We start from the raw sequence: 43,465 nt of genomic DNA on the forward strand, positions 1-43,465 counted from the left end.
GGCACCACACACAGCACCACAACAGCACCACCCACAGCACCACCCCGGCCGGGGCCGCACGGTGACACCCACCGCGCGGCCCCGACCCATTCCCGGCCGGATCACCCGACGGGGCCGGGGCGGTCCGGGTGGCCTCGTCGGTCAGGACCTGAGGGCTCCGCGGCGGCGCTGCCAGTCGGTGACGCCGTCGCACCAGTCGTCCAGCTCCGCCCTGAAGAGGGCGGCACAGTGGTCGACGAGTTCGGCGCCCAGCAGTCGTACCGGAAGTGGGGACGTGCTGAAGCGGTCGAGTGCCTGCCAGGGGGTCGTGGGCAGCCGGTCCTGCTCCTTGCCCGGTGGAGGGAGCGGCAGGTCGTCCTCTATGCCCGAGAGCCCGGCGGCGAGCAACGCCGCGACGGCGAGGTGGGGTTGGGCGTCGGCCCCCGGGAACCGGCATTCGAGCCGCAGGGAAGGCCCCTGACCGGCCAGCCGGACGGCGGCGGTGCGGTCGTCGGCACCCCAGCGGACCGAGGTCGGCGCGAAGTCGCCGGTGCGCAGGCGCACATAGGAGTTGACGGTCGGCGCCCAGACCGGGGTCAGGTCTCCCGCCGCCCGCAGCACTCCGGCGAGGAACGCCCCCAGGAGCGGGCCCGGACGGCGCGGGTCGCCCGCGTCGGGTCCCAGATTGTGGCCGTCCACGTCGTTCAGCGAGAGGTGGACATGGCAGGAGCTGCCCTGTCCGGGGCCCTGGGCCGCGAGGTAGGAGGCGGTGACACCGTGGCGGGCCGCGGCCTGCCGTACGAAGGTCTGCTGCACCATCGCGTCGTCGCAGGCGGCCAGCGCGTCACGGTGACGGAGCACGATCTCGTACTGACCGGGGTGACATTCGGCGCGCGCCGACTCCACTCCCAGCGCCGCTCCGCACAGCGTGGACCGGATCTCGCGCAGCAGGGGGGCCAGGCTCTCCGTGCCGCCCAGCGCGTAGTCGATGCCATGGGCGGTAAGGGGCGAGCCGTCGGCACGGTGAAATGTCACCTCGTGCTCCAGGCCGACGGACGGCACGATGCCCAGCGCCTCGGCGGCGGAGAGCCACTGTCGCAGAACGGTGCGGGGCGCGACCGCGACGGGACGGCCGTCCGGCCAGGCCGCGTCGCACACGACGTACCAGCCGCCCTCCTCGGCGAGGCCGTCACCCGGGTCGGACCGTGGCAACAGCGTGGCCGGGTCCGGGCGCAGGACGAGGTCGGAGTAGGTACCGTAGTAGCGCTGGAGCTCGGGCGCCGGGCAGGTGCCGCGCTCCACGGTCCAGGCACAGAGATACGTGCAGGCGCCGTAGCCGTCGTCGAGTACGGACTCCAGGGCGAAGGCTCCGTCGAGATCGACGGCGGCGAAGCGGGCGTGCGGATCGGGGAGGAGGAGAGTGAGCCGCGAGGGCGCCCGCGCGGCCAGCTCCCCGCGGATCGTGGCTCCTGCCCCGGCACGGGCCGACAGGGTGCGCGGGCCGGTGGGACGCTGCCAGAAGGCGGCCGCCGCCGGGGGTGGGCCCGCGTTCACCAGGCGCCCTCCGGGTCGGGTCCGGCCAGGGGGTTGGGTACGCGGCCGAAGCGCACGTCGAACTCCTCGTCCCGGTCGACGCGTTCGAAACCCTCCCCCGCGAGGTGCTCCCGGTTGAGACACACCCGCTCGACGTCCGGGGCGAACAGGTCGAGGTCCGGGTAGCGCCCGGCGTCCTCGGGGAAGCGGTCGGCGTAGGCGCGGACGACGGTGCGCACCTGTTCCCACATCGCGGGGCGGGAGTGGCCGAGGTCGTCGTGGGCGATCTCGGCGAGGAAGCGGATCTGGCCGGAGAAGACGGACGAGAACAGGGACTGGGCCATCAGCGGCGCCGGCCAGCGCAGCATGTCCGCGCGGGCTTCCTCCGCGAGCGTGTCGTGGACGGGAAGTTCGGTGTCGACGAGGTCGACGCCCTGGGCGAAGTCCTTGATCATGACGCGCAGCGGGCGGCCGTCCCGGCCGGTGATCAGGACGAGGTTCTGGCTGTGCGGGCAGAAGGCGACACCGTAGCGGTGGAACCAGTGCAGCAACGGGGTGAGGATCAGGTCGAAGAGCCTGCCGAACCAGTCCTCGGCCGCCATGCCGGAGGTGTGGATCAGATGGGTGAGGACGCTGTCGCCGTGGTGGTCGCGGTACGGAAGCGCGGCCAGCGACACGGCACGTTCGCCGGGGGCCACCCGGGTCCGCAGCGGTTCACGCCACAGGACGCCGAGCGTCTCGTGGAAGCGGTAGGGCAGCTCTTCGAGGGTGCCGAGGAGCGGGTGGGTGACGGAGACCGCGGCGACCTCGCCGAGCAGATCGAAGCGGTACTCCTCGCGCAGCAGCCGATCGCTCTCGTGGATGCCGAGCAGCCATTCGGTGACGGCGGGCCCGGCCAGGGTGGCGGCGGAGTTCAGTCCGCGGTAGACGAGGGTGTTGCGCACCGAGCAGGCGGTCTTGACGTCCCGTCGGGCGGGGTGGCTGACATTGGCCAGCGTACGGACGGTCTGGTGCGGCACATAGGTGTCGGCGGAGTCCCCGAGGTGCACGACGCGGCCGGTGGCCAGCTCGGCCGCGTAGAGGGTGCCGACGATCTCGTCCCACTGCCAGGGGTGGACCGGCATCCACACATAGTCGGCGGGGTCGGTGCCGGCGGCTGCGGTGCTGTCGGTGAGACGCCGGGTGAACGCCTGCCGGGTGGCCTCGTCCAGTTCCTCGGCGAGCAGGGTGGCCGCGTCGAGCCCGGCCACCGAGCGGAACGCGGCCAGGTCCCGGTGGACGGCGGCCCAGCGGACGGCGAAGGGTGTACGGGCCTCGGGGGCGAGCCGGGCCCGGTCGGCGGCGGAGAATCCGACCCGGCCCTTGTTGACGACGATGCGCGGGTGACCGGGCAGATACCCCTCGGCGATGTCGTAGGGCAGGGCGGCGAGTTCGGCCGCGGTGATCGGGGCGGTGAGGCGGAGCGCCTCGTTGGACACGGTGGCGGTCAGCTCGCCCAGGACGTCAGCGAGGCGCATTCCGGTGAGGCCGAGGACCTGGCGGGCGTCGGTGACCAGGATGCGCGGGTCGTCGGCCGCGGCGAGGGACTCCGCACCATCGGCATGTGCAAGGTGACGGGTCACCGACTTGGGGGTGACGACCCAGCAGCGGAAGGCTCCGTGCCGGGCGCGGAAGCGGTACGTGACCCCGTCCGGCAGGCCGAGCCGCCAGGCCGGATCGCTGCCCTCGGTGACGGGGGTGGTGTCCGGGACCGGCTCGAAGAGGTACTCGTAGCTGAGTTCACCGAGCATCTTCTCGGTGATCTGCCTTCCGGCCTCCCGCCAGGCGACGGCGGCCCTGTGGGCCTCGTCGACAGCGGACTGCGGCTGCGGTTCCATGGACGCGGTCACGGACATCCTCCGGTGGTGCCGGTAGCGGGGCTGGTGTCGGTAGCGGGGCCGGCGGCAGGTCCGGTGCCGGCAGCGGGGCCCGCGGCTGGGCCGGGCGTGGCCACGGGTTCGGTGGCCACGCCGCATGCTCCGGAACGGTTCCCACCGCCGAGGCCGAACGTGGTGAAAGCGGTGCGCTCGGGCAGCGGGTAGGCGTCCTTGCCGGTCAGCGCATTGATGATGACGGCGGAGCGCCAGGCCGCGAGACCCAGGTCGGGAGTGCCGACCCCGTGCGTGTGCTGTTCGGCGTTCTGTACGAAGACGGATCCGCCGATCTCCCCTCCGAGCACCAGCCGTTGGGCCTCGTCGACCTGGGGCCGGCCGGCCCCGTCGCGCACGATGTGGGGGTCCAGCGCGGCGAGGAGACCGTCGACGGGCCGCTCCCGGTAGCCGGTGGCGAGCACGACAGCGTCCGTGCCGAACCGGCCCCGGGTCGCCTGCCGGCCGTGCTCCACGCGGAGTTCGATGCGCCCGCTGCCGGTGGCGACGGCGCCGATGACCTCGATGCCGGGGGTCAGGGTGACATCGGGCCAGCCTCCGTCGAGGCTGCGCCGGTAGAGCTCGTCGTGGATCTCGCCGAGCGTCTCCCCGCTGACGCCCTTGTACAACTGCCACTGCCTCGGCAGCAGTTGATCACGGGCGTTCTGCGGAAGGCCGTGGAAGTAGCGGGTGTAGTCGGGCGTGAAGTGTTCCAGGCCGATCTTGCTGTACTCCATGGGGGCGAACGCCGGGGTCCGGGCGAGCCAGGTCAGCCCCTCTCCCCCGCCGGGCCGTGAACGCAGCAGGTCCAGCAGCACCTCCGCACCGGACTGGCCGGAGCCGACGACGGTGACATGCCGGGCGGCCAGCAGCCGGTCCCGGTGGGCGAGGTAGTCGGCGGAGTGCAGCACCAGGGAGCCGGGGTCCTCGGCGAGGGCCCGTAACGGCTCGGGAACGTACGGCGCCGTACCGACACCCAGGGCGACATTGCGGGCGTGGGTGAGACCGGCCCCGAGCTCTTCGCCGTCCGGGCCGAGCCGGGTGAAGTCAACGGCGAAGGAGCCCCGCGCGGCGTCCCAGGCCACGGTGTCCACCCGGTGGCCGAAGTGGGTGGATTCGAGCATGCCGCTGGCCCAGCGGCAGTAGCTGTCGAAATCGGTGCGCTGAATATGGAAACGCTCGGCGAAGTAGAAGGGGAAGAGCCGCTGACGGGTCCTCAGGTAGTTCAAGTAGGACCACGGGCTGGTCGGATCGACCAGACTCACCAGGTCGGCCAGGAAGGGTACCTGGAGCGTGGAGCCCTCGATGAGGAGGCCCGGGTGCCAGTGGAATGAGCCGCGCTGCTCGTGGAACGCGGCACGCAGGCCGGGCACACCGTCGGCCAGCGCGGCGAGCGAGAGATTGAAGGGCCCCACGCCCACCCCCAGCAGATCGAGGGGTTCACCCTCCGGCCGGGGCGTCATCGGGTTCCTCCGGCCGGGAGTGCGGGGATGCCGGGCGCTCCCGCTCCGCGGGGCGGCAGCAGCCCCGGAACCACGTCGTCGCGGGCGCCGGGACCGGCCGGTCCGCTGGGAAAGAGCCTCTGATCACAGGCCGGGCCGATCACACCGCCCATGGACTGAGCACGCGGCATGGCGAACACCCTTCGGTCGGAGTGGGCGGCTGCGGGGGGCACCACCAGCGCCGCCAGGGGCGGCGGGAAGCCGGTCAGCAACTGCGCGGGCACGTCGCGCAGAGGCTGTCGGGGCGAATCGTGTAGTACAGACAGCAGCCCGTGCGGGTACGGGTGTACCCGCCGTCCGGGTCCGGGGACGGGCGGAAGCCCGCGCCGCCCCGGTACGGAGCGGTGTTGCCCGGCAGCAGGGTGTCCGCCGCCCGGGCGGCGGCCGCCTCCTCGCCCAGATGGCGTCCCATGTGCCAGATCCCACCGGCCAGTTGATCGGTGACCATGCCCCACAGGGCGCGCGGCCTGCGCCGCACCAGCGGCCGGAACGCGTCGAGCACCGGCCCGGTCTGACGGGCCACGGAGGCGCGCAGTTCCGCGCGCAGGGCCTCCTCGCCGGACAGGACGCGCACACCGGGCAGCTCCGCCGCGCGGTCGCCGGGCAGACAGGTCAGCCCGAGGGGCCGCACGGCGAAGGCCCGGTTCTGCCACGCGTACCGGATCCGGTCCAACGGCAGCCACGGCACACGGCGTTGCAGATACCAGGGCCCGCTGAGCGTCAGACACGCGGTGAAAAGGTAGCGCTGCAGCGCCCAGGTGGCGGCCACGTCCCTCCGGGGCGGCTGCCCGTACGTCGTCCGGATGCGCTCCGCCTCCACGTCCACCAGGTGTTCCACCCGCTCCGGTTCCGCGGCGATCCGGCTCCCCCGGACCCAGTCGCCGGCGCCCGCGGCACCGGTGTCGCCGCCGGTATCCCGGGGCTCGCGTTCCCGTTCACCGTCCCCGGCCGCGATGCGCACGAGAGGCGAGACCGCCTCCAGCCGCGTGTAGGCGTCCGCGACGAGGGCGGACCAGGTGGGGGTGGCGACATCCGAGGCGCTGACGAGCGGCACTGCACTTCCCGGTTCTCCGAAAGCAATGAGGTTAGGCTTACCTTATATGGCCTGAGAGGTCGGGCGACCACCGTCACCTCGGCGCCACGCCAGACGAGTTGGGGCGTGTGGGTGCCGCCGGCCTCACGGCGTACGCCGGGCGGTCGCCGCCCTCCGGGGGGACCGGCCTTCGCACGGAGCCCGGCGCGGAGGGATGATGCTGGCCGGAAACGACGTTGTGAGTGGATGTGACCGGCCCGGACGGGCCGGTGGAGATGTGGAGGCAGGACTGTGCACGGTGAGTACAAGGTTCCCGGCGGCAAGCTCGTCGTCGTGGACCTCGATGTCGAGGGCGGCGCGCTGCGCAACGTACGAGTGGCCGGAGACTTCTTCCTCGAACCCGACGAAGCCATCCTCGCCATCGACGCGGCCCTCGAAGGCGCCCCGGCCAACACCGACACCGCCGGCCTCGCCGCCCGCATCGACGCGGCGCTGCCCGAGTCCACGGTGATGCTCGGGCTGTCCGCGGAGGGTGTCGCCGTCGCCGTCCGCCGGGCGCTGGCGCAGGCCACCGAGTGGAGCGACTACGACTGGCAGCTCGTCCACGAGGCTCCCCAGTCCCCCGCCCTGCACATGGCCCTGGACGAGGTCATCACCGCCGAGGTCGCGGCCGGCCACCGCCCGCCGACGCTCCGGGTCTGGGAGTGGGCCTCCCCCGCCGTGATCATCGGCAGCTTCCAGTCCCTGCGCAACGAGGTCGACCGGACGGCCGCCGAGCGGCACGGGGTCGACGTCGTACGCCGTATCTCCGGCGGGGGCGCGATGTTCGTGGAGCCGGGCAACACCATCACGTACTCGCTCTCCGTGCCGGACTCCCTCGTCTCGGGCCTGTCCTTCGCCGACAGCTACGCCTACCTCGACGACTGGGTGCTCGGGGCGCTCGCCGACATGGGCATCCGGGCCTGGTACCAGCCGCTGAACGACATCGCCACGGACGCCGGGAAGATCGCGGGCGCGGCGCAGAAGCGCGTGGTGGGCCGGGAGGGCGCCGTGCTCCACCATGTGACCATGTCGTACGACATCGACGCGGACAAGATGCTGGAAGTGCTCCGGATCGGCAAGGAGAAGCTCTCCGACAAGGGCACCAAGAGCGCCAAGAAGCGCGTCGACCCGCTGCGCCGCCAGACCGGGCTGCCGCGCGAGGTCGTCATCGACAACATGATCGACTCGTTCCGCAACCGGCACGGCCTGACCCCCGGCAAGGTGACCGACGAGGAGATGGCCCGCGCCGAGGAGCTCGTACGCACCAAGTTCGGTACGGCCCAGTGGACGGCGCGGGTGCCGTAGGCCCGCCGTCGTCGCCCCACGCCTTCGTCCCCCCGCTTCCCGCCTCCGTACGGCCGAACGGCGTCTCCCGGCGCGCGCCGGATCCGATTCCGCGTCGTCATGGGGTACGTGACCCGCGTCGTGCGGGCCACGTACTGCCGTGGCCATCGCCACCGGGTCGAGGAGACACCAGGATGAAACGCATCACCGGAAAGGCCGCCGCCGTGGCCGTGGTCGCCTTCTTCGCCACCGCGGCCGTCGGCTGCGGTGGCAGCGACAACGGCGGCTCGTCCGCCTCCACCTCTCCGTCCGCCGCTGCCTCCGCTTCCCCTTCCGCCAGCGCATCGGCGGGACCGGCCGCCGGGACCGTGGCGACCGCCACCGGTCCATTGGGCACGTTCCTGGTCGACGGCGACGGCCGGACCCTGTACCTCTTCGAGGCCGACACCTCCACCAAGTCCACCTGTACGGGCACCTGCGCCGCGGCCTGGCCGCCCGTGACCGTGACCGCCGAACCGGTCGCGGGCAAGGGGGCGAAGGCGGATCTGCTGGGCACCACCGCACGGGGCGACGGCACGAAGGAAGTCACGTACAACGGTCATCCCCTGTACTACTTCGGGGGCGACACCAAGGCCGGAGACACCAACGGGCAGGGCTCCACGGCGTTCGGCGCGGCGTGGTACGTGCTCGATCCGTCCGGCGACAGGATCACGGGCCCGGCATCGCCCAGCGGGCAGCCGACCGGCGGCGGGTACTGAGCGCCGTGCCGCCCCGGCCGGTCCCGTCGCCCCCGCCATCTCCCCCGGAGCGGAGTACCGTGGACGCATCGAGGGCATTGTCGCCGTCGGACGGTGTGCAGTGGCCGTTCTCGACGCTCTGCGGGACCGGAGGCGATGGCGGGTGGACTTCATTGGAGCGCGACCGCTCGTGAGGGAATATGCGCTCGACTGACGAGGCGTCCCAGAGCCCGGTCGGAGCGGTCGGCCGGGTGACCGTACAGATCCCGCCGGACGGTCCGGGGGAGGTGCTCGTCGCCGTACGCGGCGGCTCGGAGACCTACGCGGCCTGGTGCGGGTCCGCGACCACTCTCGGCAGGGACGTGCGTGTCGTCGTCGTCGACCGCATCTCGGCACGCTCGGTGATCGTCGAGCCGCTGCCGACCTGAGTCACGAGCCGCCGCTGCCGACCTGAGTCATACGTGAACCACGAAACACGGCAGGAGTTCTCTCATGCTGTTCTGGCAGGTCCCCGCGCCCAATGAGGCCATGCTCATCTCCGGTACGAAGCGGCAGGCGCAGGAAACACAGTTCCGCATCGTCACCGGCCACGGAAGTTTCGTACTGCCGGTGAAACAGAAGGCCCGCATGCTCTCCCTGGCACTGCGGGAGGCCGAGATCGCCGAGGACTGCGTCACCCAGCAGGGCATCAGGCTGAGCGTGCGCGCGGTGTGTGTGTTCAAGGTCGGGGACGACGCGGTGTCGATCGCCAACGCGGCACGGCGCTTCCTCTCGGAACAGGACCGGATGGAGGAACTCGTCGGTCGGATCTTCGCGGGGCACCTGCGCTCCATCGTGGGCGGACTGACCGTCGAGCAGATCATCAGGGAGCGCAGCCGGGTCGCCCAGGAAGTGATGGTGGGCAGCCACAGCGAGATGGAGAAGCTCGGAATCGTGGTGGACGCGCTCCAGATCCAGGAGATCGAGGACGCCACCGGGTACATCAACAACCTCGCGGCCCCGCATGCGGCCGCGGTCGCCGGCCAGGCGCGCATCGCGCAGGCGAGGGCCGACCAGGAGGCCAGCGAGCGCGAGCAGCAGGCGGCGGCGCTGAAGGCCGAGTACGAGCGTGACACGGCCATCAAGCGGGCCGGGTTCCTCGCCGAGACGGAGCAGTACAACGCCCGTGCCGCGCAGGCGGGTCCGCTGGCGCAGGCCAGGGCGTCCCACGACGTCATCGAGGAACAGACCGCGCTCGCCGAGCGGCAGGCCCAGCTGGCCGCGCAGCGCCTCGAAGCGGAGGTCAGGCGTCCGGCGGATGCTGAGGCGTACCGACAGCGCACGCTGGCCGAGGCCGCCCGTGATCAGGCCAAGTTCGCGGCGGACGGCAGCGCCTACGCCGAACGGACTCTCGCCCAGGCGCAGGCGGATGCCAATACCGCCCGCGCCCTTTCGCTGCGCGACGGGAATCAGGAGCTCATCGCGGCCAACCGGGTCGTGGAGAACCTGCCCGCCCTCGCCGACGCCGCGGCGCGCGGCATGGCCGGAGCCCGGCTCACCGTGCTGAACGGGACCGACGGCGTCAACAGCATGGCGGCGGGGCTGGTGGGCCAGGGTCTGGCCATCCTCGACTCGCTGCGGAACACGAAGGATCCGGCGGTGGACGGAAAGCGCAGCCTGCGCGTCCCGGGAAACCTGTGACCCCCTCGTCACCGCCGTCACCGCCGTGACCGCCCGACGCTTCCGCCCCGGCCGGCGCGGGGCCGACCGGGGCGGAAGCGTGGAACAGGGAAAGCGGCTGCCGTGGCAGTCGGACGGACGTGACGGTCAGACGAGGCCGGCGATGGCCTCGTTGAACGTCGCGGACGGGCGCATGACCGCGGCGGCCTTCGCCGGGTCGGGCTGGTAGTAGCTGCCGATGTCGACCGGCGAGCCCTGCACCGCGATCAGCTCGGCGACGATGGTCTCCTCCTGCTCGGCCAGCGTCCTGGCGAGCGGCGCGAACGCCTCGGCGAGCTTGGTGTCGTCGGTCTGCCGCGACAGCTCCTGGGCCCAGTAGAGCGCCAGGTAGAAGTGGCTGCCCCGGTTGTCGATCCCGCCGAGCTTGCGGCTGGGCGACTTGTCCTCGTCGAGGAAGGTGCCGGTGGCCCGGTCCAGGGTGTCGGCGAGGACCTGGGCACGCGCGTTGCCCGTGGTCGTGGCCAGGTGCTCGAAGCTGACCGCGAGGGCGAGGAACTCACCCAGGCTGTCCCAGCGCAGGTAGTTCTCCTTGACGAGCTGCTGGACGTGCTTGGGAGCGGAGCCACCGGCGCCGGTCTCGAACAGTCCGCCACCGTTCATCAGGGGGACGACGGAGAGCATCTTCGCGCTGGTGCCCAGTTCGAGGATGGGGAACAGGTCGGTGAGGTAGTCACGCAGCACGTTGCCGGTCACCGAGATGGTGTCCTCGCCGCGGCGGATGCGCTCCAGGGAGAACGCGGTCGCTTCCTCGGGCGTCCTGATGGAGATATCGAGGCCGTCGGTGTCGTGGTCGGCCAGGTAGGTGGTGACCTTGGCGATGAGGTTGGCGTCGTGCGCCCGGCCCTCGTCGAGCCAGAACACGGCCGGGTTGCCGGTCGCGCGGGCGCGGGTGACGGCGAGCTTGACCCAGTCCTGGATCGGCAGGTCCTTGGTCTGGCACATCCGGAAGATGTCACCTGCGGCGACGGCCTGCTCCAGCACGGCATCGCCGTTGCTGTCGACGACCCGCACCGAACCGGTGGTGGGGATCTCGAAGGTCTTGTCGTGGCTGCCGTACTCCTCGGCCTTCTGCGCCATAAGACCGACGTTGGGTACGGAGCCCATGGTCGACGGGTCGAAGGCGCCGTGCGCGCGGCAGTCGTCGATGACGACCTGGTAGACGCCCGCGTAGCTGCTGTCCGGCAGGACCGCCAGGGTGTCGGCCTCGTTGCCGTCCGGGCCCCACATGTGGCCGGAGGTGCGGATCATGGCCGGCATGGAGGCGTCGACGATGACGTCGCTGGGGACGTGGAGGTTGGTGATGCCCTTGTCGGAGTCGACCATCGCGAGGGCCGGGCCCTCGGCGAGCTCGGCCTCGAAGGACGCCTTGATCTCGGCGCCGACGTCCGGCACGGAGTCCAGGCCCTTGAGGATGCCGCCGAGGCCGTCGTTCGGGGTGAGACCGGCCGCGGCGAGCACGTCGCCGTACTTGGCGAAGGTGTTCGGGAAGAAGGCGCGGACCACGTGGCCGAAGATGATCGGGTCGGAGACCTTCATCATCGTGGCCTTCAGGTGCACGGAGAACAGCACGTCCTCGGCCTTGGCGCGGGCGACCTGCGCGGCGAAGAACTCGCGCAGCGCGGCCACCCGCATGACGGCCGCGTCCACGACCTCGCCGGCCAGGACCGGAACGGACTCGCGCAGCACGGTGGTGGTGCCGTCGTCACCGATGAGCTCGATGCGCAGCGAACCGTCCTCGGCGATGACGGCGGACTTCTCGGTGGAGCGGAAGTCGTCGACGCCCATGGTCGCGACGTTCGTCTTGGAGTCGGCCGTCCAGGCGCCCATGCGGTGCGGGTGCTTCTTGGCGTAGTTCTTGACCGACGCGGGGGCGCGGCGGTCGGAGTTGCCCTCGCGCAGGACCGGGTTCACCGCGCTGCCCTTGACCTTGTCGTACCGGGCGCGGACGTCCTTGTCCTCGTCGGTCTGCGGGTCGTCCGGGTAGTCCGGGAGGGCGTAGCCCTGCTCCTGGAGCTCGGCGATCGCGGCCTTCAGCTGCGGGATGGACGCCGAGATGTTCGGCAGCTTGATGATGTTGGCGCCGGGAGTCCTGGCCAGCTCACCGAGCTCGGCGAGTGCGTCATCGATACGCTGGTCGGCCTTCAGCCGCTCCGGGAAGCCGGCGATGATCCGCCCCGCCAGGGAGATGTCGCGGCTCTCCACCGTGACCCCTGCGGTCGAGGCGTAGGCCTCGACGACGGGCAGGAAGGAATAGGTCGCCAGGGCAGGGGCCTCGTCGGTGTGCGTATAGATGATGGTCGAGTCAGTCACCGGGTGCTCCGCTCCACGTCTGCAACATTGCTTGACATCAAGATATCCCGTGACCGCTCCTCGCTCCACAAGGCCCCCGTACTCGTTCTTCGCCGCTCGGCCCCTCAGCGCCCGTATTCCTGGGCCCCGCCCGGCCTCCCCGGGGTCCCACCGGCCCGGACCCGTACGCGGGGACCGCCTTCAGGCGACACCGAGCGCGGCGGGGGCGGGCGGGCGGTGCTCGAACCAGCGCCGGTCGTCCTCCAGCTGGGCGGCGAGCGCGATCAGCCGTTCCTCGCTGCGGGAGGGGCCCAGAAGCTGTGCGCCCAGGGGCAGGCCGTCGCGGGTGAACCCGGCCGGGACGTTGATGCCGGGCCAGCCCAGGACGTTCCAGGGCCAGGCGTACGGGCAGGCCGCGGCCATCGTGAGGTCGGTGCGCCAGGCGCTCAGCCGGTCGAAGGTGCCGATACGGGGCGGTGGGGCGGCCGTGGTCGGGGTGAGCAGTACGTCGAACCCGGACCCGGAGGCGTCGAACAGTGCGCCGATCCTGCGGTGCTGGTGCACTTCGCGGGCGCGGGCCGCCCGTACGACCCGGCCGCCGAGGCGGGTGCCGGTGCGCAGGGCGCTGCGGGTGCGCGGGTCCAGGAGGGCGGGGTCGGGGTGGCGGGCGGCGAATTCGGCGATGCCGGTGGTGGCGCGGGGGACGAAGGCGAGACCGATCAGCCCGTAGCGGGGGCGGGCCTCCTCGACGTGGTGGCCCAGGCGGGCCAGGGCCTCCGCGAGCGCGGTGACGGCCCTGCGCACCTCGGGGTGCGGGGCGGCGCGGGTGAGGGTGAGCGGGGGCCGCCAGGCTACCGCGATGCGCAGCCGGCCCGGATCGCGCAGAGCGGCGGCCGAGGCGCTGACGGCGGGCGGGCGGTGCGGGTCGTCCGGGTGCGCTCCGGCGACCGCGTCCAGCAGGAGGGCGGCGTCGGCGACGGTACGGGCCAGGGGGCCGTTGACGGTGAGGCCCTGGAAGGCGTCGCCGTGGGGGTGCGTGGAGATCCGGCCGCGCTGCGGCTTGATGCCGACGAGGTGGGTCCAGGCGGCGGGGATACGGACGGAGCCCGCCCCGTCCGAGCCCAGCGCCGCGGGCACGAGCCCGGCGGCGACGGCCGCCGCCGAGCCGCCGGACGAGCCGCCCGGGGTGTGCCCGGTGTTCCAGGGGTTGCGGGTGGCGCCGAAGGCGGCGCCCTCGGTGAACGGCCACTGGCCCAGTTCGCAGGAATTGGTCTTGCCGACCACGACGGCCCCGGCGGCGCGCAGCCTGCGGACCACCTCGCTGTCGGACGCGGCCGGGGGCAGGTCGCCGTCGCAGCCGAAGTGGGTGGGCAGGCCCGCGACATCGGTGTCGTCCTTGACGGCGACCGGCACGCCGAGCAGCGGCAGCCGCTCCCCCGCCGCGAGCCGCCGGTCGGCTTCCGCGGCCTCGGCGAGCGCGGCGTCCGCCCGCAGGTGCCGGAAGGCGTTGACGGTCCCCTGTGTCGCCTCGATCCGGGCGAGACAGGCCGCGACGAGTGCGGTGGAGGTGGTGTGTCCGCCGGCCAGCAGCCGTGCGCTGTCGGCCAGGCCGGGCGGCGCGTGCGCCGGTGACGGTTCCGGTGCCGGGGTCCCTGCCCGCGGGGGTGAGGTGCCCGGTCCGGTGCGCTCGGTGGGTTCGGTTGGGGACATGGGCTGCCGCCTCCCTCGTGTCCGCCGGATCCACCGGTTCTCCCGGTTCCGCCCGCACGAACTTACTGGAGGGTAACGAAGCAGGGGGCGCCCGCTCAAGCGTTTCGTACGGCGGGCCGTACGGAGAGGAGCACGGGCTTCGCCCGCCGTGCCCACCGTCGCGCGCCGCGCACCGCGCGGGCGTACTCTCGAAGGCACGGATTCACCCGGGTCGCACACCCCGGACAGGCCCCGGAACAGGCGCCGAGCAGGCCCGAGGAGGCCGTCGGCAGTCCCTCTCGAAGGAGGCGGCGTGACCGGTAACCGGATGAGCACACGCAGAACCGTCACCGCGGCAGTGGTCGCACTCGCCGCCCTCACCGTCACGAGCGGCACCGTGGCGCACGCCGACGACGACATCGGCTCGCTCAGCGCCCAGGAGATCGCCGACCGCTCCCGTGACGCGTTCCTCGAGGTGGACTCGCTGCACCTCACCATGCGCGGCGACCTCGGCAGGGCGGATTCGCCCATGACGCTGAACCTCGTCCTGGACCGGGACGGCAACTGCGCGGGCGGCGTCGACCTCGGCAACGACGAGGGCTCCGTGAAGATCATCAAGCGGGGCGACACCGTGTGGCTGAAGCCGGACTCGGCCTTCTGGAAGAACCAGGTGCCCATCGGCGGCTCGGCCTTCGAGGCGATCCTCGACGGCCGGTACATGAAGGGATCCGCCACCGACCCGCGGCTGCGCACGGTGAGCGACGCATGCGATCTCGACACGTTCCGCAAGCTGGTCACGGACAACGCGAAGTCCGGCGCCGACCGGGGCACCCTGGTCAAGGGCGAGGAGACCGAACTCGCCGGTTCCCCGGTGATCCCGGTGATCCGGACCACGGGCGACAGGACGCTGACCCTGTACGTGGCCACCGAGGGCAAGCCCTATCCGGTGCGGCTCACGGTGAAGGGGCCGTCCGCGGACGCGGTCGTGGGCTTCTCGGCCTTCGACAGGCCGGTGCCCACGGCCACCCCCTCGGCGGACGAGACAGTCGACGTCAGCGCCCTGCTGGGGCGGACGACCTCGCCCGTCTGACCTGGCCCCGACCCGGGCTCACCGCACGCGCGGAAGGCGATCCCGGCGGCTGAGTACCGCGTACAGCACCAGGGACGAGACCAGCCCGACCGCCCAGCCGTAGTCGGCCAGCGGCTTGAGGAACGGGATCAGCCCATCGGCGGGGAAGGGCCCCTTGCCGGGGGCGGAATGGGATCCGCCCACGGCCAGGATGCCGCCGAAGGCGAAGGCGGCGACGGCGCGCCGGTTCCAGCCGTTGGTGTACCAGTAGCGGCCGCCGGGCCGGTAGAGGTCCGCGAGGTCCAGGACGGTGCGGCGGATGATCCAGTAGTCGGCGATCAGGATGCCCGCGACCGTACCGAGCAGCCCCCCGACCAGTCCGAGCCAGGTGAAGATGTACAGCTCGGGCGTCTCGGTGAGCTTCCACGGCATGATCAGCACGCCGACGACGCCGGTGATCAGGGCGCCGGTACGGAAGTTGATGATCTTCGGTGCGAGGTTCGCCAGGTCGTACGCGGGTGAGACGACGTTCGCCGCGATGTTCACGGAGACCGTCGCGATGAGGACGGTGATCAGGCCGAAGAGCAGTCCGAAGACCTGGTCGGTCCTGGCGACGAGCTGGACCGGGTCCCAGATGGCTTCGCCGTACACGGCCTGCGAGCCGGAGGTGACGAAGACCGACAGCAGGGCGAAGAACGTCATCGTGGTCGGCAGACCGAGCGACTGCCCACGGATCTGGGCGCGTTGACCGGCGGCGAAGCGGGTGAAGTCGGGGATGTTCAGCGAGAGCGTGGCCCAGAAGGCGATCATGCCCATCAGCGACGGGAAGAAGACCGGCCAGAAGTCCTTGCCCCAGCCGAGCGCCGAGGGCTGGTCCAGCAGCGGACCGAATCCGCCGGCCTTGACCGCGACCCACACCAGCAGGACGACGGCGCCGACGAGGACGAACGGGGCCGCCCAGTTCTCGAAGCGGCGCAGGGTGTCCATCCCCCGGTAGATGATGGCGAGTTCGAGCGCCCAGAAGAGGACGAAACAGAGCCACAGTGTCCACGGCTGGCCGCCGATCTCGGCGGCCTTCGCCCAGCCGCCGAAGATCTTGCCGAGCAGGGTGAAGATCCCGACGCCGCCGATCCAGGTCTGGATGCCGAACCAGGCGCAGGCGACGGCCGCCCTGATCAGGGCGGGCAGATTGGCGCCGCGCAGCCCGAACGAGGCGCGCGCCAGCACCGGGAAGGGAATGCCGTACTTGGGTCCGGCGTGCCCGGTGAGCAGCATCGGTGCGAGCACGATCAGGTTGGCCAGCGCGATGGTGAACACGGCCTGTTTCCAGTCCATGCCGAGCGCGACCAGGCCGGAGGCGAGCAGCCAGGACGGGATGTTGTGGGCCATGCCGATCCAGAGGGCCGCGAAGTTGTACGTCGTCCAGGTGCGCCGTTCCAGGGGGACGGGCAGCAGGTCCTCGTTGGCGAAGCGGGGGTCGTCGGGAATCTGGCCCGGGGCGAGTTCGACCCGGTCGGAAGCGATGGGTATCGGTTCCTGCGACGGAGGCGGTGCGGATGGGGCGGTCGAGGTCATGGCGGCTGGACCCTTCGCTCGGGAGCGGTTCCGTGCGGGGCGGGGGTGTCTGGGGTGGCGCGTGGGACCGGGAATGGCGCAGGAGGGGACCGGGGACGGCGCGTGGGGGCGCCGGACGTACGATGCGGGAGCCGAGCGGTGTCGCGGGGGCCGGCGGTGAGGCGATGCCGCCGCGTGCGCGGTCAGGCCGACAGGGCCGGAATGATCTCGGAGCCGTAGGCGTCGATGGTCGCCTCGCGCGCATCGTGCATGTTGTAGACGGCGAACTGGTCGACTCCCAGGTCGCGCAGGGCCCGGAGCTTCTCGATGTGCGCCTCGGCGGGGCCCAGCAGACAGAACCGGTCGACGATCTCGTCCGGAACGAAGGCCGTGTCGGGGTTGCCGGTGCGGCCGTGGTGGCTGTAGTCGTAACCGGACCGCCCGGCGATGTACTCGGTGAGGGCCTCGGGGACCAGGCCCGAGTGCTCGCCGTAGCGGGCCACCAGGTCGGCGACGTGGTTGCCGACCATGCCGCCGAACCACCGGCACTGCTCGCGGGCGTGGTCGAGGTCGTCGCTCACATAGGCGGGGGCGGCCACGCAGATGGTGACGGAGTCCGGGTCCCGTCCGGCGTCGGCCGCCGCCTGCCGTACCGCCTTGATCATCCACTCGGTGAGGAAGGGGTCGGCGAGCTGGAGGATGAACCCGTCCGCCTTTTGCCCGGCCAGGGCCAGCGCCTTGGGACCGTACGCCCCCATCCAGACGGGCAGCCTGCCGTCCTTCACCCAGGGGATCTGGATCCGCTGGCCGTCGACGGTGGCCTCCCGTCCCTCCGCCAGGTCACGGATGACGTCCATCGCCTCGCCGAGGCGGGCCAGGGTGTTGGGCCTGCGGCCCGCGACGCGCATGGCCGAGTCGCCGCGCCCGATCCCGCAGACGGTCCGGTTGCCGTACATGTCGTTCAGGGTGGCGAAGGTGGAGGCGGTGACCTCCCAGGTGCGGGTGCCCGGATTGGTCACCATCGGGCCGACGATCAGGTGCTCGGTGTGCTCCAGGATCCGGCTGTAGATGACGAAGGGTTCCTGCCAGAGCACCGCCGAGTCGAAGGTCCAGCCGTAGCGGAAGCCGTTGCGCTCGGCGCGGCGCATGAGACCGACGACGGCCGAGGCCGGCGGGTCGGTCTGGAGTACGAGTCCGAAATCCATGACAGGTTCTCCTAGTCCAGTTACTGACTGACTGACAGATGGCCCGAGGGGTGCGTGCGGTGACCGGTGCGGCCGGTTCTCACGTGATCAAGCAGTCGCCGTCAGCGGCTCCAGGGTGCTGCCCTTGGCTGACGCGCTTCGGGAATCCTTCCATGAGGCCGTGCCGAACCGGGTGCAACGACGCCTCGGACGCGAGTCGCGGAGGGACAATCGTGGACTGCTTTCGGGGCCGTGGGAAGAGGCCGTCCTGACAAGGTCATCGGAGTTCGCCCCCCCTGCACTCGAACGCACAGTCGAGCGCACCGCATCGCCACTCCGTGCACAGGGGCCTCTCCACGCCACACCGAGGCAGTGACACGGACCGCCGGGCAGCCGGTTCGGAGCCCCGTGTCCACCGAGCCGACGGCGCGGCGGGACCGGTCAGGCCGCGTCCGGCCGGTCCGGCCGGTCCCGCCCCGCGCCGGTAACAGGGTTCGCCGTGGAGCGGACGGTGGAGCCCGGCCCGTCCCCCGGCCGTCGGCCGCTCCGTGAAGCGGCGCCGGCGGGCCGTCGCCCCGGTGCCCGAACAAGCTTGCGGCAGCCGCGGGAGCTGTTCCCGCGCGTGGTGCCGAAGGCCCCGTCGCGGCCTCGAACCGCTCGGCAATCCCCGCCACGGCCGAAAACCCCTCGCCCGCCGGGTTGCGGGGTGGCGGCCCCACGACGCGCCGACGACGAACCCCCCTGCCGGGAGGGGCGGTTGGGAAACCCCGCATCAGCCGCCGAAGGCGACGACCAGCCCGACGACCAGAGCGAGGCAGATCAGCGCCGTCGCGACCGGCCGGCGCCGGCCTTTGCGGGAGCGACGCCCTGGCCGGCCCTTCGGGGGCCGCGACGTCCCCGCCCCGGCTGTCCGGGTGTCGGCCGTCTCGGCCAGCAGACTGCGGCAACAGGCCGCGAGACGGACGATGTCGCCGTCGAGCGGGGCGATGGTCTCGGCGCGTGCCGGGGCCGTGGTGCCGCCGTCCAGGATCCGTCCGGTGCGGACCAGCGCACGGTCGAGCCCATGGGCGGTCAGGCTGATCCATCGGCCCGCGTCCTCGCCGCGGATCACCACGGTGCCGCCGCGCTCGCGGTAGACGGTGTGCTGCCGCCACAGCAGCTTCGCCAGCGGCGCGGCGATGTCACGCAGCGTCGGCGTCTGTCTCCTCTCGTCGTTCAACGCGGCGCGGTCCATGCCTCGGAGACACGCGACGGCGCGTTCCGGCGGAACAGCGGGGCGGCGTGAGCACGACTGTGTTCCTGCCGGGGCCTGCGCCCCGGTATGTGTCTGGACAACTCGTCAGTCCTTTCGGGCATCACACCGGTCGGCGTGATCACCGCAGGACTCTAAGGCCTCGGCGACGGGACGCAGTTGACAGGGGCCGGTGTTGGGAGCGACCGGAGTGGAGAGGGACCGGATTCCCGCGAGCCACCTGTCGGGGCGGGCGATGCGCATACGGGACACGAGAGCGCCGCCCGCCTCGGTGCGGTGGGCGGCGCTCGGGACCGGGCCGGTCCTCGGCGTACGGGTGCTCAGGACATGTCGGTACTCAGCGCGGCGGCCGGCTCCCGCCGACCGGAGATGGAGAGCTTCCCGTACACGTTCGACAAATGGAATTCCACCGTCCGGACCGTCAGGAAGAGCGCCTCCGCGATGCGCCGGTTGCTGTGCCCGGCACGTGCGAGCCGCGCGATCCCGACCTCCTGCCGGGTGAGCCCACGGATGTCGCGCGCGGCGCTCAGTACATCGCCGGTGTAGAGCAGCGCGAGGATCGCGCGCCACATGCGCCGGGCGTCGGCGCGCGACTCGGCCTCGTCGAGCACCCGCTCCGTCCGCTCGATGACTCTCCTGCGGCTCGTTCCGAGGTTGGCCAGCTCGATGGTCCGCACCACCGGGCAGACTTCCGGGGACAGCACCCGGTGGCCGGGCCCCTCCTCCGTCCCCGCCTCCGCCTCCGTCCCCGCCTCCCCCGGGATGTACGGGAACACGCCGCCGCGCGGGCCCGGTGCGGCCCAGAGACCGAGGTCCTGGATTCCGGAAGGATCCGCTGTCAGGGGTCCGGGTGCGTCGAGGACATGGGTGTCCGCCGATAGGTGCCTGCCGTGGTCCTTGGCCATTTCGCTGCTAATCCCCATCGCTGATGATCGGTCTCACGTGGCAGCGCATGGTCGCGGCGGCGGTGGGCCCCAGGGTCGAACCCCTCACAGCGAGCCCGTCGTTGATCAGCATGGTCCGGTCACCGAGCATGTCCGGGTCTACGGCCGGGGCACGGCGCGCCAGTTCGCGCACCCTGCTCACGCACTTCCCGGAAGGGCTTCAGGGACACCCGGTGTGCCGGATGACCGGGGTCGGGGAATGCCGCGTGCGTGCTGCGCAGCGGCACCCCCGGTGTGTATCGCGCGGCGGGCACTCCCTGGTGTTCGGCGCCATGCCCCGGACCGCCGGATCCGTTCGCCGGGCACGCGGGACCGACGACCGAAGTCCGGCCCGGCAGGCCGCGGGTGTCCCATGACACCCGCGGCACCGGCCCCGCGGCGGCTCTCAGTTCACGAACTGGCAGATTCCGCGCGGCAGATACGTCCCGTGCCCCGCGTGCCCCACGTAGTCGCGGCCCTCGATCACGGGGACACCACGCGACAGCACCGTCTCCACCTGCCCCGTCACCCGCTTTCCCTCGTAGGCCGAGTAGTCGACGTTCATGTGGTGCGTCTCGGCGGACATGATCTGCTCCGCGTGCGGGTCGTAGATGACGATGTCGGCGTCGGCCCCCGGAGCGATCGTGCCCTTCTTCGGATACAGGCCGAACATCCGGGCCGGCGCCGCGCAGGCGATCTCGATCCAGCGGCGGCGGCTGATGTGGCCGTCGACAACGGCCTGGTGCAGCAGGTCCATTCGGTTCTCGACGCCGGGCATTCCATTGGGAATCTTCGAGAAGTCCCCCAGGCCCCGCTCCTTCTGTCCCGTGAAACAGAACGGGCAGTGGTCCGTGGAGACCACCTGGAGGTCGTTCGTCCGCAGCCCACGCCACAGCGCCGCCTGATGCTCCTTCGGGCGCAGCGGGGTGGAGCAGACGTACTTGGCGCCTTCGAAGCCGGGTTCCGCGAGATTGTCGGTCGACAGGAAGAGGTACTGCGGGCAGGTCTCGCCGAAGACGGGAAGGCCCTCGTCCCGGGCCCGCGCCAGCTCGGTGACGGCCTCCTGCGCCGATACGTGCACCACATAGAGCGGGGACCCCGCCACCTGGCTCAGCTTGATGACCCGGTGCGTGGCCTCCGCCTCCAGAAGGGCCTTCCTGACCTCACCGTGATGGCGCGGGTCCCTCTCACCGCGCGCCAGGGCCTGTTCCACCAGTACGTCGATGGCGAGACCGTTCTCCGCGTGCGTCATGATCAGCCCGCCGTTGGAGGCGGCACGCTGCATGGCGCGGAGGATCTGGCCGTCGTCGGAGAGGAAGACGCCCGGGTACGCGGTGAAGAGCTTGAAGGACGTGATGCCCTCCGCCACCAGGAGGTCCATCTCCTTGAGCGAGGACTCGTTCACATCGGACATGATCATGTGGAAGGCGTAGTCGATGGCGCAGTTGCCGTCGGCCTTGGCGTACCAGGCGTCGAGGCCTTCGCGCAGCGACCCGCCCCGGCTCTGGATCGCGAAGTCGACGATCGTGGTGGTGCCGCCCCAGGCCGCGGCCCGGGTTCCGGTCTCGAAGGTGTCCGAGGCGTAGGTGCCGCCGAACGGCATCTCCATATGTGTGTGCGCGTCGACGCCGCCGGGGATGACGTACTTTCCGGTGGCGTCGATCCTCCGCTCGGCGCTCCAGCTGTCGGCGGCTTCGGTGCCGTGGGCGGCGAGTGCGGCGACGCGCCCGCCTTCGATGAGTACGTCGGCCTGGATTTCGTCGGACGCGGTGATGACGAGGCCACCGTGGATGACGGTGCGGCTCATGTACCCCTCCTCACTGTGGCGGAATGGGTCTACGCACGTAGATGAGGTGCGTGGTGAAGAACGTAGAAGTCGGTTGCCCACTGTGGCAATACCACTGCCGTCAACCGATGAAGACGTTTCGGTTTCCCGCCCGCGACACCCCACCGGCCCAACGCGTGGCGCGCTGCGATGCGATGCGGCGCGAGGCGGGGGACGAGGTGCCTGCGCTGCGAGTGCCCCGGGTGCGGTGCACAGCCTTCCGCCGTCACTTCGGCGGGATTGGATAACGAAATGATGAAGGGTCTGGTCCACATGTCGGGTGCGGTTCATCGACTGGCCCCGCAACCGGCGCGAGGCGCTCACCACCGACGGCGAATCTCTGACACGTCGCCGGACACCCCGGAGTCCGGCGCGTCCCACCGATCCCGGAGGATCACGTGCACATCTCGCGCTCCGCGCGTACCGCGGTGGCCGCGGCCACCGTCCTGGCCGTCACCCTGCCCCTGACCGCCGCCGCCCACGCCGAGGAGTCCAAGGCCGCCACCACCGCTTCGTACGCCGGTCTGCCGTCCGGTACGAAGCAGGCGAAGACCCTGGTCATCGGTGTTGACGGCGCCTCGATCGACACCTTCGGACGGGCCTTCGTACCGAACCTCGACAAGCTGATGTCGACCGGGCTGACGGCCCGCAGCAGCCTGTTCGCCGACCCCATGGCCCCGACGGTCTCCGGCGCGGGCTGGTCCTCGATCGCCACGGGCGTCTGGCCGGACAAGCACAACGTCAAGGACAACGACTTCACCGCGCCCGAGTACGGGCGGTACCCCGACTACGCGACCCGTCCGGAGACCGCCGACCCGGCGACCTCCACGCTGGTCGCCGGCACCTGGAACCCGATCCCCCGGATCGTCTTCGGCGCCGCCACCGACCTGCGCATCGCGGGCGGCGACGACGCGGGCACCACCGCGAAGGCCGAGGACTACCTCGCGCACGGAAACCCCGACTCCGCCTTCGTCCACCTCGATGAGGTCGACGGCGCCGGCCACAGCTCGGGGACGGGCAGCGACGCCTGCCTCAAGGCCCTGGGGGTCGCCGACGCGCGGATCGGGCGGCTGCTCGACGCCGTCGCCTCCCGCCCCACGTACGCCCAGGAGGACTGGCTCGTCGTCATCACCTCCGACCACGGCCACACCCCGGCCGGCGGCCACGGCGGCAACTCCCCCGGTGAGCGCGGCACGTTCGTGATCGCGCGGGGCAAGGGCATCGCGCCCGGTTCGGTCCGGCACGATGTCAAGATCACCGATATCGCCCCCACCGTCCTGCGCCACGAGGGCGTCGCCACCGCCCCCGCCTGGAACCTGGACGGCACCGCGCTCGCCGAGCTGAAGCCCGACGCCTTCGACGCGCTGCGCGGCTCGCTGCGCGCCCCGGTCGACGAGACGAAGCTCCCGGCGGGAACCAAGGGCTGGACGAACACCTCGCCCGACGGCTGGAGCATCGACAATGCGCGGATGCCGGCCGGGGGCGTCACCGAGTGGCGCGGCTGGTCCTTCGCGACCGACGAGTTCTGGACGAATGCCGAGCTCGGCCAGGGCCGTGAGACCGGTGTCCGGGCCCGCGACGTCTTCGCGGTCGCGGACTCCGACGAATGGGACGACAAGGCGCACGGCGCCGGACAGTTCGACTCGACCCTGATCAGCCCCGCGTACCGGCTGAACGGCGCGGCGACGGCGAACCTCTCGTACGCGACGGACTACCGCGTCGACGGACCGCAGACCGGCGATGTGTACGTCTCCTACGACGGCGGCGCCCCGCAGCCGGTGAAGTCCTACCGGGCGAACTTCAACACCGTCGAGCGACTGGGGCTCGATGTCCCGGCCGGGGCGAGAACAGCGCGGTTCAGCTTCCGTCACACCGGCACGAACAGCGCGTTCTGGACCGCCGACCGGGTCGCCCTCGGCCAGCCCGACCCGCCCTCGCAGCTCGCGGTCGCGTCCCTGAAGGCGCACACCGAGCTGCTCGGCAGGCCCGGTTCGGCGTCCCCGTGGACGGTCACCGCCAAGGCGGTGGTCAGGACCGCCGAAGGCAGGCCGGTGCGCGGGGCGAAGGTCACGGCGGAACTGGCCTCCGGCGGCACGGTGCGCGGGCTCACCGGCATCACCGGCAAGGACGGCTCGGTCCGCCTCCGGGCCGTCGTGGGCCGGAACATCGCCGAGGCCGTGCTGACGGTCACCGACGTGCGCCACCGGGACCTGGCCTACCACGGGGAGCTGGACCCGGTCCGCACCCTGGACCTTCACCCGCCCCACCGGTCACCGGGGCTGAACCGACGGCCGGGGCGGCGCCGGTACGCCGCCCGGCCGGTGAGCCGGGTCCCGGGGCCGCACCGCCCCGGGCCCCGGCCCCTCAGTCCGCCGCGCGCAGGGCTTCCGCCAGGATCTCGGCGCCCTCCTCCGCCTCGGCCACGGTGAGCGACAGCGGCGGGGCGATCCTCAGCACACTGGTGCTGTGGCCGCCGCCCTTGCCGATGAGCAGCCCGCCCTCGCGGGCCGCCTCCAGCACCGCCGCCGCGGCTTCCGGGTGCGCCTCGTCGGTGCCGGGCTTCACCAGTTCGACGCCGATCATCAGGCCCCGGCCGCGCACCTCCCGTACGCACGAGGAACGCGCGCCGATCGCCCGGAGGCGTTCGATGAGCAGTCCGCCGACCCGCCGCGCGTTGCCCTGGAGGTCGTGCTCCAGGAGGTACGAGAGGTTGGCGAGTCCGGCGGCCATGGTGACCGGGGAACCGCCGAACGTCGAAATGGAGTTGGCGTCCAGGCAGTTCATGACCTCGGCGCGGGCGACGACCCCGCCGATCGACATGCCGTTGCCGATGCCCTTGGCGAAGGTCAGGATGTCCGGCGGCCCGTGCTCGCCGTGCGCCTGCCAGCCCCAGAAGTGGTCACCGGTGCGGCCCCAGCCGGTCTGCACCTCGTCGGAGATCCACAGGATGCCGTGCCGGTCGAGGACTTCGCGGAAGGCGGCGAACAGCCCGTCGGGCGGCGAGGTGAAGCCGCCGACACCCTGGACGGGTTCGGCGATCAGCGCGGCGGCCTCCCGGGTGTGTCCGAGCAGGTCCTCCAGATCGGCGACGCACGCCTTGATGAACTGCGCGTCGCTCAGCTCCGCGTACGGCCCGCGGCTGCGGACGCCGCCATGGACGTACAGCGTCTGCAACGGTGACAGACCCGTGGGCGACCAGGCCTGGTTGCCCGTGATGGAGACCGCCGCGAACGAGCGCCCGTGGTAGCTGTTGCGCATCGCGAGGACCTGGTTGGACCTGCGGTACGCGGTGGCGAGCAGCAGCGCGGTGTCGTTGGCCTCGGTGCCCGAGGTGGTGAAGAAGACGCGGGCGTCGGGGATGCCGGAGAGCGTGGCGACCCGCTCGGCGAGCTCCACCATCGGGCGGTTGAGGTAGAGCGTCGAGGAGTGGATGATGCGCCCGGCCTGCTCGGCGACCGCCTTGGTGACCTCGGGCAGGGCGTGCGCGGTCATGGTGGTGAGGATGCCCCCGAAGAAGTCGAGGTACCGCTTGCCCTCGGCGTCCCAGACGTGGCGCCCCTCGCCGTGCGTCAGCTCCAGCGGCCGCCGGTAGTACAGCGCCATCCAGTCGGGGCTGACCGCCAGATGGCGCTCGTGCAGACCGGTCACGGCTCCACCAGCCCGTCGTACGCGTCCGGCCGGCGGTCCCGGTAGAACGCCCACTGCTGGCGGACCTCCTCGATCAGCCCGAAGTCGAGGTCGCGGACGAGGAGTTCCTCCTCCTTGTCACCGGCCACATCGCCGACGAACTGGCCGCGCGGATCGACGAAGTAGCTCGTCCCGTAGAAGTCGTTGTCGCCGTACTCCTCCTGGCCCACACGGTTGATCGCGGCGATGAAGTACTCGTTGGCGACGGCGGAGGCGGGCTGCTCCAGCTGCCAGAGATGGGCGGAGAGACCGCGCGAGGTGGCCGACGGGTTGTACACCAACTGGGCTCCGTTGAGTCCGAGTTGGCGCCAGCCCTCGGGGAAGTGCCGGTCGTAGCAGATGTACACACCGACCTTGCCCACAGCCGTGTCGAAGACCGGCCAGCCGACGTTCCCGGGCTTGAAGTAGTACTTCTCCCAGAAGCCCTTGACCTGCGGGATGTGGTGCTTGCGGTACTTGCCGAGGTACGAGCCGTCGGCGTCGATCACCGCGGCGGTGTTGTAGTAGAAACCGGTCTGCTCGATCTCGAAGACCGGCACGACGATCACCATGCCGGTCTCGCGGGCCAGGTCCTGCATCCGCCGGACGGTCGGCCCGTCGGGCACGGCCTCGGCCCAGCGGTAGTGCTCGGGTTCCTGCACCTGACAGAAGTAGGGGGCGTTGAACACCTCCTGGAACCCGATGATCCGCGCCCCCTGCCGGGCAGCCTCGCGCGCATGTTCCTCATGCTTGGCGATCATGGATTCGGTGTCGCCGGTCCAGGTCGCCTGGACAAGTGCGGCGCGTACGACGTGGGACATGAACTGCTCCTTCGACGCGGCGTCCGAGAGCCTCTACGCATTTCTACGCACGTAGACATGTGCATTGGAGGAGAACGTAAGCCCCGCCACACCGTGGGGCAAGACCATCGCCGTGAACCGGTGGAGTCGATCATGTTTCGCACCCGAGCGGTCCATACGGGTCAGACATGATCCACAAGGCGGCCTCCCACGGCCAACGCCGTACCGATTCCGCTTGTGCTGGAGTGCACTCCAGCTCATAGCCTCCGAGGACCGTCCTGGGCACCACCGACCGAAGGGGACCTTCGTGCGCTACACACTGTTCGGGAGGACCGGGCTGCGCGTCAGCGAGCTGGCGCTGGGCGCCATGACCTTGGGCAGCCACGAGCCGGACCCCCGGTCCGTCCGCGACACCAGCGCCCGGATCATCGGCACCTACCTGGAGGCGGGCGGCAACTTCCTCGACACCGCCGACATCTACGCGCGGGGCACCTCGGAATCCGTCCTCGGCGAGGTCCTCGGCACCCGCCGCGACTCCCTCGTCCTCGCCAGCAAGTACACCTGCGCGACAGCCCCCGGCGACGTCAACTCCGCCGGAAATCACCGGAAGAACCTGGTGGGTTCGGTGGAGGCGAGCCTCGGCCGGCTGCGCACCGACCGGCTCGACGTGCTGTGGGTCCACGCGCGGGACAACTTCACCCCGGTCGAGGAGGTGATGCGGGCCCTCGACGATCTCGTGCGCGCCGGAAAGGTGCTGTACGTCGGGGTATCGGACTGGCCCGCCTGGGAGATCGCACAGGCGAGCACGCTGGCCGAGCTGCGCGGATGGACGGCGTTCGCGGGTTCGCAGCTGCGCTACAGCCTCCTGGAGCGGACGCCGGAACGCGAACTGCTGCCGCAGGCCCGCGCCTTCGACCAGACCGTGTTCGCGTGGAGCCCGCTCGCCCGCGGCCGGCTCACCGGCACCCACGCCGTGGACCACGCTCCCCCGGCCGCGGCGGACGGCCTGGACGACACGGCCCGGCGCGAGCACGGGACCGTCCGCGCGGTCGTGGAGATCGCCGAGCGGGGCGGCTGGACCCCGGCCCAGGTCGCGCTGGCCTGGCTGCGCGGCCGTCCCGGCAACATCGTCCCGATCATCGGCGCCTCCACCGAGGCCCAGCTGACCGACAACCTGGCCTGCCTGGACGTCGGGCTGGACCCGGGCGCGGTCGAGCGGCTGGACGAGGTCAGCGCGGTGCCCCTGGGCTTCCCGCACGAGTTCCTGCGCGCACCGGACATCAGGGAGACGGTGTACGGGGACCGTTGGGCGGACATCGACGACCGGCGGTCGACGTACCGGCGCACCACCGACGAGGTGCGGTAGCGGCGGGTCCCGTGCGGCGGGCGGGGTACGTCGGGTGATGAGCGGCGGGCGGTGCGTCGGGCGGTGCGCAGCGGAAGGTACGTCGGGGCAGGTACGGCGGGCGGGGTACGTCGGGTGATGAGCGGCGGGCGGTGCGTCGGCGGGCGGTGCGGCGGCGGAAGGTACGGCGGCCGGGTGCCTCGGGGAGCGGGCCTGCTCCTGCTCCCCTGGCCCCCCGCGACGCCCGCCACCCGCAGCGCGTGAGCCAAGTCCCCTTCGCGTTCCCCCGGGGCCGTGCGGGAAGCGGCCGGGGGACGGGGTGCGGGGCGTACCCGGCCGCCCCCTTCGTGACGCGGACCCGCGGCCCTCAGAAGGTGACGGCGATACCGGTGTGCGGGCGCTTGCCGAGCCGTACGGCCGTCGCGGGCCAGTCGACGAGCCAGAACTTCCAGGTGTACTTGCGGGCCAGCACCTTGCGCACCGCCCGGGTCCCCGTCTCGTCGAGCAGCCTCGCGGTGCCCTCGGCGCTCGGCGCGCCCTCCGCGATCCGGCCGCGCACGTCGCAGACGGTGACGCGGACCCGGGTGTCGTTGCGCAGCCGCTTGACCTTCCACGAGTCGGAGCGGGTCCAGATGTACAGCACCTCATCGTCGGCCGCGGCCCAGACGGGCGTGGCGACGGGGGTGCCGTCCTTCCGGTAGGTGGTCAGGCTGACGTACTCGCTGCGGGCGAAGTCCTGGAGAGTCACACGCGTGACCCTAACGGCTGCCCCGCGATTCCTGGCGGGCGCGCGACGGCCGCCATCAGGCGATCAGGGGCACCGCTTCCGGTTCCGGCGCGCAGCGGGTGAGCAGTTCGTCCATGGAGAGCCCGAGCGCCCCGGCCAGTGCGGCGACGGTGAAGAAGGCGGGGGTCGGGGCCCGGCCGGTCTCGATCTTGCGGAGGGTCTCGGCGGAGATTCCGGCGCTCGCGGCGACCGCGGTCATGCTGCGTCCGGCGCGCGCCTCGCGGAGCAGCGAGCCGAGCCGTTCGCCGCGCAGGCGCTCTTCGGGTGTCAGTGGCGTACGTACCATGCCGTCATTCTAATACCGCTCGGACCGGTATAGTAATTGGCATGGTGCAACTCAAGACAGACACATCCATCGAGGCGATGCGCGAGACCGGCCGCATCGTCGCCCAGCTGCTGACCCGCGCGAAGGAGGCGGCGGCGGTCGGTGTCACCCTCCTCGAACTCGACGAAACGGCCCGCGATGTCCTGCGCGAGGCAGGGGCCACCTCGCCGTTCCTGAACTACCGGCCGCACTTCGCACCCACCCCCTTCCCCGCCGTGATCTGCGCGTCCGTCAACGACGCCATCGTGCACGGCATCCCCACCGGCTACCGGCTGCGTGACGGCGATCTGCTGAGCATCGACGCGGGCGCCGTCCTGGACGGCTGGGCCGGCGACTCGGCGATCAGCTTCACGGTGGGCCGGGCGCGCCCCGCCGACACCCGGCTGATCGACACGGCGTTCGCCGCGCTGGAGGCGGGCATCGCAGCGGCGGTCGTCGGCAACCGGATCGGTGACATCTCCCATGCCATCGGCTCGGTCTGCCGGACGGCCGGTTACGGCATCCCGGAAGGATTCGGCGGTCACGGTGTGGGCCGTTCGATGCACGAGGACCCGGGTGTCCCGAACGAGGGGCGGCCCGGACGCGGTATGCCGCTGCGGCACGGAATGGTGCTCGCGATCGAGCCGATGCTGATCGGCGGCGGCGGCGACGTGTTCCATCCGGACCGGGACGGCTGGACGCTGCGGACCGATGACGGCAGCCGGGCGGCACACGCCGAACACACGGTGGCCATCACCGACGACGGCCCCCGCATCCTCACGGCACTGTGATGCGGCGCGGGTGACCGTCACCGCGCTCACTCGCCGTCGAGGAACCTCCTGGCCAGGGCCTCACCCTCGGCAGCCGCCTTCGTGCGGCTCTCGATCGGCGAGACCCGGGAGTTCCTGAACACGAGGTACGTGACACCGGAGTCCGTGCCACCGGTCCGGGGATCGGGGTCGAGGCCGAGCGCCTCGGCGGTGGCGTACGAAGCCTCCCCGCTGATGCCGCTGGGGCCCGTGTCACCGACGACGGCGTAGCGCACCCGGTCCCGGTGGACGACCGCGACGACGCTGCCGCCGGAGATCCCGGACCTTCGGTAGTCCCAGACGGAACCGGGCGCGGGCACCACCACGTACGGCAGCGCGGCCGAGTCCAGCGGCTTGCCGCGGGACGTCCGGAAGGCCGTCTCCGGAAGGAAGTACGGGTCGGTCCTCCGGTTGCAGGCCTTGGTCTCCCGGCCGTCGCAGTCGATGTCCATGTCCGCCTTCCAGAACACGGCACTCCTCGTGCCGCACACCGGGACGGTCGCCTTCGGCCGGTGGGCGTCCGTACGGTAGGCGCCGCGGGAGATCCGCGTACAGGACGCCGTCCCGGCCAGCAGCGCCGAGGCGGTCACCGGCCCCGCCGCGGCCCCGGCCGGCCGGTGGGCCGAACCGGTGCCACCGGTCGCGGGGCCGGTTGCCGTGGCGGGCAGCGCCGCCGGGCCGAGCAGGGCGGCACCGCAGGCCGCGGTCAGAGCGAGCGTTCGGGTACGCACCGTGCGAGAGCGCCTTTCCACTGGGCCGAAGGGCTCCTGGGAGCCCTTCCTGAACCGCCGCCGCCAAGGCTGCGGGGCCGGTACGTCGCGTGGTGTCGCTCCGTACCGGCCCCGCCGGCCATGACGCGTCCGGGCGGAGGTCAGTGCCTGCCGCTCGGATGCACCACCATGGCCGAGCCGCCGCCCCGCCGCACCTTTTCCGCCGCCGCCAGCCACCGGCCGTCCGGCAGCCGCTGCACTCCGGTGGCCGCACCGATCTCCGGGTTCGGCTTGAAGACGTGCCCGAGCGCTTCCAGTTCCGCCCGCACGGGGCTGTCCCAGAGTCCCGGCTCGATCTCCGTGACCGGCGAGTTGCGCTGGCTGGCGCGCGGCGCCGCGATGGCATCGACCAGCGGGAGCCCCCGGTCGAGATGGCCGGTCAGCGACTGGAGCACGGTGGTGATGATGGTCGCGCCGCCCGGGGAGCCCAGGGCCAGCACCGGCTTGCCGTGCTTCAGCACGATGGTCGGCGAGATCGACGACCTCGGGCGCTTGCCCGGCCCCGGCAGGTTCGGGTCGTGGACCGCGGGGTTGGCGGGCGCGAAGGAGAAGTCGGTCAGCTCGTTGTTGAGCAGGAAGCCCCGGCCCGGCACCGTGATGCCGCTGCCGCCGGTCGACTCGATGGTCAGGGTGTACGCGACGACGTTGCCCCACTTGTCGGCGGTCGTCAGATGGGTGGTGTTCTCCCCCTCGAACGTCGTCGGGGCCGCCGTCCCCCCGCTCGCGCAGGCCTTCGGATCACGCGGGTCGCCGGGGGCCAGCGGGCTGGTCAGCACCGCGTCGTCCTTGATCAGGCACTCCCGCGAGTCGGCGAACCGCCGGCTCAGCAGCTCGCGCGTCGGTACGTCCTCGAACGCCGGGTCACCGACCCAGCGCCCCCGGTCGGCGAACGCGATCCGGCTCGACTCGATCAGCCGGTGCAGATACTGGACCTTGCTCGCCCGCGAGAGGTCCGTGGACCCGAGGATGTTGAGCGCCTCGCCGACACTCGTACCACCGGACGAGGACGGCGCCATGCCGTACACGTCGAGCCCCCGGTATCCGACCTTCGTCGGGTCCCGCCGCAGCACCCGGTAGGCCTTCAGGTCCCTGCCCGTCAGATCGCCCGGCCGGACCTCACGGGTGGCCTCCGGGTCGACGGGGGGCCGGCGGACCGTGCGGACGATGTCGTCGGCCAGCTCGCCCCGGTACAGCTCGTCGATGCCCTCCCGGCCCAGCTCCTCGTAGGTACGGGCCAGGTCGGGGTTCTTGAAGACCGAACCCACCACCGGCAGCCGGCCGCCGGGCAGGAACAGCTCGGCGGAGGCCGGGAAGTCGGCGAACCTGGCCTGATTCCCCGCGGTCTGCGAGCGGAACGTTTCGTCCACGACGAATCCGTCGCGGGCCAGCCGCTCGGCCGGTTTCAGCAGTGTGCGCAGCGACTTGGTGCCCCAGGTCTCCAGCGCCTTCTCCCAGGTCGCCGGGGTGCCGGGGGTACCGACTCCGAGGCCGCTGGTGACGGCGTCGTCGAACGGGATCGGCTTCCCGTTCTCCAGGAAGAGCGAGGCGTCCGCGCTGCGCGGTGCGGTCTCCCGGCCGTCGATGGTCTGTACGGTGCGCTTCTTCGCGTCGTAGTGGACGAAGTAGCCACCGCCGCCGACACCCGCCGAATACGGCTCGGTGACACCGAGCGCGGCCGCGGTCGCCACGGCGGCGTCGACGGCGTTGCCTCCCTTGCGGAGCACCTCGATACCGGCTGCCGACGCGTCCTCGTCGACGCTGGAGACCGCGCCCCCGTACCCCACGGCCACGGGTGACTTGGACGGCCCCTCACGCGTCGGGGCGAGGGGCGCGGAACCGGCGGGGACGGCTGCGCCGACCGAGGCGACAACCGCGAGGACGGCTAAGAACGTCGTACTACGCCCGACTGAACGGCGCATGCGAACCTCCAGTAAACGACAGTCCGCGCAGGGTAGCCCCGTGCCGCCCCGATCGTCAGGACCGCCTCGGGCAAGAACCCGGATGCCCGTCACCTGAGCCCGCCCTCAGCGGCGTCCCAGCCCCGCCCGGCCCGCCGCCACCACGGCGTTGACGCCCGCGGCCATCACGGCGCCGCTGCGATGCACCGAGCCGGACCTCACCGGGGTGTCCCCGCCGCCCGTCACCGAGGGGCCCGCTCCGGTGGCCGTCATCGGCGGGCCGGGCTGCCGGGCACCGCCCGGCAAAGGGTGCTGCCGACGGATCCGCCCACTGATGTGTCTCCCGGTCTCCGAGGGTCCCGACGGCCTCGCCGCAGCTGCCGGAGGGTGCCGGCACGGCGGTCCGCACGAGGGCCGTCGGGGTCGAAGGGGGAGGGTACCCCGCCCACGTCGCACACCTGTGCCCGTACCTCCGGCGCACTGCGGTCCATCTCACACAGGGAATTCCGGAATATCCGGGGATTTACGGAACCCGGAGTCGGGGGCGATGCCTCTCTCCTGACGAGAAGCACATGTCCTGGAGGTTTTTCCGTTGAGCTCTGCACGCCGGCGCATACGCCGATCCGTTCCGGCCGGCCGTCCGGCCCGGCACACCCTGATCGGCACGGTCGTGGTGCTCGGCGCCGCACTCACCGCCTGTTCGGGCGGGACAGCCGCCTCCTCGGAGCAGGTGGCCGGATCGGCGAAGAACCCGGACACCAGCATTTCGGTGAACCTGAAGGGCACACGGGCCGCGGCGGGACAGCCGGTGAAGGTGACGCTGGCGCGGGGCGAGCTGAAGAAGGTCACGGTGACCGGCGCGAAGGGCGAGGCGCTCAACGGGCGGATATCGGCCGACGGCAGGAGCTGGACGTCCGCGCGGGTCGCGGCGCCCGGCACCGCGTACACCGTGGAGGCCCAGGACAAGGACGGTGGCAGCGACCGGGCCGGGTTCACCACGGCGGCGGCGGACAAGGTCAACAAGCTGACCCTCGCCCCGGGGAAGAACACCACGGTCGGCATCGGCCAGCCCCTGTCGATCGTCTTCGACAACCCGGTGAAGGACAAGGCCGCCGTCGAGAAGGTCCTGAAGGTCTCCACCTCGGACAACACCGAGGGCTCCTGGGGCTGGCTGCAGGACTACTCCGGCAAGGACCGGGTCGACTGGCGGCCGAAGGAGTACTGGAAGCCCGGTACGAAGGTCACCCTGGACGCGGAGCTGAACGGCATCGACACGGGTGCGGCGGGCGGCTGGTTCGTACGCGACTACGCCACGACGTTCACCATCGGCTCCGCCCAGGTGGTCGAGGTCGACCTCGACAACCACCGCCTCGCTCTGAAGCGCGACGGCAAGCAGGTCCTGGACGTCCCGATGTCGGCGGGCACCCCGGGCGGCGACAAGGCGTCCTGGCGGGGCACGGCCGTCCTGATGTCCAAGGAGGGCACGATCAACATGCGCTCCGAGACGGTCGGGCTCGGCGACGCCTACGACAAGATGGTCGACTACTCGATGCGCCTGACCTGGTCGGGCATGTACGCGCACGCCGCACCGTGGAACACCGCGTACTTCGGCCGCGCCAACCACAGTTCGGGCTGTGTGGGCATGAGCGACGCGAACGCCGCCTCGCTGTACGGGCAGGTGCGGGTCGGTGACCCGTTCGAGATCACCGGGGCCGACGCCAAGGGCACGGTGGCCGAGGGCAACGGCTACGGCGCGTGGAACGTCTCCTGGGCCGACTGGCAGGCGAAGAGCGCGCTGAAGTGATCGCGGGTGCGCCGCGTTCCGCCGCGCCCCACGGTCACCGGCACCGAGGAGAGCGGCACCCACGTCGTCCGTCCTGGTGACGTGGGGCCGCCCGGCCTCGGCGGACCGGTCGGCGAGGCCTCCCGCGCGTTCCGCGGGCAGACCGGCCAGCCGTTCCCCGTGGACCCGGAACCGTTCTCCACGGCCTACGGCGTCCCGGCCGGTCACCGGCTCGCCCCGGTGACCGGCACCGTCGATCCGCTGTACGTGGAGCACAACCCGACCGGCGCGCAGCTGACCTTCTCCTCGCCCGGCACGGATCCGGGGTGCCTCCCGGTACCGCCGCGCGAGAAGTGATCACCGGCTGCCGCCGGGCGGGCACTGCCCGGCTACTGCCCTCGCGGCAGCAGCGTCCCTGGCTCGGCCTCGGCAACACCCACCGCCTCGGTCTTCGGGTTGCGCCGCTGCCGTTTCGCCACCCAGGTGGCGAACCACGAAAGCAGCATGCACAGCCCGATGTAGATGGGTGAGATCACCATCACCACGGGGATGAAGGGCAGATCGTAGTCGAGATTCGACGCGATCAGCTTTCCCGCGTGGAGAAATTCCTCATAGGTGATCAGATAGCCGAGCGAGGTGTCCTTCAGAGCCACCACCAGCTGGCTGATGATGGTGGGCATCATGGCGCGTACCGCCTGGGGTGCCAGGACGAAGGTGGTGACCTGCGTCTTGCGCATGCCGAGCGCGTACGCGGCCTCCCCCTGGCCGCGCTCCACGGACTTGACGCCCGTGCGGAACACCTCCGCGAGGACGGAGCCGTTGTAGAGCGTCAGTCCGGCGACCAGGGCGGGCAGCGGCTGCACCTTCAGTGCCACGAAGATGAAGAAGATCATCACCAGCACCGGCATGGCCCGGAAGAACTCGACCAGCAGCGTCGCGATCCAGCGCACCGGCCGGTGCACGGAGAGACGGCCGACGGCGAGCACCGCGCCGAGCGCCAGCGAGAGCACCGCGGCGTACGCGAACGCCTTGAGGGTGTTGCCGAGCCCGCGCAGCAGCAGTTCCTGGATGCCCTTGTACTCGAAGGGCGTCCACTTCTCGCTGGTGAACTGGTCGGTGTCGAAGAGCAGATAGACGACCCAGCCGACCAGGGCCAGGATCAGGACCGTGGAGCCGACCCCGTACAGGAAGTGCCGCTTGCGGGTCTGCGGGCCCGGGATGTCGTAGAGGGCGGTCGCCGAGGGTGTGGCGTGGGCGGTCATCGGGCGACTCCCCAGCGCTTCTCCAGCACGTTGAACAGCGCGCTGATGGACAGGGTGATGATCAGATAGCCGACGGCGATCCAGACGAACGTCCAGATGATGCTGTAGCCCAGCTCATTGAGCGTCTTGTAGGTGCCGAGCAGTTCGGTGACGCTGAACGCGCCCGCGATCGCCGAGTTCTTGGCCAGGGCGATGAGGGTCGAGCCGACCGGCGGGATCACCGAGCGGAAGGCCTGCGGCAGCACCACACCGCTCAGGGTCTGTCCGAAGGTCATCCCCAGGCTGCGCGCCGCCTCGCCCTGCCCCGTGGGCACGGTGTTGATGCCGGAGCGCAGCACCTCGCAGATGAACGCGGAGGTGTAGCAGCCGAGCGCGAGGACCGCGAAGACCTTGAACGGCAGGACCAGTCCGAAGCGCGGCAGTCCGAGCAGGACGGCGAAGAACAGCAGGGTGAGCGGGGTGTTGCGGAGCACGGTGACCCAGACCGTGCCGAGCGCCCGGAAGGAGCCCACCGGCGCCACCCGGCAGGCGGCCATGACGAAGCCGAGGACCAGCGCCAGGGCCGAGGCGTAGACGGTGAGTTCGACGGTGCCGAGGAAGCCCTCGCCGTAGAGCGAGAAGTTCTCTGTCAGTACATCCATGTGCGGCCGTCCCCTCAGGTCGCCGGGTAGCGGTCGATGGGCGGCGGCTTCGGCGCGGGCACTCCGGACAGGCCCAGCGTCGCTTCGAACGCCTTCTTCCAGTTGCCGTTCTTCTCGTTGGCCTCCAGCGCGTCGTTGATCGCGGCGCGCAGCGCGTTGTCGCTGCGGGGCACACCGATGCCGTACGGCTCCTCGGAGAACGGCTTCCCGACGACCTTCATCTCCTCCGGTGCCTTCGCCGCGAAGCCGAGCAGGATCGCGTCATCGGTGGTGACGGCGTCGACCTGGAAGGTCAGCAGGTTGTCCACACAGATCGAGTAGGTGTCGTACGCGACGAGGTCCGCCTTGGGGTAGTCGGCCGCGATGCGCTGGTACGGGGTGGAGCCCGCCGCCGAGCACACGGTCCTGCCCGCCAGGTCCTGCGGCCCGTGGATGTCGTTCTCGTCGGTGCGCACCAGCAGCCCCTGCCCGGCCAGGTAGTAGGGGCCGGCGAACCCGACGAGCTTCTTGCGCATGTCGTTGATGGTGTAGGTGCCGACGTAGTAGTCGATCTGCCCGTTCTGGAGGGCGGTCTCGCGGTTGGCCGAGGCGATCGTCCTGAACTGGACCGACTTCGGTGCGAAGCCGAGCGAGGCCGCTGTCATACGGGCGATCTCGATGTCGAAGCCGGAGTAGATCCCGGTGGCCGGGTCCTTCTCGCCCAGGTAGGGCTGGTCCTCCTTGGCGCCGACCACCAGGTGGCCCCGCCGCTTGGCCTTCTCCCAGGTCGGGGATTCGGGCAGTTCGAAGCCGGTGTCGACCGTGTACTGGGGCAGCGCCTCCGGCTTCGGGCCCTTGACCGGCGGGCTGCCCTCCTTGCCGCACCCGGCCGCGAGCACGGCGAGCAGGAGACCGGCCAGAGCGGCTGCCTTCGTCCCGGTACGGGACCTTCTCGTACGCGAGTTCGTCGTACGCAACATGGGGCCTCCCGTCAGTGCTTGAGGATCTTGGACAGGAAGTCCTTGGCGCGGTCGCTCGACGGGGACGTGAAGAAGTCCTCCGGCGTGCGGTCCTCCACGATGCAGCCGTCGGCCATGAAGACGACGCGGTTGGCGGCGGAACGGGCGAAGCCCATCTCGTGCGTGACCACGACCATGGTCATGCCCTCCTGGGCGAGCTGCTGCATGACCTCCAGCACCTCGTTGATCATTTCCGGGTCGAGCGCCGAGGTGGGCTCGTCGAACAGCAGCGCCTTGGGGTCCATGGCCAGGGCGCGGGCGATGGCCACGCGCTGCTGCTGGCCGCCGGAGAGCTGCGCGGGGAACTTGTCGGCCTGCGAGGCGAGGCCGACCCTCTCCAGCAGCTCCCTGGAGCGTCTGTCGGCCTCGTCCTTCTTGCGCTTGCGGACCTTGAGCTGGGCGAGCGAGACATTGGCCAGCACGGTCTTGTGTGCGAACAGGTTGAACGACTGGAAGACCATGCCGACTTCGGCCCGGAGCTGCGCGAGCCCCTTCCCCTCCTCCGGGAGGGGTCTGCCGTCGATGCTGATGTGGCCCGACTCGATCGTCTCGAGTCTGTTGATCGTCCGGCAGAGCGTTGACTTGCCGGATCCGGACGGGCCGATGACCACCACCACCTCCCCGCGGCCGACGGTGAGATTGATGTTCTGCAGGACGTGCAACTCTCCGAAATGCTTGTTGACGTCCCGCAGCTCGATCAACGGATCGACGGCCATACGCTGCCCTACCCACTTGTCGCTGTGTCGAGGTCAGCGCAAACTATCCATCCCGATAAGGGACTTCGCACCCGACACGCGTAAATGGCACATAAGGCTGTTTATCTCGGCCGGGCGGCGGGGTCAGCCTTCGGCGGACTCCGCGTACACCTGGGAGAGCTCGGGGCTGCCCGCCATCGCCCAGTCGAGACCGGCCTCGACGACATCGATCTCGCGCCCGGAGACCAGGCGCACCACGGGCCGGCCGCTCGGCCAGATGTCCCACACCGCGCCGGGGACGGTGCGCACGAGGACCGTTCCCAGGTAGAGGCCGGCGTCGTTGCCCAGCCAGGGCAGCTCCTCGGGGTCGTCGCGCCAGCGGGGCGGCAGCTGGTCGAGCGCGGTCAACGAGGCAGGGCTGTCGTCGAGTTCGAGGCCGTTCTGCCCTGCTCGGACGCGCAGCAGTTCGCATTCGGCGAGCAGCTCGGCCACGCCGTCGGGATCCACTTCGACAGCGGCCGCGAGCGCCGCTCCGTGCGTACCGCCCTGACGCTTACGCCAGTTGTCCAAGAAAGGGATGTTCATACCACTAGGGTCCCATCCTCGCCACGTTCCGCACCACAAGGCGCGCGGCCGTTGCCGATCCGACACCCGGATCGGGTTGCGCGGGACACCCGACCCGGTCACGGGACCCGGCATCCGGGGTCGCGGGACAGCCCTTAGGGTGCGGACATGATCTCGCAGACCTATCTGTCCGAACTGTTCTCCCTGGAGGGCCGGGTCGCCGTGGTGACCGGCGGCAGCTCCGGCATCGGCCGGGCGATCACCGGAGCCCTCGCCCGTGCGGGGGCGGGTGTCGTCGTCGTGGCGCGCCGTGAGGCGGAGCTGGCCGCGACGGTGGACGAGCTGACGGCCGAGGGCTGCCGGGCGGCCTGGGTGAGCGCCGACCTGAGCACCGCCGACGGTGTGCGCAGGGGTGCCGAGGCGGCGGCGGCATCCTTCGGGGAGCCGGACATCCTGGTGAACTGCGCCGGGATCAATCTGCGCCCGCCGATGGGCGAGCTGGACGAGGACGTCTGGGACACCACGATGACCGTGAATCTGAAGGCGCCCTACCTGCTGGGACAGCGCTTCGGGCCGGGCATGGCCGAGCGGGGCTTCGGACGGATCATCCACATCACCTCGCAGCAGGCTCACCGCGCGTTCGTGCAGAGCGGGGCGTACGGGGTGTCCAAGGGCGCCCTGGAGTCGCTGGCCCGCTCGCAGGCGGAGGCATGGTCGCCGTACGGCGTCACCTGCAACACGCTGGTGCCCGGCTTCGTGATGACCCCGCTCAACGAGCGGCTCTCCACCGACCCGGAGAAGGTGGCGGCCCTGGCCGCCCGCACGATGACCGGGCGCAACGGGCTGCCCGAGGACTTCGCGGGCGCGGCGGTGTTCCTGGCGGGCCGGGGCTCGGGCTATGTCACCGGTCAGTCGATCTTCGTCGACGGCGGGTTCTCGGTGCACTGAACCCGCCGCCGCGCGCGTCGGTCAGGATTCCTGCTGCCACAGGGCTGCGGCCGCTTCGGTCACGGCGTTCTCGACGGCGGCCGAGGCGGCGTCCTTGCCGATGCCGAGGCCGGTGAGCACACCGGAGCCGTCCTCGAACTCCAGCAGGGCCAGCAGGACGTGCTCGGTGCCGACGTAGTTGTGTCCCAGCCGGAGCGCCTCACGGAAGGTCAGCTCCAGGACCTTGCGGGAATCCGCGTCGTACGGGATCAGCTCGGGCACCTCGTCCGCAGCGGGAGGCAGAGCGGCGGCCGCGGCCGTGCGGACGTCGTCCGGGCTCACGCCCTGGGCGGCGATGACCCGGGCGGCGATCCCTTCGGGCTCGGCGAGCAGGCCGACCACCAGGTGGGCCGGGAGGATCTCGGCGTGCCGGGCGGCCTGGGCCTCGTTGTGGGCGGCCATGACGACGTTGCGGGCGCGCTGGGTGAAGCGGCCGAACCCCTGGCTCGGGTCCAGGTCGGAGGCGGAACCGGCACTCGCGTCGGTCTTCTTGGGCACGAAGCGCTTCTGGGCGGCCTGCCGGGTCACCCCCATGCTCCGGCCGATGTCCGTCCAGGAGGCGCCGGAGCGGCGGGCCTGGTCCACGAAGTGGCCGATGAGGTGGTCGGCGACGTCACCGAGGTGGTCGGCGGCGACGACCGCGCCCGACAACTGCTCCAGGGCGTCGGTGTGGCTGTTCTTGATGGCCGCGATCAGGTCGTCGAGGCGTACGGACGGCGTGGCGGGAAGAGGCTGCGTCATACGTCAACCGTAGGTTGACACCCCTGAGGTGTCAACCTACGGTTGTCAGCAGATTCTGTCGCCGCCGGTCAGAGGTCGAGGTCGACGACGACCGGGGCGTGGTCGGACGCGCCCTTGCCCTTGCGCTCCTCGCGGTCGACGTAGCTGTCCTTGACCGCCGCCGTGAACGGGGCGTTTCCGTAGACCAGGTCGATGCGCATGCCCTTGTTCTTCGGGAAGCGCAGCTCGCGGTAGTCCCAGAAGGTGTACGGACGGTCGTACTTGAGCGGACGGGGCATGACATCGCTCAGCCCCGTCTCCCGCAACGCCGCCAGGGCGGCCCGCTCGGCGGGGGTGACATGGGTGGCGCCCTCGAAGAGGGCGGGGTCCCAGACGTCCTCGTCCGCCGGGGCCACATTGAAGTCGCCCAGCACCGCGAACGGCAGCGCGCCCGCGGCGTCCGCGGCGACCGCCTCGCGAAGGGCCTCCAGCCAGCGCAGCTTGTAGGCGTAGTGGGCGTGCTCGACCTCGCGGCCGTTGGGCACGTAGACCGACCAGACACGGGCCGGACCGCAGGTCGCGGAGATGGCCCGCGGCTCCTGGGCACCGTCGTACTCCGGGCCGTCCGGCAGTCCCATGACCACGTTGTCGAGGCCGACCCGGGAGAGCAGCGCGACCCCGTTCCACCGGCCCGTGGCATTGACCGCGGACTCGTAGCCCAGCTCCCGCAGCGCGTCCGCGGGGAACTGCTCGGCCGTGCACTTGGTCTCCTGGATGCACAGCACATCGGTGCCGGTGCTCTCCAGCCAGGCCAGCAGCCTCGGCAGCCGGGCGGTGATCGAATTGACGTTCCAGGTGGCGATGCGCATGGCAGCAAACCTAGCCGGTCCCACTGACAGTCGCCCCCGTGCCGGGCGGTGCGGCCGGCCGGGCGCTCAGAGCTCCGTGGTGTCCCCCGGCGCCATCCGGCCGTGACCGGCCCCGCCGAGGCGGCCGATCTGGTTGTCGTAGATGGGCCGCGCGAGATCGGTGAGCAGGGCGTCGTGGATGTCGATGGCGCGCCGCGGCTTCACCTCCCGTACGTAGTCGATGACCTCCGAGATCTTGTTCCACGGGGCCATCACCGGAAGCAGCAGGGTGTCCACCGCCCGGTCGGGGACGGTGAGCGCGTCCCCGGGGTGGAAGACGGAGCCGTCCACGAGGAAACCGATGTTGGTGATCCTGGGGATGTCCGGGTGGATCACGGCGTGCAGTTCCCCGTGCACGGCCACCTCGAACCCGCCGGCGGTGAAGGTGTCTCCGTGGCCCACGGTGTGCACCCGGCCGGGAAAGGCCGCCGAGAGCTGTCGGGCCACACTGGCCAGCGTCCAGACCGCGGCCGCCGGGCTGGCCTCCAGACCGGCCCGCAGCCGCGCCTCGTCGAAGTGGTCCGGGTGCTCGTGCGTGACCAGGATGACGTCGGCACCGATCGCGGCGTCGTCCTCGGAGAAGCCGCCGGGGTCGATCACGAGCGTCTGCCCGTCCTTCTCGATCCTGATGCAGGAGTGCGTCTTCTTGGTCAGCGTGAGAGGCGATGCGTTCATGCCGCCCATCCTGCTACGCGGGCGGCGTGGTTTCCTCCTGGATCACGGACCGCGCGATGGCGAAGGCGGCCCCCGCGGCCGGAATGCCGCAGTACACGGCGGTCTGGAGCAGGACCTCCTTGATCTCGGCGGGCGTGAGCCCGTTGCGCAGCGCGGCCCGCGTATGGGCGGCGAGGCCTTCGAGGCGGCCGGAGGCGACCAGCGCGGTGAGCGTGACGCAGCTGCGGGTCCTGCGGTCCAGGCCCTCCCGGGTCCAGATCTCACCCCAGGCGTACCGGGTGACCAGATCCTCGAAGTCCTCGGTGAACGCGTCGGCCGAGGCGTTCACGGTGTCGACATGGGCGTCGCCCAGCACCTCGCGGCGCACCTTCACGGCGTTGGCGTGCGCCTCGCCGCGGCCCGCCGCGCCCGCGTCGGGACGGACGGCGGCGGGGGCGATCTCCGCCACGGGCATGACGGGGGCGGAGAGTGCCGGGGCGACGGGCGGCGCCGGGATGGCGGCGATGGTGTCCTGCCAGGACGTGGAGAAGTGCATCAGGAGCAGGTCGCTGACGGCGGCGGGCTGCTCGACGGGGGCGAGGTGGGAGGCGCCGGGGACCAGGGCGAGCCGGGCGTCCGGTATGCCCGCGACCAGGGTGCGCGCCTCGGCGGGGCCGGTCACCTGGTCCTCCGCGCCGACCAGGACGAGGGTGGGAACGCCGATGCGGCCGAGTTCACCGCGGATGTCGAAGGCTGCGAGCGCCTCGCAGGCGGCGATGTAGCAGCCGGGGTCGGTGGTGCGGACCATCTGCACGGCCCATTCGACGATGGCCGGCTGGGCGGCGGCGAAGCCGGGGGTGAACCAGCGCTCCGGGGCGGTACGGGCCATCGGCTCCAGTCCGTTGGTCCGGACGATCACCCCGCGCTGGCGGAATTCGTCGGCGCTGCCGAACCGGGGCGAGGCGGCCACCAGGGCCAGCGAGGCCACCCGGTGCGGGTGCCGCAGGGCGAGATCGGCACCGATCGCGCCGCCGATGGAGCAGCCCGCGTACCCGAAGCGCTGGACGCCGAGGCCGTCCAGCGTGGCGAGCAGCCGGTCGGCCAGGTCGCCGACGGCGGTGGCCGGGTGGGCGGGGGCACCCCCGTGGCCGGGCAGGTCGTACCGGAAGACGCGCCAGTGCTGGGACAGCTCGGGTATCTGGCGGTCCCACATGTGCCATGTAGTGCCGAGGCTAGGACCGATCACCAACCAAGGCGCATCTTCAGGGCCATCTACCTGGTACTTCATCGTCTGCGTCTCTGTGTCACTCACGCGCCTCACACTCCCACAGCTCACAAAAACTCACGCGCCCCACCCTCCGCCACGACCAGGCCACTCCAAGTCCGAGCGGCCCCGCAGGCCTTCGATATCCAGCTTGACGTACCACTTCTTGTGCGCGGACTCGGCACAGCCTGACCGCCACCCGGCCCGGGCGGCCTTCCTCAGACACATGCCGGAAGGTCGCTCAGGCGGCGTCGAGCTTGTGATCAAGAATCCGATGCGTGCCGCACACGGCGGGACGCCAGTGGCGGGCCTGATACCCCTCGCACGGGCCGAAGAGGGCCCCAAGGGGGCCATCCGGCCCTCCTGGTCCATCACGGAACGAGGCCAGACTGGGAGTGGACACGGCTCAGGAGGCCCCAGATGAGCACTCCCCCTAATCCACGGCTCACCGCAGCTCTCTCCGCCGACCAGCGTGACCGGCCGTTGCAGTGCGCCAGCCCGGTGGACTTCCCCGAAGGGACCCGGCTGTTCGAGGAAGACGGGTACGCCGATCGGTTCTGGATCGTCCGTACGGGGACGGTCACCCTGGGCGTCCGCGTTCCCAGAGCAAGCGGCCGGCCGTGGTCGACAGCGTCAGCGCGGGCGAACTGCTTGGCTGGTCGTGGCTGTTCGAGCCGTACCACTGGCATTTCGGAGCCGAGGCCATGACACGGGCACGAGCGGACGAGTTCGACGCGGCGACCGTGCGCATGATGATGGACGCTGGTCCGAGCTCCGGCTTCGCCCTGGACCACTTCGTCGGACAGATGCTCGCCCACCATCTCTTCTCCGCCCGTGTGCGGCTGCTGGACCTTTATGCCCCGCGCGGGAGCGGCCTGTAGATCCTCACCCCTCTGGGAGCACGTGATGCCAGCCTCGCGCTACACCGTCAGTGATGTCATGACCCACACCGCCGTCGCGATCGGCAGTGACGCGCCGTACAAGGAGATCGTCGCCCTTAGAGCGACCGGCAAATGGTGGGCGGGGCTGCCCAGCCGGGCCCGAACGCAAGGCAGGCACGAGCCTGAGTGATCATGGAGTTCTTGACGC

Annotated in this window: 37 protein-coding genes and 2 pseudogenes; 12 read left to right on the forward strand and 27 right to left on the reverse strand. The window is 71.3% G+C overall.

The features are described 5' to 3' along the window. Nucleotides 1-141: 141 nt before the first annotated feature. The 4 genes from ACIGJO_RS35035 to ACIGJO_RS35050 form a co-directional block, all read right to left on the reverse strand. Nucleotides 142-1,533 (reverse strand): glutamine synthetase, encoded by a 1,392-nt coding sequence (locus tag ACIGJO_RS35035; RefSeq protein WP_399965348.1) that lies wholly within the window; start codon nt 1,531-1,533, stop codon nt 142-144. Further along, a complete protein-coding gene (locus tag ACIGJO_RS35040) occupies nt 1,530-3,401 on the reverse strand; it encodes an IucA/IucC family protein (protein WP_399965350.1) in 1,872 nt (623 codons plus the stop codon). Before ACIGJO_RS35040 ends, ACIGJO_RS35035 begins: the two co-directional genes overlap by 4 nt. Further along, nucleotides 3,398-4,882, reverse strand: coding sequence for a lysine N(6)-hydroxylase/L-ornithine N(5)-oxygenase family protein (locus ACIGJO_RS35045; RefSeq protein ID WP_399965352.1), 1,485 nt, complete (start codon nt 4,880-4,882; stop codon nt 3,398-3,400). The genes ACIGJO_RS35040 and ACIGJO_RS35045 overlap by 4 nt, the downstream gene beginning before the upstream one ends. Before the next feature lie 244 nt (nt 4,883-5,126). Next, nucleotides 5,127-5,975 (reverse strand): (2Fe-2S)-binding protein, encoded by an 849-nt coding sequence (locus ACIGJO_RS35050; RefSeq protein ID WP_399965354.1) that lies wholly within the window; start codon nt 5,973-5,975, stop codon nt 5,127-5,129. A 270-nt stretch (nt 5,976-6,245) separates the two neighbouring features. Between ACIGJO_RS35050 and ACIGJO_RS35055 the strand changes: the two genes are divergently transcribed. The 4 genes from ACIGJO_RS35055 (at nt 6,246) to ACIGJO_RS35070 (ending at nt 9,697) form a co-directional block, all read left to right on the forward strand. After that, nucleotides 6,246-7,301, forward strand: coding sequence for a biotin/lipoate A/B protein ligase family protein (locus ACIGJO_RS35055; RefSeq protein ID WP_399965356.1), 1,056 nt, complete (start codon nt 6,246-6,248; stop codon nt 7,299-7,301). Nucleotides 7,302-7,474: 173 nt separating this feature from the next. Further along, nucleotides 7,475-8,038, forward strand: coding sequence for a hypothetical protein (locus ACIGJO_RS35060; protein WP_399965358.1), 564 nt, complete (start codon nt 7,475-7,477; stop codon nt 8,036-8,038). Between the two features lie 179 nt (nt 8,039-8,217). Further along, nucleotides 8,218-8,445 carry a hypothetical protein gene (locus tag ACIGJO_RS35065; protein WP_399965360.1) on the forward strand — a complete coding sequence of 76 codons (228 nt, stop codon included), beginning with the start codon at nt 8,218-8,220 and terminating at the stop codon, nt 8,443-8,445. 64 nt (nt 8,446-8,509) lie between these two features. Beyond that, entirely contained in the window at nt 8,510-9,697 is a 1,188-nt protein-coding gene (locus ACIGJO_RS35070) for an SPFH domain-containing protein (protein WP_399965362.1), read from the forward strand. Nucleotides 9,698-9,823: 126 nt separating this feature from the next. Here ACIGJO_RS35070 and ACIGJO_RS35075 read toward each other — a convergent pair whose 3' ends face one another. Together ACIGJO_RS35075 and ACIGJO_RS35080 are read right to left on the reverse strand one after the other, a co-directional pair. After that, nucleotides 9,824-12,046, reverse strand: coding sequence for an NADP-dependent isocitrate dehydrogenase (locus ACIGJO_RS35075; protein ID WP_399965364.1), 2,223 nt, complete (start codon nt 12,044-12,046; stop codon nt 9,824-9,826). Nucleotides 12,047-12,226: 180 nt separating this feature from the next. Then, nucleotides 12,227-13,735, reverse strand: a complete 1,509-nt coding sequence (locus ACIGJO_RS35080; RefSeq protein ID WP_399965366.1) for an amidase — start codon at nt 13,733-13,735, stop codon at nt 12,227-12,229. Between the two features lie 292 nt (nt 13,736-14,027). On the opposite strand from ACIGJO_RS35080, the gene ACIGJO_RS35085 reads away from it, so the two are divergent. Beyond that, complete coding sequence (locus tag ACIGJO_RS35085; protein ID WP_399965368.1) at nt 14,028-14,804, forward strand: hypothetical protein; 777 nt, start codon at nt 14,028-14,030, stop codon at nt 14,802-14,804. Between the two features lie 18 nt (nt 14,805-14,822). Here the strand turns inward: ACIGJO_RS35085 and ACIGJO_RS35090 are convergent, their stop codons facing one another. From ACIGJO_RS35090 to hydA, 5 genes are all read right to left on the reverse strand, one after another. Then, the gene (locus ACIGJO_RS35090) at nt 14,823-16,358 is read right to left on the reverse strand and encodes an NCS1 family nucleobase:cation symporter-1 (protein ID WP_399965370.1); all 1,536 of its coding nucleotides are present in this window, start codon (nt 16,356-16,358) and stop codon (nt 14,823-14,825) included. Between the two features lie 182 nt (nt 16,359-16,540). Further along, nucleotides 16,541-17,542: a TIGR03842 family LLM class F420-dependent oxidoreductase gene (locus ACIGJO_RS35095; RefSeq protein WP_399965372.1), complete on the reverse strand. Its 1,002-nt coding sequence runs from the start codon at nt 17,540-17,542 to the stop codon at nt 16,541-16,543. A 751-nt stretch (nt 17,543-18,293) separates the two neighbouring features. After that, a complete protein-coding gene (locus ACIGJO_RS35100) occupies nt 18,294-18,740 on the reverse strand; it encodes a hypothetical protein (protein WP_399965375.1) in 447 nt (148 codons plus the stop codon). A gap of 353 nt (nt 18,741-19,093) precedes the next feature. Then, nucleotides 19,094-19,678, reverse strand: a complete 585-nt coding sequence (locus tag ACIGJO_RS35105; RefSeq protein WP_399965377.1) for a LuxR C-terminal-related transcriptional regulator — start codon at nt 19,676-19,678, stop codon at nt 19,094-19,096. Nucleotides 19,679-20,102: 424 nt separating this feature from the next. Beyond that, on the reverse strand, nt 20,103-21,503 hold the full coding sequence (gene hydA, locus ACIGJO_RS35110; protein WP_399965379.1) for a dihydropyrimidinase: 1,401 nt from the start codon (nt 21,501-21,503) through the stop codon (nt 20,103-20,105). 416 nt (nt 21,504-21,919) lie between these two features. Here hydA and ACIGJO_RS35115 point away from each other — a divergent pair, with 416 nt between their 5' ends. Beyond that, nucleotides 21,920-23,950 (forward strand): alkaline phosphatase family protein, encoded by a 2,031-nt coding sequence (locus ACIGJO_RS35115; RefSeq protein WP_399965381.1) that lies wholly within the window; start codon nt 21,920-21,922, stop codon nt 23,948-23,950. On the opposite strand, the gene ACIGJO_RS35120 is transcribed toward ACIGJO_RS35115, so the two are convergent. Both ACIGJO_RS35120 and ACIGJO_RS35125 read right to left on the reverse strand, forming a co-directional pair. Next, entirely contained in the window at nt 23,886-25,169 is a 1,284-nt protein-coding gene (locus tag ACIGJO_RS35120; protein ID WP_399965383.1) for an aspartate aminotransferase family protein, read from the reverse strand. The genes ACIGJO_RS35115 and ACIGJO_RS35120 overlap by 65 nt on opposite strands. Beyond that, nucleotides 25,166-26,008, reverse strand: coding sequence for a nitrilase-related carbon-nitrogen hydrolase (locus ACIGJO_RS35125; RefSeq protein ID WP_399965385.1), 843 nt, complete (start codon nt 26,006-26,008; stop codon nt 25,166-25,168). Before ACIGJO_RS35125 ends, ACIGJO_RS35120 begins: the two co-directional genes overlap by 4 nt. A gap of 286 nt (nt 26,009-26,294) precedes the next feature. On the opposite strand from ACIGJO_RS35125, the gene ACIGJO_RS35130 reads away from it, so the two are divergent. Next, the gene (locus ACIGJO_RS35130) at nt 26,295-27,353 is read left to right on the forward strand and encodes an aldo/keto reductase (RefSeq protein WP_399965388.1); all 1,059 of its coding nucleotides are present in this window, start codon (nt 26,295-26,297) and stop codon (nt 27,351-27,353) included. A gap of 346 nt (nt 27,354-27,699) precedes the next feature. Here ACIGJO_RS35130 and ACIGJO_RS35135 read toward each other — a convergent pair whose 3' ends face one another. Further along, complete coding sequence (locus ACIGJO_RS35135; RefSeq protein ID WP_399965390.1) at nt 27,700-28,080, reverse strand: PPOX class F420-dependent oxidoreductase; 381 nt, start codon at nt 28,078-28,080, stop codon at nt 27,700-27,702. 55 nt (nt 28,081-28,135) lie between these two features. Next, entirely contained in the window at nt 28,136-28,405 is a 270-nt protein-coding gene (locus tag ACIGJO_RS35140) for a helix-turn-helix domain-containing protein (RefSeq protein WP_399965392.1), read from the reverse strand. Between the two features lie 41 nt (nt 28,406-28,446). Between ACIGJO_RS35140 and map the strand changes: the two genes are divergently transcribed. Further along, nucleotides 28,447-29,214 carry a type I methionyl aminopeptidase gene (gene map, locus ACIGJO_RS35145; protein ID WP_399965394.1) on the forward strand — a complete coding sequence of 256 codons (768 nt, stop codon included), beginning with the start codon at nt 28,447-28,449 and terminating at the stop codon, nt 29,212-29,214. A 26-nt stretch (nt 29,215-29,240) separates the two neighbouring features. On the opposite strand, the gene ACIGJO_RS35150 is transcribed toward map, so the two are convergent. The 3 genes from ACIGJO_RS35150 to ACIGJO_RS35160 all read right to left on the reverse strand — a co-directional run bounded on the left by ACIGJO_RS35150 (nt 29,241) and on the right by ACIGJO_RS35160 (nt 32,173). After that, a complete protein-coding gene (locus ACIGJO_RS35150) occupies nt 29,241-29,963 on the reverse strand; it encodes a glycoside hydrolase family 75 protein (protein ID WP_399965396.1) in 723 nt (240 codons plus the stop codon). A gap of 140 nt (nt 29,964-30,103) precedes the next feature. Next, the gene (gene ggt / locus ACIGJO_RS35155) at nt 30,104-31,921 is read right to left on the reverse strand and encodes a gamma-glutamyltransferase (RefSeq protein ID WP_399965399.1); all 1,818 of its coding nucleotides are present in this window, start codon (nt 31,919-31,921) and stop codon (nt 30,104-30,106) included. 105 nt (nt 31,922-32,026) lie between these two features. Continuing rightward, entirely contained in the window at nt 32,027-32,173 is a 147-nt protein-coding gene (locus ACIGJO_RS35160) for a hypothetical protein (RefSeq protein WP_399965401.1), read from the reverse strand. 319 nt (nt 32,174-32,492) lie between these two features. Here ACIGJO_RS35160 and ACIGJO_RS35165 point away from each other — a divergent pair, with 319 nt between their 5' ends. Next, a complete protein-coding gene (locus tag ACIGJO_RS35165; RefSeq protein WP_399965403.1) occupies nt 32,493-33,704 on the forward strand; it encodes an Ig-like domain-containing protein in 1,212 nt (403 codons plus the stop codon). A gap of 30 nt (nt 33,705-33,734) precedes the next feature. Beyond that, nucleotides 33,735-34,040: pseudogene (locus ACIGJO_RS35170) on the forward strand (acyl esterase); the annotation flags it as partial. A gap of 32 nt (nt 34,041-34,072) precedes the next feature. On the opposite strand, the gene ACIGJO_RS35175 reads toward ACIGJO_RS35170, so the two are convergent. From ACIGJO_RS35175 to ACIGJO_RS35195, 5 genes are all read right to left on the reverse strand, one after another. After that, on the reverse strand, nt 34,073-34,945 hold the full coding sequence (locus tag ACIGJO_RS35175; RefSeq protein WP_399965405.1) for an amino acid ABC transporter permease: 873 nt from the start codon (nt 34,943-34,945) through the stop codon (nt 34,073-34,075). Further along, nucleotides 34,942-35,586: an amino acid ABC transporter permease gene (locus tag ACIGJO_RS35180; protein ID WP_399965408.1), complete on the reverse strand. Its 645-nt coding sequence runs from the start codon at nt 35,584-35,586 to the stop codon at nt 34,942-34,944. The genes ACIGJO_RS35175 and ACIGJO_RS35180 overlap by 4 nt, the downstream gene beginning before the upstream one ends. 14 nt (nt 35,587-35,600) lie before the next feature. After that, nucleotides 35,601-36,545 carry a glutamate ABC transporter substrate-binding protein gene (locus ACIGJO_RS35185; protein ID WP_399965410.1) on the reverse strand — a complete coding sequence of 315 codons (945 nt, stop codon included), beginning with the start codon at nt 36,543-36,545 and terminating at the stop codon, nt 35,601-35,603. 11 nt (nt 36,546-36,556) lie between these two features. Next, on the reverse strand, nt 36,557-37,300 hold the full coding sequence (locus ACIGJO_RS35190; protein WP_399965412.1) for an amino acid ABC transporter ATP-binding protein: 744 nt from the start codon (nt 37,298-37,300) through the stop codon (nt 36,557-36,559). 123 nt (nt 37,301-37,423) lie between these two features. After that, entirely contained in the window at nt 37,424-37,864 is a 441-nt protein-coding gene (locus ACIGJO_RS35195; protein ID WP_399965414.1) for a DUF6278 family protein, read from the reverse strand. Between the two features lie 147 nt (nt 37,865-38,011). Between ACIGJO_RS35195 and ACIGJO_RS35200 the strand changes: the two genes are divergently transcribed. Beyond that, a complete protein-coding gene (locus tag ACIGJO_RS35200; protein ID WP_399965416.1) occupies nt 38,012-38,791 on the forward strand; it encodes an SDR family NAD(P)-dependent oxidoreductase in 780 nt (259 codons plus the stop codon). 21 nt (nt 38,792-38,812) lie between these two features. Here ACIGJO_RS35200 and ACIGJO_RS35205 read toward each other — a convergent pair whose 3' ends face one another. The 4 genes from ACIGJO_RS35205 to ACIGJO_RS35220 all read right to left on the reverse strand — a co-directional run bounded on the left by ACIGJO_RS35205 (nt 38,813) and on the right by ACIGJO_RS35220 (nt 42,400). After that, nucleotides 38,813-39,571 carry a Clp protease N-terminal domain-containing protein gene (locus ACIGJO_RS35205; protein ID WP_399965419.1) on the reverse strand — a complete coding sequence of 253 codons (759 nt, stop codon included), beginning with the start codon at nt 39,569-39,571 and terminating at the stop codon, nt 38,813-38,815. A gap of 68 nt (nt 39,572-39,639) precedes the next feature. Beyond that, entirely contained in the window at nt 39,640-40,419 is a 780-nt protein-coding gene (locus ACIGJO_RS35210; protein ID WP_399965421.1) for an exodeoxyribonuclease III, read from the reverse strand. Between the two features lie 66 nt (nt 40,420-40,485). After that, a complete protein-coding gene (locus ACIGJO_RS35215; protein ID WP_399965423.1) occupies nt 40,486-41,133 on the reverse strand; it encodes an MBL fold metallo-hydrolase in 648 nt (215 codons plus the stop codon). A gap of 13 nt (nt 41,134-41,146) precedes the next feature. Further along, on the reverse strand, nt 41,147-42,400 hold the full coding sequence (locus tag ACIGJO_RS35220) for an alpha/beta fold hydrolase (RefSeq protein WP_399965425.1): 1,254 nt from the start codon (nt 42,398-42,400) through the stop codon (nt 41,147-41,149). A gap of 396 nt (nt 42,401-42,796) precedes the next feature. Between ACIGJO_RS35220 and ACIGJO_RS35225 the strand changes: the two are divergent. After that, nucleotides 42,797-43,257: pseudogene (locus ACIGJO_RS35225) on the forward strand (Crp/Fnr family transcriptional regulator). The last annotated feature ends 208 nt before the right edge of the window (nt 43,258-43,465 follow it).

The sequence above is a fragment of the Streptomyces sp. NPDC079020 genome (assembly GCF_044542225.1).
GTDB lineage: Bacteria > Actinomycetota > Actinomycetes > Streptomycetales > Streptomycetaceae > Streptomyces.

Coding starts and splice junctions, on each gene's coding strand:
- ACIGJO_RS35045 (WP_399965352.1), bottom strand. CDS start 4,882: ATGACGCCCCGGCCGGAGGGTGAACCCCTCGATCTGCTGGGGGTGGGC.
- ACIGJO_RS35060 (WP_399965358.1), top strand. CDS start 7,475: ATGAAACGCATCACCGGAAAGGCCGCCGCCGTGGCCGTGGTCGCCTTC.
- ACIGJO_RS35065 (WP_399965360.1), top strand. CDS start 8,218: ATGCGCTCGACTGACGAGGCGTCCCAGAGCCCGGTCGGAGCGGTCGGC.
- ACIGJO_RS35070 (WP_399965362.1), top strand. CDS start 8,510: ATGCTGTTCTGGCAGGTCCCCGCGCCCAATGAGGCCATGCTCATCTCC.
- ACIGJO_RS35080 (WP_399965366.1), bottom strand. CDS start 13,735: ATGTCCCCAACCGAACCCACCGAGCGCACCGGACCGGGCACCTCACCC.
- ACIGJO_RS35090 (WP_399965370.1), bottom strand. CDS start 16,358: ATGACCTCGACCGCCCCATCCGCACCGCCTCCGTCGCAGGAACCGATA.
- ACIGJO_RS35095 (WP_399965372.1), bottom strand. CDS start 17,542: ATGGATTTCGGACTCGTACTCCAGACCGACCCGCCGGCCTCGGCCGTC.
- ACIGJO_RS35105 (WP_399965377.1), bottom strand. CDS start 19,678: ATGGCCAAGGACCACGGCAGGCACCTATCGGCGGACACCCATGTCCTC.
- hydA (WP_399965379.1), bottom strand. CDS start 21,503: ATGAGCCGCACCGTCATCCACGGTGGCCTCGTCATCACCGCGTCCGAC.
- ACIGJO_RS35125 (WP_399965385.1), bottom strand. CDS start 26,008: ATGTCCCACGTCGTACGCGCCGCACTTGTCCAGGCGACCTGGACCGGC.
- ACIGJO_RS35140 (WP_399965392.1), bottom strand. CDS start 28,405: ATGGTACGTACGCCACTGACACCCGAAGAGCGCCTGCGCGGCGAACGG.
- map (WP_399965394.1), top strand. CDS start 28,447: ATGGTGCAACTCAAGACAGACACATCCATCGAGGCGATGCGCGAGACC.
- ggt (WP_399965399.1), bottom strand. CDS start 31,921: ATGCGCCGTTCAGTCGGGCGTAGTACGACGTTCTTAGCCGTCCTCGCG.
- ACIGJO_RS35160 (WP_399965401.1), bottom strand. CDS start 32,173: ATGACGGCCACCGGAGCGGGCCCCTCGGTGACGGGCGGCGGGGACACC.
- ACIGJO_RS35175 (WP_399965405.1), bottom strand. CDS start 34,945: ATGACCGCCCACGCCACACCCTCGGCGACCGCCCTCTACGACATCCCG.
- ACIGJO_RS35180 (WP_399965408.1), bottom strand. CDS start 35,586: ATGGATGTACTGACAGAGAACTTCTCGCTCTACGGCGAGGGCTTCCTC.
- ACIGJO_RS35185 (WP_399965410.1), bottom strand. CDS start 36,545: ATGTTGCGTACGACGAACTCGCGTACGAGAAGGTCCCGTACCGGGACG.
- ACIGJO_RS35190 (WP_399965412.1), bottom strand. CDS start 37,300: ATGGCCGTCGATCCGTTGATCGAGCTGCGGGACGTCAACAAGCATTTC.
- ACIGJO_RS35195 (WP_399965414.1), bottom strand. CDS start 37,864: ATGAACATCCCTTTCTTGGACAACTGGCGTAAGCGTCAGGGCGGTACG.
- ACIGJO_RS35200 (WP_399965416.1), top strand. CDS start 38,012: ATGATCTCGCAGACCTATCTGTCCGAACTGTTCTCCCTGGAGGGCCGG.
- ACIGJO_RS35205 (WP_399965419.1), bottom strand. CDS start 39,571: ATGACGCAGCCTCTTCCCGCCACGCCGTCCGTACGCCTCGACGACCTG.
- ACIGJO_RS35210 (WP_399965421.1), bottom strand. CDS start 40,419: ATGCGCATCGCCACCTGGAACGTCAATTCGATCACCGCCCGGCTGCCG.
- ACIGJO_RS35215 (WP_399965423.1), bottom strand. CDS start 41,133: ATGAACGCATCGCCTCTCACGCTGACCAAGAAGACGCACTCCTGCATC.
- ACIGJO_RS35220 (WP_399965425.1), bottom strand. CDS start 42,400: ATGAAGTACCAGGTAGATGGCCCTGAAGATGCGCCTTGGTTGGTGATC.